The sequence below is a fragment of the Nonomuraea phyllanthi genome (assembly GCF_006334985.2).
GTDB lineage: Bacteria > Actinomycetota > Actinomycetes > Streptosporangiales > Streptosporangiaceae > Nonomuraea > Nonomuraea phyllanthi.
Window position 1 is genome coordinate 1 of sequence record NZ_VDLX02000037.1, and the last position, 48,184, is coordinate 48,184.

At 66.6% G+C, this 48,184-nt stretch carries 34 protein-coding genes, 1 tRNA gene and 1 pseudogene; 26 read left to right on the forward strand and 10 right to left on the reverse strand.

Annotation, left to right across the window (positions count from 1 at the left end; translation table 11 throughout):
• From FH608_RS49280 to FH608_RS49335, 10 genes and pseudogenes are all read left to right on the forward strand, one after another.
• Positions 1 to 214 (forward strand): annotated as a pseudogene (locus FH608_RS49280) (NUDIX hydrolase); the annotation flags it as partial.
• Between the two features lie 835 nt (positions 215 to 1,049).
• The gene (locus tag FH608_RS49285) at positions 1,050 to 2,297 is read left to right on the forward strand and encodes an AAA family ATPase (RefSeq protein WP_139638141.1); all 1,248 of its coding nucleotides are present in this window, start codon (positions 1,050 to 1,052) and stop codon (positions 2,295 to 2,297) included.
• Between the two features lie 77 nt (positions 2,298 to 2,374).
• Complete coding sequence (locus FH608_RS49290; protein WP_226900612.1) at positions 2,375 to 2,980, forward strand: RloB family protein; 606 nt, start codon at positions 2,375 to 2,377, stop codon at positions 2,978 to 2,980.
• Positions 2,981 to 3,000: 20 nt separating this feature from the next.
• Complete coding sequence (locus FH608_RS49295) at positions 3,001 to 5,487, forward strand: HsdM family class I SAM-dependent methyltransferase (RefSeq protein ID WP_139638143.1); 2,487 nt, start codon at positions 3,001 to 3,003, stop codon at positions 5,485 to 5,487.
• A 7-nt stretch (positions 5,488 to 5,494) separates the two neighbouring features.
• Positions 5,495 to 6,727, forward strand: a complete 1,233-nt coding sequence (locus FH608_RS54645) for a restriction endonuclease subunit S (RefSeq protein ID WP_226900614.1) — start codon at positions 5,495 to 5,497, stop codon at positions 6,725 to 6,727.
• A 17-nt stretch (positions 6,728 to 6,744) separates the two neighbouring features.
• Positions 6,745 to 10,254, forward strand: coding sequence for a type I restriction endonuclease subunit R (locus FH608_RS49305; RefSeq protein ID WP_193319076.1), 3,510 nt, complete (start codon positions 6,745 to 6,747; stop codon positions 10,252 to 10,254).
• Positions 10,254 to 10,997 carry a M48 family metallopeptidase gene (locus FH608_RS49310; RefSeq protein WP_139638146.1) on the forward strand — a complete coding sequence of 248 codons (744 nt, stop codon included), beginning with the start codon at positions 10,254 to 10,256 and terminating at the stop codon, positions 10,995 to 10,997. Before FH608_RS49305 ends, FH608_RS49310 begins: the two co-directional genes overlap by 1 nt.
• A gap of 670 nt (positions 10,998 to 11,667) precedes the next feature.
• Positions 11,668 to 13,890 (forward strand): HsdM family class I SAM-dependent methyltransferase, encoded by a 2,223-nt coding sequence (locus FH608_RS49315; protein WP_139638147.1) that lies wholly within the window; start codon positions 11,668 to 11,670, stop codon positions 13,888 to 13,890.
• A 2,342-nt stretch (positions 13,891 to 16,232) separates the two neighbouring features.
• Positions 16,233 to 16,298 (forward strand) — tRNA-Arg (locus FH608_RS49330).
• Positions 16,299 to 17,261: 963 nt separating this feature from the next.
• Positions 17,262 to 18,284 carry a hypothetical protein gene (locus FH608_RS49335; RefSeq protein WP_139638149.1) on the forward strand — a complete coding sequence of 341 codons (1,023 nt, stop codon included), beginning with the start codon at positions 17,262 to 17,264 and terminating at the stop codon, positions 18,282 to 18,284.
• Between the two features lie 204 nt (positions 18,285 to 18,488).
• On the opposite strand, the gene FH608_RS49340 is transcribed toward FH608_RS49335, so the two are convergent.
• The 3 genes from FH608_RS49340 to FH608_RS49350 all read right to left on the reverse strand — a co-directional run bounded on the left by FH608_RS49340 (position 18,489) and on the right by FH608_RS49350 (position 22,894).
• The gene (locus tag FH608_RS49340) at positions 18,489 to 19,571 is read right to left on the reverse strand and encodes an acyltransferase family protein (protein WP_139638150.1); all 1,083 of its coding nucleotides are present in this window, start codon (positions 19,569 to 19,571) and stop codon (positions 18,489 to 18,491) included.
• A 95-nt stretch (positions 19,572 to 19,666) separates the two neighbouring features.
• A complete protein-coding gene (locus tag FH608_RS49345; RefSeq protein ID WP_139638151.1) occupies positions 19,667 to 21,457 on the reverse strand; it encodes an AMP-dependent synthetase/ligase in 1,791 nt (596 codons plus the stop codon).
• 78 nt (positions 21,458 to 21,535) lie between these two features.
• The gene (locus FH608_RS49350; RefSeq protein ID WP_226900600.1) at positions 21,536 to 22,894 is read right to left on the reverse strand and encodes an acyltransferase family protein; all 1,359 of its coding nucleotides are present in this window, start codon (positions 22,892 to 22,894) and stop codon (positions 21,536 to 21,538) included.
• Positions 22,895 to 23,088: 194 nt separating this feature from the next.
• On the opposite strand from FH608_RS49350, the gene FH608_RS49355 reads away from it, so the two are divergent.
• The 4 genes from FH608_RS49355 to FH608_RS49370 all read left to right on the forward strand — a co-directional run bounded on the left by FH608_RS49355 (position 23,089) and on the right by FH608_RS49370 (position 25,403).
• Entirely contained in the window at positions 23,089 to 23,334 is a 246-nt protein-coding gene (locus tag FH608_RS49355) for a hypothetical protein (protein ID WP_226900602.1), read from the forward strand.
• A 116-nt stretch (positions 23,335 to 23,450) separates the two neighbouring features.
• The gene (locus FH608_RS49360) at positions 23,451 to 23,810 is read left to right on the forward strand and encodes a DoxX family protein (protein WP_139638152.1); all 360 of its coding nucleotides are present in this window, start codon (positions 23,451 to 23,453) and stop codon (positions 23,808 to 23,810) included.
• A gap of 58 nt (positions 23,811 to 23,868) precedes the next feature.
• The gene (locus FH608_RS49365) at positions 23,869 to 24,426 is read left to right on the forward strand and encodes a TetR/AcrR family transcriptional regulator (protein WP_139638153.1); all 558 of its coding nucleotides are present in this window, start codon (positions 23,869 to 23,871) and stop codon (positions 24,424 to 24,426) included.
• A gap of 212 nt (positions 24,427 to 24,638) precedes the next feature.
• The gene (locus FH608_RS49370; protein WP_139638154.1) at positions 24,639 to 25,403 is read left to right on the forward strand and encodes an SDR family oxidoreductase; all 765 of its coding nucleotides are present in this window, start codon (positions 24,639 to 24,641) and stop codon (positions 25,401 to 25,403) included.
• 215 nt (positions 25,404 to 25,618) lie between these two features.
• Here the strand turns inward: FH608_RS49370 and FH608_RS49375 are convergent, their stop codons facing one another.
• Both FH608_RS49375 and FH608_RS49380 read right to left on the reverse strand, forming a co-directional pair.
• On the reverse strand, positions 25,619 to 26,479 hold the full coding sequence (locus tag FH608_RS49375; protein WP_139638155.1) for a class I SAM-dependent methyltransferase: 861 nt from the start codon (positions 26,477 to 26,479) through the stop codon (positions 25,619 to 25,621).
• A gap of 100 nt (positions 26,480 to 26,579) precedes the next feature.
• Positions 26,580 to 26,912: a winged helix-turn-helix transcriptional regulator gene (locus tag FH608_RS49380; RefSeq protein WP_139638156.1), complete on the reverse strand. Its 333-nt coding sequence runs from the start codon at positions 26,910 to 26,912 to the stop codon at positions 26,580 to 26,582.
• A 74-nt stretch (positions 26,913 to 26,986) separates the two neighbouring features.
• Here FH608_RS49380 and FH608_RS49385 point away from each other — a divergent pair, with 74 nt between their 5' ends.
• The 3 genes from FH608_RS49385 (at position 26,987) to FH608_RS49395 (ending at position 29,469) form a co-directional block, all read left to right on the forward strand.
• Entirely contained in the window at positions 26,987 to 27,808 is an 822-nt protein-coding gene (locus FH608_RS49385; RefSeq protein WP_193319077.1) for an MBL fold metallo-hydrolase, read from the forward strand.
• 36 nt (positions 27,809 to 27,844) lie between these two features.
• A complete protein-coding gene (locus tag FH608_RS49390; protein WP_139638158.1) occupies positions 27,845 to 28,726 on the forward strand; it encodes an alpha/beta hydrolase in 882 nt (293 codons plus the stop codon).
• Positions 28,727 to 28,938: 212 nt separating this feature from the next.
• The gene (locus tag FH608_RS49395; protein ID WP_139638159.1) at positions 28,939 to 29,469 is read left to right on the forward strand and encodes a hypothetical protein; all 531 of its coding nucleotides are present in this window, start codon (positions 28,939 to 28,941) and stop codon (positions 29,467 to 29,469) included.
• Between the two features lie 186 nt (positions 29,470 to 29,655).
• Here FH608_RS49395 and FH608_RS49400 read toward each other — a convergent pair whose 3' ends face one another.
• The 3 genes from FH608_RS49400 to FH608_RS49415 form a co-directional block, all read right to left on the reverse strand.
• Positions 29,656 to 31,836 carry a bifunctional polysaccharide deacetylase/glycosyltransferase family 2 protein gene (locus tag FH608_RS49400; protein ID WP_226900604.1) on the reverse strand — a complete coding sequence of 727 codons (2,181 nt, stop codon included), beginning with the start codon at positions 31,834 to 31,836 and terminating at the stop codon, positions 29,656 to 29,658.
• Positions 31,837 to 31,985: 149 nt separating this feature from the next.
• Positions 31,986 to 32,507, reverse strand: a complete 522-nt coding sequence (locus tag FH608_RS49405; RefSeq protein ID WP_139638160.1) for a hypothetical protein — start codon at positions 32,505 to 32,507, stop codon at positions 31,986 to 31,988.
• A gap of 723 nt (positions 32,508 to 33,230) precedes the next feature.
• Positions 33,231 to 34,526, reverse strand: a complete 1,296-nt coding sequence (locus FH608_RS49415) for an alpha/beta hydrolase family protein (protein WP_193319078.1) — start codon at positions 34,524 to 34,526, stop codon at positions 33,231 to 33,233.
• 130 nt (positions 34,527 to 34,656) lie between these two features.
• Between FH608_RS49415 and FH608_RS49420 the strand changes: the two genes are divergently transcribed.
• From FH608_RS49420 to FH608_RS49440, 5 genes are all read left to right on the forward strand, one after another.
• Entirely contained in the window at positions 34,657 to 35,772 is a 1,116-nt protein-coding gene (locus FH608_RS49420; RefSeq protein ID WP_226900606.1) for a sensor histidine kinase, read from the forward strand.
• Positions 35,769 to 36,449: a response regulator gene (locus FH608_RS49425; RefSeq protein WP_139638162.1), complete on the forward strand. Its 681-nt coding sequence runs from the start codon at positions 35,769 to 35,771 to the stop codon at positions 36,447 to 36,449. Before FH608_RS49420 ends, FH608_RS49425 begins: the two co-directional genes overlap by 4 nt.
• A gap of 47 nt (positions 36,450 to 36,496) precedes the next feature.
• Positions 36,497 to 36,781, forward strand: coding sequence for a transposase family protein (locus tag FH608_RS49430; protein ID WP_139638163.1), 285 nt, complete (start codon positions 36,497 to 36,499; stop codon positions 36,779 to 36,781).
• Positions 36,782 to 36,952: 171 nt separating this feature from the next.
• Positions 36,953 to 37,426, forward strand: coding sequence for a hypothetical protein (locus FH608_RS49435; RefSeq protein ID WP_139638164.1), 474 nt, complete (start codon positions 36,953 to 36,955; stop codon positions 37,424 to 37,426).
• Positions 37,427 to 37,606: 180 nt separating this feature from the next.
• Positions 37,607 to 38,170, forward strand: a complete 564-nt coding sequence (locus FH608_RS49440) for a dihydrofolate reductase family protein (RefSeq protein ID WP_139638165.1) — start codon at positions 37,607 to 37,609, stop codon at positions 38,168 to 38,170.
• Between the two features lie 82 nt (positions 38,171 to 38,252).
• Here the strand turns inward: FH608_RS49440 and FH608_RS49445 are convergent, their stop codons facing one another.
• Positions 38,253 to 39,386 (reverse strand): alkene reductase, encoded by a 1,134-nt coding sequence (locus tag FH608_RS49445; protein WP_226900608.1) that lies wholly within the window; start codon positions 39,384 to 39,386, stop codon positions 38,253 to 38,255.
• 120 nt (positions 39,387 to 39,506) lie between these two features.
• Here FH608_RS49445 and FH608_RS53610 point away from each other — a divergent pair, with 120 nt between their 5' ends.
• From FH608_RS53610 to FH608_RS49460, 4 genes are all read left to right on the forward strand, one after another.
• Positions 39,507 to 39,668 carry an AfsR/SARP family transcriptional regulator gene (locus FH608_RS53610; RefSeq protein ID WP_226900610.1) on the forward strand — a complete coding sequence of 54 codons (162 nt, stop codon included), beginning with the start codon at positions 39,507 to 39,509 and terminating at the stop codon, positions 39,666 to 39,668.
• 72 nt (positions 39,669 to 39,740) lie between these two features.
• A complete protein-coding gene (locus FH608_RS54090; protein ID WP_264372962.1) occupies positions 39,741 to 42,815 on the forward strand; it encodes an ATP-binding protein in 3,075 nt (1,024 codons plus the stop codon).
• Between the two features lie 53 nt (positions 42,816 to 42,868).
• On the forward strand, positions 42,869 to 44,011 hold the full coding sequence (locus tag FH608_RS49455; protein WP_139638167.1) for an SMI1/KNR4 family protein: 1,143 nt from the start codon (positions 42,869 to 42,871) through the stop codon (positions 44,009 to 44,011).
• A gap of 196 nt (positions 44,012 to 44,207) precedes the next feature.
• Positions 44,208 to 46,736, forward strand: a complete 2,529-nt coding sequence (locus tag FH608_RS49460) for a glycoside hydrolase family 9 protein (protein ID WP_139638168.1) — start codon at positions 44,208 to 44,210, stop codon at positions 46,734 to 46,736.
• 66 nt (positions 46,737 to 46,802) lie between these two features.
• Here the strand turns inward: FH608_RS49460 and FH608_RS49465 are convergent, their stop codons facing one another.
• Positions 46,803 to 48,005, reverse strand: coding sequence for a pentapeptide repeat-containing protein (locus tag FH608_RS49465; RefSeq protein ID WP_139638169.1), 1,203 nt, complete (start codon positions 48,003 to 48,005; stop codon positions 46,803 to 46,805).
• Between the last annotated feature and the right edge of the window lie 179 nt (positions 48,006 to 48,184).

Here is a 48,184-nt window from a genome sequence, read left to right on the forward strand (position 1 = left end):
ACACGTCATCCTCTACACCAGCAACGGCGAGGCCAGGCAAGAGTTCTCCATCGTCCTCGCCGCCCGTCCCACCGCAGGCGAACTGACCCCGAGCTCAGAGTCCAGCGAAGTCCTTTGGGCGGCCAGGGACAATGTCGAGAGCTACCGCATGGACCGCTCAATGCGCATGCGCATCAGCCATTACCTTCAGGGAGACGGCCCCCACATCGGCTGAACCAGCCGGAGCACATCCAGCCGGTCTACATCCGGCTGGCGTCAACGCCGGGGCTGCGACACATTCAGCAAAAAGCCAGGTCAGCAGCATGATCACTGCATGACCACACACTGCGAGACCACTGAACGGATGAGAACTTTCTCTACGGTCTCAAGGGCAGTCCGCCTGCGGCGGTCTGCCACGCGTGGGCGGTCGCCGGCCGCGCTGCGGCTCTTCGGCCGGTCGCGACCAGCGCCGCCCACGCCTTCGAACGCCTCGTCGAGAAACCTGTCGGTAGCCATTGTTGCGATCCGGCAGACACCAATCGCCAGAATCCGCCCAGCACTTTCGTCGACAGACAAGATCAGTTAACCGCGCGCTCGAGGGGAGATCCCGTCGAGCGCATTCGCTCTTTCGAGCTGTTTGAACGAAGCATCAACGACCAGAAATCGTGACGAATGACGAGCTGTTGTCGAAGGCCGAGTGGATCGTTGCGACGGCTCACCCGCAAAGAGAAGGCCGTGCTGCCGCGCCACTTCCGGTGCTCGGGCCTGACGGCCCTGCGCTCCGGGTTGGCTTGCCACCGGATACGCGGGTTGGTGTGGTCTTCTGTGTAGCAGGGATGCACAACAACGTCGTCTCACGCGGGCTGAGATCATTCCGCACGGCCTCACACTGCCGAGCACCAGCGCAAACGAGTCCCAAGCGGCGACGGATGATCTTGAGGCGAGCAGGCGGAGCCGTGAGCACGATATAATCCGGAAGGAAGCTGGATTCTGAGGTCTTCTATGTGGGTTTTCCGCCAGGATGGGCATAGGATAGCGGTAGATGCCTCGTCTACGTACGGAGGCTCAGCATGCTTGTGGGGTTCCGGGCCGCGAACGTTTTGTCGTTTCGCGGAGAGTTCGAGCTGTCGTTGCTCTCCCCGCAGGAGGGCGACAGCGCTGCGCGAACCCTTGATGGCCTACGCATCTCTCCCGTAGCGGCTATCTTCGGCGCCAATGCCTCCGGGAAGACGAACGTTCTCGCCTCCATGCGCTGGATGCGTCACGCTGTCCTCGATTCGGTGGCGGACTGGGCGCGCGCCAAGGGCGTACCGAGGTGGCCGTTCGCATTGGAACGTGAGGCGGCAGCGGAAACTTCCCTCTTCGAAGTCGACGTCGTCATCCGAGGTGACCGATACATCTACGGATTCGAGGTTTCCAACGAGCGCGTGGAAACCGAATGGCTGCACGTCTATCCCCAAGGGAGCCGTCGTCGGCAGGTTTGGTTCGACCGGGACGCCGAACGCCCCGATCGCGGTGAAGATGAGTACCGGTTCCCCAGCGATCGACTGAGGGGTGCCAAGAAGCCCGTGGTCGACTATACAAGGCCAAACGCGCTGTTCCTTACGGCAGCGGGATCACTCCAGATGAAACAGTTGGTGCCACTGTACGACTGGTTCAAGGACAATCTCTGGTTGGTGAGTCCAGGGGATGACCTGCGGCAGCGTGACGCTTATACCCGGTGGGAGCTCCTGAGACCGGAGTTCCGGAAGCGTGTCGAAGGTCTGCTGTCCGTGGCCGATCTAGGCGTGACCGGACTCGAGGTCGAGGATCGAGGCGAGGAGATGCCCGAAGTCTCCTTGGTCCACAATGGTAAGGAAGGGCCGACACCGTTCGACATCCACCACCAAGAATCTTTCGGCACTCTCGCGTGGTTCGCCCTTTTGGGACCGCTGCTCAAAGCACTCGACGATGGAGCAGTGCTCCTGGTCGACGAACTGGACTCCAGCCTGCACCCAGTGCTAGTCGCTGAGGTCGTGCGGCTCTTCGAGGACCTTGTCGCCAACCCGCGAGGAGCGCAGCTGTTGTTCACTGGGCACGATGTGACCTTGTTGAGCAAGGCTCACGTCGAACGCCCGCTGGATCGTGAGCAGGTATGGGTCACTGAGAAGCGAAGGACCGGTGAGTCTGAGCTCTACCCGCTCACGGACGCGGGCGTGCGCGCGGACGAGAGCCTGGAGCGTGGGTACCTGCGTGGCCGATACGGAGGCGTGCCACGCATCGGTCTTGGCGGCATAGCTGTGGAGGTCGAGAAACGCGCCGCTGGGGCCGACGCGTGACTCGGGTCAAGAAGAAGGGCCCACCGACTGGTGGTCCCCGCGTCCCGCGCGCGGTGACCGAGGGCCGCAAGCGCAAGGTGATCTATGCCGTATTGGAGGGAGAGTGCACCGAGCGGGACTATCTTGACCATATGGAGAAGAGGTTCGCTGGCGATCCACCAACCTTTGAGATCCACAAGCTCTGGAAACGCAACGGCTTGAAGCCTAAAGGGGTGGCGGACTGGGCCCTAGAGAAGCTCGGCGAGTTGGACGATCCAGAGCGCGAGCAGGTGTGGGCCTTCTTTGACAGGGATGACCATGACCTCGTTGAGGAGTCTTACGCACGGGCGAAGGCGGCGGGGGTGAAGGTTGCCTACTCCAACCCTTGCTTTGAGCTATGGCTGTTGCTCCACTTCGTGCCGGGGGTGTCCGGAGCGCAGGATTCACACGGAGTGCAGCAACAGCTGAGAGCTGCTCATCGAGTCTTCCGTAACTTCGACAAGCATCTTGATGATGCCCAGAAGCGGGCGCTGGATGGCAAGGAGACGGATGCGGTCAGCCGGGCGAAGACGCTGATCACGAACTGCCCAAGCCTGGTCTGCACCGCCAAGAGGGGCCACGGAACCGACTGCAAGGTGCTCGACCGCGTCCCTTCGACGGATGTGTGGAAGCTTCTGGTCAGCCTAGGCATCGTGTCCCCCTGAACTGTGAGAGATTCTTCCACGTGCCTAAGCTGACTCTTTCCCAACTGGAACGCCACCTCTTCGCCGCCGCCGACATCCTGCGTGGTCAGATGGAGGCATCTGACTACAAGGACTACATCTTTGGGATGTTGTTCTTGAAGCGGGCGGCCGATGAGTTCGAGTCTGCGCGGCAGGAGGTCTATGACGCCGAGTTGAAGCGGACGGGCAGCGAGGCCGAGGCGCTAGCCGCTGCCGACGACCCGGAGTCCTACCCTGATCACTTCTACGTTCCGGACGAGGCCCGATGGAAGACGATCGAAGGGCTGGTGTCCAACGTCGGCGAGGGCCTCGACACCGCTCTCCATGCCCTGGAGACTGCGAACAAAGACGACCTGAACGGTGTCGTCGGGCACATCTACTTCAACCGTACGATCGGTGAGGGCGCGCGGCGCGTGGACGATCGCAAGCTGCGCGAACTGATCCGGCACTTCGGCAAGCACCGCCTGCGCAACGAGGACTTCGAGTTCCCTGACCTGCTTGGCGCCGCCTACGAGTACCTCATCGGTGAGTTCGCCGATTCGGCGGGGAAGAAGGGCGGGGAGTTCTATACACCGCGTCCGGTGATCCGGATGATGGTCCGCCTGGTTGATCCGCAACCCGACGATTCGGTCTATGATCCGTGCGCCGGCTCGGGCGGCATGCTTATTTTTGCCCGAGAGTATGTGGATGAGCACGACCCCGACGGCGTAGCGGGGCGGCGGCTGACCTTGGCCGGCCAGGAGCTCAGCGGGACCTCCTGGGCCATGGCAAAAATGAATCTCCTACTCCACGGCATTCGGGATGCCTCGCTCAAGCAGGGCGACACCATCGGTGACCCTAAGCATGTCGCGAATGGAAAGCTCGTCCGCTTCACAAAGATCCTCAGCAATCCACCCTTTTCGATCAACTACGACAAGGCGGGAGCCACGAGGCATTTCAAGGAGCGTTTCCGGCGCGGCTGGTGCCCCGACTCAAGCAAGAAGGCCGACTTGATGTTCGTGCAGCACATGGTCAGTGTGCTGGAGGACGGTGGGATCGCTGCGACTGTCATGCCGCACGGTGTGCTCTTCCGCGGGGGGGTGGAGCGGGAGATCCGGGAAAAGCTGCTTATTGACGACGTTATCGAAGCCGTGATTGGGCTTGCGCCTAACCTGTTCTACGGCACAGGCATTCCCGGCTGTATCCTTGTACTGCGCTCACCCTGCGGAAAACCTCGAGAGCGGGAAGGCAAGGTGTTGTTTATCAATGCTGACCGCGAGTTCGTGGCTGGCCGAGCGCAGAACCATCTGGCCTTCGACCATGTCGAGAAGATCGTCACTACATATCGGCAGTGGCGGCAGATCAAAGGATTCTCGCGAGTCGTCAGCGTTGACGACTTGCTTAAGGCCGAGGCCAATCTAAACATCCGTCGCTGGATTGATAACTCACCCCCACCCGAGCCGCAGGACGTCCGCGCCCACCTGCACGGTGGAGTGCCCCGGGCCGAGGTTGAGAGCGCTGCAGAGGCATTCTCGGCTTTCGGTATCGACGTGTTTTCCTTGTTCACCGAGCGCGACTCTGACTATCTGGACTTCCTCCCCGAGGGACATGAGACTACCGTGGCACGGATCACAGATATCGCCGCTCCACGCCTCAACGAGCTCCGTAACGCTTTCGACGCCTGGTGGACTACTCACTCCACATCGCTCGCTGTCCTACCCGAGACCAGGCTTCTAATGAAGGCCCGTGAGAACCTCCTGGAGTCATTTGGTACAGCCCTCGCTCCAGCTGGAGTACTTGATGAGTTTGCCCGAGCCGGAATCATTGCTCAGTGGTGGGGCGAGAACAAGTACGATCTGAAGGCGCTGGTCGCCGATGGCGAGCCACGTGGCTTCGCCAGGGTGATAGATGGTTGGGTGACAACCATTGAGACCATGTTCCTCCCTGGGGACGGAGAGAAGAGCAAGCCGGCGGCTGAGCGCCGCAAGGCCTTCGATCATCCATTGGTCGTCCGGGTCATGCCGAGCTTTCTCAAGCGACTGGAGGAATTGACGGCCGAACATGCCGAGGCTGATGCGGAAGTAAAGGCTGCCGAGGCACGGCTGGTCGAGTTGGCTGACGAGGACGAGGAAACTGACGATGTACTTATGCCCTCCCCTGAGACTGGGATGGAGCTACTCCGGCTCGAGTTGGAGATAAGTGCTTTGAAGAAACGGCGTGCTGTGATCGCCAAGAAGCGCAAGAATCTGGAAGGGGTCTTCCTCCGAGAACTGCGGGCCGAAGTGTCTACTCTTTCCACTGATCAGGAGCGTCAAATCGTGCTCGACATTTTCTGCGATCGACTGTCTCCAGGTCTCGAGAACCGTGCTGCCGAGAACCTCCGAGCGATTCAGTCCTGGTTCAGGAAATGGGCTGACAAATACGCAGTGTCTCTGGATGAGCTCGAAGACTCTCGCGCGGCCGCCGCCCAGCGCCTGACTGCTTCTCTTAAGGATCTGGGATATGTCTAAGCTTGCTATGCCGTTGTATGCTGATTGGCCCCTACTCCCACTCGCCGACACGGTTGAGATACTTCGGCGCGGAACAGCTCCGGTATATGTGGATTCGAGTTCGATTCACGCTATCGGGCAACGCTGTATTCAGGATCGCGGGCTTGACCTCACTGCCGCTCGGCCACATGACCACAGAGTGTCGAAGGGCCTCCTCCGGCCAAAGCCAGGAGATGTCTTGTTGAACTCGACAGGGACGGGGACGATCGGCCGGAGTTGCATTTTTCGATCCGATGCCGATTGCATGATCGACTCGCATGTCACCCTTCTTCGATGCAAGGCAGACATGCTCGATAGCCGTTGGCTTCGCGCCCTTCTCGCCTCTCCCTACGGTCAGCGTCATCTTGAGTTGCACTGCTACTCTGGGTCCACCAATCAGATTGAGCTGGTGGGAAGTCGTCTTTCGTCGACGTTTGTTCCTATTCCCAACCTTAGCGAGCAACTGCACATTGCAGAGATTCTTGACGAGATCGCAGTATTTATTGAACGCTTGTCCGAGCGGATTGTTAAGCTAAAGAACTTGAGGTCCGGACTGTTGCTTGACGCACTGAATGGCGTCTCGGCTCCTAGCGTTCTACCAGGATGGCGGCGCATACCACTAGGAGATTTGGTTGTTTCGGTCGACTACGGGATCTCTAGTCCGCTAAGTGGGGATCCTGCTGGGATCCCTGTGCTAAGAATGAACAATGTAGGCGACGGGCGAGTCCATGCAAACGACATAAAGTTTTCGACGGAGCATGTAAGCGGAGAATTGCGCCTCAAGTATGGGGATGTGCTCTTCAACCGAACAAATAGTATAGAGCATGTTGGACGCTCGGGAATGTGGCGCAACGAGTTGAGCGAGGCTACATTTGCTTCTTATTTGGTCCGAATCAATACTGATCCAACCCAAGTAGATCCTGAATACCTTGCTCTTTGGCTAACTCATCCGCTTGTAAGAAGCCGCATAAGGGCTATCTCAACGCCAGCCGTGCAGCAAGTAAATGTCAACCCGACAAAACTACAGCGACTCCTAATCGACCTACCTTCCGATCTCGGTGGCCAGCGACGAACTCTTGCGTCGCTGGCCAAGGTAGACAAGCAACTCGAACGAGAGCGACGCGAGTTGGAGAAACTCAAGACACTTCAGAGAGGGCTGACGGATGATCTCTTGACCGGTAGAGTACGAGTGAAGCGTGTACTGGGAGCTATCGGGGGATAGATCCGAAGGGCGGCGGCGTGCCTGAGCGTGATGAGGTTGAACTGCCTCTGGTCCGGCAGTTGCTCGCGCTGGGTTGGACAGAGCATCTCGATGGCTCGAATGGCGCTGCTATACCTGTAGATCCAGCTTATTCGGGTCGGAACAGCTTTTCAGATCATTTTCTCCGCCGTCGGTTTCGTGATGCTGTACAGAAGGTCAACCGAGGTCCGGGTGGCGGGGAGTGGCTGGATGACTCTCGGCTGGATCGGATTGAGGCAGCTTTCACCCGGCTTCTATCCGGCGGTGTGCTGGAGCTAAACCAGGCTGTCACCGAGATCTTGCTTAAGGGCGTGCCCGTTGAGGGGTTGCCTGAGTGGGACGGGGGCAAGGTCAAGAACGCCAAGCTGGTCGACTGGGACGATCCCAAGGCCAATGACCTGTTGGTTGTCAACCAGTTTCGAGTGCGTACAGCGACGGGTTCCGTGGTATTCGACCTGGTTCTGTTCGTCAACGGAATCCCGTTAGTGGTCGTTGAGACCAAGCGGCCGGGTCGGGAGGGCGGCATCGGCGAGGCTATCGCCGACCTTCGAGCCTATACGGGCGAGCGCGAGTCGGGCTTCGACGAAGGCGCTCCTGAATTCTTCCGCTTCGTCCAGTTGCTCATTGCCACCGATGGCGACCGGGCCAGACTGGGCACGATCTCCTCCGAACCAGAACACTATTCCGCCTGGCGGACGGTGGAACCGGCGAGGGTCCCGCAGGTCCGTGCGGAGCTCGGAGTCCCGGACGGACACGTGCTGTCCGAGATGGAAGTCCTCGCAGCAGGCGTGCTCCGGCCCGAGCACTTGCTCGACATCGTCAGGAACTTCATCGTCGTCCACCAGAACGACGATCGGAAGATCAAACTAGTCGCCCGTTACCAGCAGTTCCGCGCCGTGCATCGGATAGTCGATCGCCTGAGAAATCGGCGCTCCAGGCTTCAAGGCGCCGCGCAGGACGAGCGTGGAGGCATCCTCTGGCATACTCAAGGCTCGGGCAAGAGCCTGACGATCGTCTTCTTGATCCGCAAGATGCGGACTCTCGAAAGTCTGTCTCGGTTTAAGATCGTTATAGTCTCGGACCGAAGGGACCTCCAGCGTCAGCTTGAGCCCGTACTCGCTCTAAGTGACGAGACCCCGCTCATGGCTCGCAGGATCGAGACGGCTAAGGCCTATCTCGGCGAGACCGTGCCTGGTGTGGTCCAGTTGATGATCCAGCAGGCTCAGCGTGACGACTCGGTGGGGCAGCAGGAAGAGCCGGAGCGGTTCGCGGACGACCCTGCAGATACGATCATCCATTTTCCCAGGCTCAACACCAGCGACCAAATCCTGCTCCTCATCGATGAGGCGCATCGCAACCAGGCCGGACGGCTACACGCCCGTCTTAGTCACGCCTTGCCGAACGCCGCCAAGATGGGTCTCACCGGCACCCCGATCATCCGGAGAAATAGGCAGAACTCTAGGAGGATCTTCGGCCAGGAGATTGATGTCTACACACTGAGCGAATCCGAGATCGACGGTGCGACAGTCCCTATCCGTTACGAGGGGCGTGAGACCTTCCCTGAAGTCGTCGATCGAGTGCTCCTTGATGAGGGGTATGAAGCGGCGGTTCCGGACGCGGACCACCGTACGCGGGTGCAGCGCGCTATGGAGCGCCGCGAGATCCTTGAGCGGGAGCACGTCATCGCGGCTAAGGCCCGCGACATGCTGCTGCACTGGGTGGACCGCATCCTCCCCGGAGGATTCAAGGCGCAAGTTGTTGCGATCTCCCGTCTAGCCACTGTGCGTTATCGCGAGGCCTTTCTACGCGCACGGGCGGAACTGGTTAGCGCCTTGGAGCACTTTGAGGCCACGGGGCTACTGCCGGAGGACTTCGCCGTACCTGACGACTTCGACGCGGGATTTGCCGAACGGGCGGCCCGATTCCTACCGCTGATCCGCATCATAGACTTCGTTCCTGTCATTTCCGCAGGGCCGAAGAACAAAGATCCGAATGCATGGAGCGCATGGACTTCCGAGACGGCACAACGCCGTCACATCGACGAATTCAAGGACCGGCTGCCCGCCCTCGAGACCTTCGGTGCACCGCCGGCCTGGATGGAGATAACCCCGACGCGTTCCCCACTGGATGACCATGAACCGTGGTCGAGCCGGGGACGCGCTCCTGCACCAGACAGTGTCGCCTCTGTCGGGTCAATTCATGATCCTTGGTACCGAGCACGACCCGACGACGGCTTCAAGCATGCCTCACCCTCAAGGCCACAGTTGCCACCTCCGGGCCCAGGCCACCCTAATTCAGGAGGCAGCCCGATAGCGTTCGTCATTGTGGTAGGCATGCTCCTCACCGGCTTCGACGCGCCCATCGAGCAAGCCCTATACCTAGACCGGCCGATCCGCGAGGCCGAGCTACTCCAGGCAATTGCACGGACCAACCGCACGGCCAGATTGAAGGAGTACGGACTGGTAGTTGACTACGTGGCCCTGTCGGAGAACCTGGACAAGGCCCTGTCCGACTACCGCCGCCAGGACGTGGAAGGAGCCCTTGAAAGCCTCCTTGGTCACGACCTTCCGGAACTACGAGATCGGCGGCAACGGATTCGGGACTTCTTCACCGAACTTGGCATGGGACCGATGGCCGGCGAGGTCGCCAGGCGCCAACTGGTCGTCCGCCTTGCGGATCCCCTGCTGCGAGTACGGTTCGATAATCTGGCACGGGATTTCTTCGCTTACCTCGATCGCGTTCTGCCTCGGCCCGAGGCGCTGGAGTTCGAGGACGACGCTCAATGGCTGATCCGAACCCAATACCTATTGCGTCACACATATCGCGAGACCAGGGACGGCGCACTCGACCCGTACCTGTACGGCGCCCACGTCCGCCGACTGCTCGATCGCCACATTAGGGCTTGGGCTGTCCTCCAGCGGATCCCTCCCGTGAACATCGACGACCCTGGCTTCCTCCATCGGGTGGACGATCTCAATGACGACCGCCTATCAGCAATGCACATGAAGCATGCCCTGGAACGGCACATCAGGGAGCGCAGGGCCAGCGACCCGGTCCAGATGCAACGACTCAGCGAGCGTCTGGACGAACTGATCGAAGAACTTCGCGGCTCCTGGGAGCAACTGTCCCTGGAACTGCGCTCTCTTGTGGCCGCCACGCTGGAAACCGAGCGTGTGCAAGCCGCAAGGGCACGTGAACTTGGCTTGGACCCTGGGACCGAACTGCCTATCCACAGCGTACTGGAAGACCGGTTGGCGGAGCTGAGCTCCAGCGGCGGCACCAGGGTAGTCGGCAATCTCATCGAAGTATCGCGTGCTCTGGCAGATATCATTCGCGTCGAGGTGAGGCCGCGGCATTTCCCCGACACCCCACAGCTGCACGTACGGCTGCGCCGCCTTATCCGCAAGCACCTCGTCGAGGCAGGCGTGGCCCCGCGTGTAGCGGCAACGCCCATCGCGGAAGACGTCGCTGAGCTGGCGCTAGCTCGGCGGGGGTATTACTTGGAGTGATGGAAGTACAGGACGAGCTGAGCGCACACCAGCAGGCGTTGGCGCAGCTGGGCGTGGACTGCCGGATAGAGATCAGCGCGCGAAGCCGTGCGGTCGCGATCTCTGTTGCACCGGGCGGGCTAGTCACCGTTCGCGTCCCGGAACAGATCTCACCGCAGAATCTCGTCGAGATCGTGCAGCGTCGGATGCGCTGGCTGGCTCGGTCAGTCGCGGATCAGACACTTCTCACGCCTGACCATCCGGTGAAGCAGATGGTGGGTGGAGAATCCTATGCCGTGTTCGGGCATAATCATCGACTGTTGCCAGTCGAGTGGTCCAAACATCCAGTTGTAGTGCGTGGGCGCCAGCTGGAGGTCGTACAGGCAACACCTGACACGATGGCGGCCACTCTCATTCACTGGTACCAAGCCCGTGGGCAAGACTGGTTGGGTCGGCAAGCACCGCAATTGGCACATCGGCTAGGTGTGCCACTTCCAAAGATCAATGTTGGTGACCTCAGAGCGCAATGGGGTCGCTGCCATGCGGGTGAGCTGATCCAATTTCATTGGGCACTTTTCCAACTACCTGTGCGGCTGATCGAATTGGTCCTTGCGCACGAACTGGTCCACCTGATCGAGGCGGGTCACGGAAAAGGCTTTCAACGGCTTCTCACCCGGCTGATCCCCGATCACATGGAGCGATCTCAAGCGCTTGCGGAGGCCGGGTCAAGAACATGGATGGGAGACGTGGTGCCGCCAAAGTGAGGTGCAGGGACTGGACGGCTTACTCGACATGCCCACTCGGCGTTCCTTCCTTCTCTCACACCGCCCGTTCCTTAGCCGACCAATGCATCGCTCGACCTTCTGCTCTCGCCTTCCACCCATGCCGCGCCGACTCCTCATGCTTGGACTCCGTCAGCGCCCCGCTCCACGTACCATCGCTAGTCTGCTGCGCGGCGAGCCGATCCGTCTGCACCCTGATCCGCAGCATAGGACGGGTCATCAAGGCGGCAACGATGCCTCCATGCCCGATGCACTGTAGCGGCTGAGCCACCGCACCAGACGCGGCTCATCGCAGCGCAACCACCAATCCTGGACTGCCTACCGTAGTAGTTCCTGGCCGGTGTCACGCTTGAGGCAACGAACGCAACCAGGCTCCGCTTTTGTCTAGGGCACGAGCTGCCTGGTACCGGCCCTCACTCGGTTGTGTCTGTCAGCAAACGTCCGATACGGTCCACTACAAGTAGCTCGAGATGAATCATCCTGCGGTTAACTTGGAGGGACTTTGCCTGGGTTCACCAGAGACAACCTAGACGCGCTCGCAAGCGCGATACGTGAGCTAGATCCGAGCAGCCAGTATGTCTCGCTAGATGTCGAAGCCCGCCAGGTGCGCTATGCCCGGGCTATTAAGCAGCATGAAGCTATATGCGACTACGTGGGAGACGAAGAACCAGTCCGCGCATACTTCGTCGCTTGGCTTTGTACGCGCGGCAGTTACCCGCCTGAGGCTATAGAGCTGGAAAGGCGCTATGACTTCGGAAGAGAAAGCCACTTAGAACTAGATATAAGGATCTCGCGCCCAGGTCATCCGGATAGCGCATACGCACTCATCGAAATGAAGCCCCCGTCGGGCTTCGGAGACGAGGCCGACGGAAGAATCAATGGCCAGCTCTTCGCTCCCGGCGGCCAAGAGCCCGAGACGCGCATTCTTTCTCTGGCAACGGTCGCAGTTGGGAGTGACGGAGAGCCTGCAATCAAAACAGTAACAATAGGCTACGAACCGACACTTACCTACGATAAGTGGACCGAGGCAGGTCGGCCGCACGTCGACGACTTCCCAATAAATTATGATGAGCCCACCCAAGAACCACTTAGCCCTGGAACCTCGCGTGACCTTAGAGTGTCCGCTGACCGAGCCGAGCTTGAGCGTCTGCGCAAGCAGCTTCACGATCGCCTATGGGGAGGCACGCGCGACGATAATCAAATCTATTCTTGGTTGGTTCGGTTTCTCTTGACCAAGATTCACGATGAGAAGGTTACGAATAACGGCGAACCATATCAGTTCCAAGTGTTTCATCAGGGGAGCCGGAAGGAACCTGCTGCCCATACGCTCTCTCGGGTAAGTAACCGCTACGCAGAAGCCTATCGTAGATATATTCGGCCAGACGCAAATTATGTTGATCCACTTGATGAGTCCTTGTTCTCTGCCCAGGAGGCCCAGTGGGTAGTGGAGCTTCTACAGGGAATATCCCTCACTGTCGCTGGGTCTCACAGCGGCGATTTACTTGGCTCCTTCTTTGAAGGCATTACACGAGAAGGCTTCAAACAGAGCAAAGGGCTCTTCTTCACACATTACAACATCGCCGTATTCATGCTGGAAATTCTTGATGTCGGACGCCTCGCCGAGACCAAACTATCTAGTGCGGCGCATCCCAACGACCGGCTGCCCTATATTATTGACCCCTCATGTGGTAGCGGCACATTCCTTCGAACAGCCATGCGCGCGATCACCCGACACATACAACCACGGAGTTCTACTCTCGGTAGGAATACGGATGTCCGGGAACAGCTTGCCCTCAGATTCCCATCTGATTCACCGAACACATGGGCAAAGGACTTCATTTACGGGATTGAGAAACGAGAGGATTTAGCGATATCGACTAAAGTCAACATGGTACTGCATCGAGATGGACACACGCACGTGTTCAACGACGATGGGTTGGCGCCTCTGGATGCCATCGCCACACGCCACGGTGAAGAGAAACTCCGAGCGCACGCTGACCCAGATCAATCCTACGATAAGCCAGTAGCTGAAACCTTTGACGTCGTCGTTACCAATCCTCCCTTCAGCATCACACTCGACGCTAATGTTAAGGCGCAACTCTCGGCCGCATTCCGCCTAGCTAGTGATCGGAACAGCGAAAATCTATTCCTAGAGCGGTGGTACCAACTACTTAAGCCAGGAGGCCGGCTGGGTGCTGTCCTTCCTGAAAGCTTCTACTCTACTAGCGAAAATCTTAAGGCGCGCCTCTTTCTCTTTGAGCGCTTTAACGTGCGTGCAATCGTCACTCTTCCATCGCATGCGTTTCAGCCGTGGACGCCAACCCGAACCAGCCTACTTTTCGCACAGAAGAAGACGGCGCAGGAGGAGCTTCTCTGGACAGAAGCATTCGACAAGCACTACGGCACCCTGAGCGCTGCCCAAGCATCAGCCATCGCTTCAGCGAAGGCGATTATCAAGTCCGGCCGGCGGACTCCTCAGCAGCTTGCGAGCCACCAGGAGATCATTGAACGGTCCCTACTCGAACTGCCAGTGGGACAAGTGCGGACGCCTGTTGGTTCCGTTGGGTGGGCCGAGGAAGTCTTAGCTGCAGTAGATTCATTTAGTACAGAAAGCGAGGCGTTTCGGCGCACCCTAAATGATATTGGGATTCCCGACTACACAGGAGTAATTGTCTCTGAGGTTGGCTATCGGCGCACAAAGCGGGCGGAGAATGAGCGCCGAAATGATTTGTTTCGAGCCGTCGCCGAAGGGGATCTTGGCGAGGTGGTTGTGCTACGTAATCTGAATGGCGCGCCAGATAGCTGGAGAATAGAGACGAGCGAAGGCGCGGACGACGCTCTCTCGGTTCTGAGAGCGGAGCAGTTGTGGCACTGATGAAGTTGCATGTGGCAGCTCCTGATATAGCAAGGTCCGGAGCGGCCCGGCTTGACCCCCGGTTTCACTACCTCCGCCGTTCGGCTTCGCCCTTGATCGACCACTTAAAGAGCACTGTTCGGCTCGGCCTGGTAGCTACTTTCTCGAATGGGCTAAACCTTCCGAGATCGGCGTATGCAGAAGATGCCGAGGACGGTGCGGCTCTCTATGCATCTGTCGCGGCCCTCTCATCCGCTGTCCTTCGACCGTCGAGTTGTATCCCGTTGAAGACAACGGGAAACTATGTTTCGGGTATAAGAATAGCCATTGAAGAAATCGCTGTCCGCCCAGACGAACTTTTGATTACGCGTTCCGGAACACCTGGGGTTGCATGGTCTGGCGCGCAGGTGGCGGAAGATACTGCAGTCATTCCGTCAGGCTTTATCATCAGGGGCATTGTTGACCAGGAGTTTAGTGTGGACTTCGTGGCGGCGATTCTTAACCATCCAGCCTGGCGACTCCTCACGTCAGCCCTCGCCTCAGGAAAGCGGCAAGATAATCTTAGCCAGGAACAACTTGCTGACGTACCGATCCCAATTGTGGATCACGAAATCCAAAGAGGAATTGCTTTCCGTTTCCAGGAGGCACTGGGTCAGATCGAGAATCTGTATGGCAACGAGTCAGATTTTACGAGTATCTGTGACGAGGTCCTGAGCGTAACTCTTGGTCTCTGCCCTCCTCTGCTCCCGCGCCTTCCTGTCCAGGTGCGACGCGTGCCTGTAGGAGAAGTTGCGGAAACGCGGACTCTCCGTATAGATAATCGATGGCACGGGGCAGCAAACTTGGTTGTAAGGTCCGCGCTGCGTGAGATCGAGAGAACTACCATGCGGGCTCTGCTTGAGGGCGGTCCGAGCAAGGGCAGACAGCCGAGGTGGATCTCAGAAGAACAAGCCGATAAGGACACTCCCCGCGGGATTTCTACAGCAACCATACAGTCAGGGACGATAAGCTGGGAAAACGCTAAGCCGACTACACAGGAGTCGGTCGAGGCCTTTCCTGTTCGACGTGGCGAGTTGTTGGTAGCGATGGATGGAGACGGGTCGCTCGGGAAGGCAGCGGTATATGAGCGCGATTCAGCTGCGACGGTCGACTCCCACATAGCCCGCTGTCGCCTCATCGGAGGACCGGAGGTGGCCGATGCGGTGAGTTGCTATCTGAACAGTACGTGGGGGCGAGTCCAAACAACCAGTCTTATGACTGGCGCGACGGGTCAAACACAGCTGAATCCAGCCGACCTTTGTAATATCATTATCCCGTCCGAACTCATCGTACGAGCATCGGGTGTTTCCTCCGCTTACCGTACTGCGCTGGGGGAATACGAATCACTAGTTCGAAAGGCGCGGCGGATCATCTCCGAGGCCTCGGCGGACTTGACGCAACAGCTTATCAGGGTGGGGGCTGTAGAGCAGAACGACCGGTTGGCTAGTTTCGAGGACCCAACGTACTTGCTCGGAGTATTTGATCTGCTCTATCTGCAGGGGTGGCGTTAGAGACTGAGTGGTAGACCCCTTAGCATTTAGCGGGATCTGATGCTCAGGTCGACATACGCTTCTGTGCGAGCGGCGGACGGTCCTGCGCCATGTACCCTTCCAGACTGCTCCGCGGATCCTTCGCGAGCGGAGCCAGACGACTCCGAATTATGGCCGCATCGTTGGCCGGCAGCCGAAGTAGCGACCGTCGCAACATGAAGCTCCACGCAGCTGGGTTCGGGAACACCGACAGCTCGCTCACCAACGAGCGGAGCTCCACGCCAGTGCCCCAATCAGCCAGCGCATCGAGCCTTAGGTCGCACCCTGTCGGATACGTGCGTCCAGCAATCACCACGGGCTCCTCGAGGGGACGCGGCTGCGAGGTCACAACTGCGCTGCCGACAACCCGTCCCCGATCGCGGGTTGGGTTACGATAGGCGCTCCGAGTCGTGTAGATCAGTAGGTCATCTCCCGGTCGAAGCGCTGCGACCTCCGATCTCGATGTCGCGGGAAACGCCATCCGTTGCTCCCGCAGTACCCAGGCAATCGCTTGCCTTTCGCCTAGGATCAGCAGGTACGACGCCATCTCTGTCACGATCGAAACATTACTGTAATTGTCCACATCGAGGATCGGTCAACACGTCGCCAGCCTGCGGCGGGCGTACCGCACCCCCATCCCATAGGACTGGTGGAGTTCTTTGAAGGGGAAACCCAAGTCGAACGGCGCCCGCCCTCGTCGACGGGCATGGTGGGCTCAACTTCTCAGTGCGGGACATATGCGGGATGATCTTGTGAAGCATGCCAGCGACAGGACACACTCCTGCAGTTCAGAGCGGGTAAGCTGGCTGAACTGCCACCGCTCTCCTAAAGCGGGTGCCGCAGGTTCGTACCCTGCCGGAGGCACGCATCTAAACAGGCACTTCAGCCCGTGACCTGTGGTTTCATGGCCGCAGGTCTTTTGCTTAGTGGACCTTGATAGCAGCCGACAGTGCTCGCATGCAGCCATAAGACCATGATCAGGGGACGTCGGGCGACGATCTTGAGAACGTATCTCCCAATCAGCCCCTATTTCTGACCCATTCGAGCCTCCGGCAGCCCATCGCAGTGGCTGGGGCGTGGGATCACGCAGCTGCTGATCGTGCCAAATATGTGCGTGCACCTTACGTAGAGGTGCACGCTCTCCTGCCGAGTACGTGTCCCCGCTCCGGAGACAACCGTGGCCACCAGAGCCAGCGAGCTGCGACTAGAACTACTGCGGAGTGAACACCGGCGCTCGTTCCCTCGTAGGAGGCACTTCGTGCATGATGTCGACGCCGCCCTGGCAAACTCGGCTACCTCTTGGTCGCGACTGTGTCCCTCACTGACCTCGGCCCAACGCCTCGAGCAGGAACCAGTCGTCCAGGTGGGGACGCAACGCCTCGATCGCCCTCATTCACCCGTCCATGCCGGGCCAGCGATCTGGCCAGCGCGTCCCAGGCCAAGACGCTCACCGCCTTCGGCCTGTGCCCGTACCTGCCCGACGGCTTCGTCCACGCGCTCCTGCCTCTCCAGCAGGTCGGCGGCGGCCTTGACGGCGTACCACCAGCCGATCCCGGCATACGGTGCGACGATCTCTCAGGCGGACTTCCAGTCCTGTCTGGCGGCCAGTTCCTTCACCGCGTCGGCGGCGCAGGACCACTCGCCCGAGCGGGCGGCCGCCACGACCGTGCGAGGTGGCCACGCTCGATCAAGCGGTCCACGATGTCCGGCGTCACCCCTTCATTCAGACGTCATTGCCGATCGAGATCATCAGCATTCATGACCCTGAACTCTATGGCGAGATTTATGCCACCATGATCGAAACGGTCCGGCAAGGGAGGCTGCTTGGTCGTTTTCTCCTGTGCGGGATGCGGCGCGGTGATGACCGTGCGGGTGGCGCGTGTAGCGCTCCCCGACCACGCTGGCCAGAAGTACGGACATGACCTGCTCTCCGGTCTACTCGAGCCAGGAACATACGCCGTGGATCCTGGAGACGGCCGGCCTTGGCACACCTTGCAGCCCGAGCCGGAAGAGCATGGCGTCCGACTGCTGACGTACTGCATCTCGGGGCCCCCGGACAGGATCGGGATCGCGCCCAGCGACGTCCGCGGAACCGTCTTCATCCCGGAGCGGCTGGGGGGCTGCTGTTGCGGCTGGGACGGCCAGTACGGCCCCAACCTCGCGTGCGCGGAATGCGGCCGACCGGTGGCGACCCGCGTCGACGACTGCGGGTTCTGGCAGGTGGTGTGGCTGGAGCCGGACGCCGTGCGCCCTGTCGCCGTCGCCGGTCCCGTCCAGCGGATGATGGATTGGGAGGAACTGCCGAGCGCGCCGCCCGTTGACCCGCGTGGTTACTGGAGCCCACAGTGGAGGGCCGCCGTCGCGGTGGCACTGGCGCACCTGCTGGTGGTCTCTGGCGGTAAGCGGGTGGCTGTCCCTGACGGGCCTGTCGCAGAAGTGTTTCGCCGGGCGATCGACAGTCTGCTCCCGCTGGGGAAACCGGAACGGCATCTCATCCTGGCCGGGCCGGGCCTGTCCCCCGCGATCATGGACATCGCGCTGGTACCGCGGCATCCGCAGACCGGTGAGGTGTGGCCGTGCGAGGCAGGGGCGGTGGTGCCGCTGGCCGCGGACGTGTGGGCGTACCTGGCTTTCCACGATGATCGGCGGCTCGTGCCGGCGGCGTACGGGATGCCTGTCGGCCTCCGCCGCGACGATCCGCCCCCGCTGCTGCCTCACTCCCTTTTCCGTCCTGATGGGCGGGTGTTCCTCAGCACGCTGGAGCGGCTGGCGGCGTTTCGGCAGCCGTGGTTGCGCCGCATCTATGAGCAGATGAAAGACCGTCCGTACATGGACCCGTTCGCATGATCGTATTCTCTGCGCGAAGGCTCTCTTCCAGGCCGCCGGCGAGTGGGCGACCGGCGGTGCCCGCGGAGCGGGGTGCCGGTCGTGTTCGGCATGCTGCTCGAACGATGTCCCACAGGAGACGTACGAAATCCTTCCCGCCGAGGTGCTGACGACCGTGGCGCAGGCCGGGCCACCCGCGTGGGCCCCATACGCGGCTGAACGTGGTCAGCGGCCTGCCTTTGGACGGGATCGGCGGGCGGCCAGTTCAACTCGTACGAACAGCACCACGAGCACGGCCAGCACGACCGACGGGGCCACGAGCCAGAGCCAGCGCTGGGCCCACCAGCCGGCGGTCGGCTCCGCCGGCAGGGTGCCGCCCAGTCCTTCGTAGGCCCAGAGCACCACCAGGTACGCGGTCATGTGCCAGAGGAAGATGGTCAGCGCGGCCACGTTGAGTGCCACCACCGGCTTCCAGGCGGTCGGGCGGCGCAGCAGGCGTTCGGCGGCCGGCGTGATCAGGACCAGCAGCCCGAGCTGGAAGACGGCCAGGGCGGCGATGGCGGCGTTGGTCGGGAAGATGTTGGATTCGACGCCGGCGGTGGCCACCATCGAGGCGGGGTAGCCCGCTGCCGCCGTCAGCCCGACCAGCCCGGCCAGGCCGGCTCCGGCGACCGCGAGCCGTTGCGCCAGCGGCCGCCGCCCCAGCTCCCAGGTGCGCCAGGCGTAGCCGAGCTGGTGGCAGAACAGCCACACCAGGGCGGCGGTCACCCAGCCCGCCCAGGTCAGGCCGGCGCCGCGGTGCGCCACGCTGCCGAGGGCGATCAGCAGGACGAGCGCTGCCAGGACCCAGGCTCCGTAGCGGGCGTTCAGGGTCGCGGTGATCGGCACTGCGGCGATCAGCAGGCCGTACACGACCAGGAACCACAGCGGCGTCAGGTAACCGGGGAACCACTCCCACATCCATCGGTGCGGGCCGGGCAGGGCGGCCGCGATCAGCTCGCCGGCGAGCCAGATCAGGGCCCAGGCGGCGGTCGGCCAGAGCAGCCGGCGCAGCCGGCTTCGGACGAACCGGCCGGCGGTCGTCCCGCGTGCCCGGGCCCGTTGCCAGCCGACCAGGTTGGCGTACCCACCGACCAGGAAGAACACCGGCATGATCTGCAGCACCCAGGTGGCGAGCCAGCCACCGGGCACGGCGTGGATCGGGTTCGGCATGGTCAGGTTGCCGGCGGCGGTGCGGTGGGTGACCGACAACGTCCAGTGCCAGAGGGTGACGACCAGGATGCACAGCGCGCGGGCGGCGTCGACCACCCGGTCGCGGGACGCCGGCGTGGCCTCGACCAGCCGGTCCAGCGTCGATCGTCGGTCCGTGGCACTTCGGGGCCGCCGGTCTTCACGTCCTGCGCTCAGCGGTACAGCTCCTCGATGTCGGCCGCGAAGTCCTTGTGGACCAAGGCACGCTTGACCTTCAGGGTCGGGGTCAGATATCCGTTCTGCTCGGTCAGGTCGACCGGAAGGATCCGGAACCTGCGGATCGACTCGGCCCGGCTCACCATCGTGTTGGCCTCGTCCACGGCCGTCTGCAGGCTGGCCAGCAGCTCCGTGTCGTCACGGAGCTCGGCCGGGCCGGCCCGCTCGGACCTGCCGGCGGCCCGCTTCCATGACGCCAGCGCCTCGGTGTCCAGGATGATCAGCGCGGCGGTGTACGGTCGCCGGTCGCCGACGACCACCGCCTGGCTGATGAGCGGGTGGGTGCGCAGGCGGTCCTCCAGCGGCTCCGGGGCGAGGTTCTTGCCGCCGGCGGTCACGATGATCTCCTTCTTGCGGCCCGAGATCGTCAGGAACCCGTCCTCGTCGAGGGCGCCGAGGTCGCCGGTGAGCAGCCAGCCGTCCTCGGTCCAGGTCTCCCTGGTCTTCTGCTCGTTGCGCCAGTAGCCCTGGAACAGGATCGGACCCTTGATCAGGATCTCGCCGTCGTCGGCGATCCGGATGTCGACCCCGGGCAGGGGCGGCCCCACCGAGCCGATCTTCTGCGCGTGGGGCAGGTTCACGGTCGCGGCGGCGCTGGTCTCGGTCAGACCGTAGCCTTCCAGCACGGTGATGCCGATTCCGCGGAAGAAGTGGCCCAGCCGTACGCCCAGCGGCGCCCCGCCGGAGATGGCGTAGCCGACCCGGCCGCCGAGCGCGGCCCGCAGCCGCCGGTACACCAGCCGGTCGGACAGGCGGTGTGCCAGGCGCAGGCGCAGGCCTGGCCGCCCCTCTTCCAGCGCCTGGCTGTACGCCACGGCGGTCCGGTCGGCCCAGTCGAAGATCCTCCCCTTGCCCTGGGCGTGGGCCCGCTGCTGAGCGTCGTTGTAGACCCGCTCGAACACCCTGGGCGCCGCCAGCAGGAACGACGGTCGCAGGGCGGCCAGGTCCTCGGTCAGCCTGGCCCGGTCGGCGCTGTGCGCAAGGCAGACGCCCCGCTCCAGGCAGGCCACCTGGATCACCCGCGCGAACACGTGTGCCAGCGGGAGGAACAGCAGGGTCGAGGCGTCCCGGCCGAAGATGTGCTTCAGGCTGTCGATCGCGGCGCGCGCCTCGTACAGCAGGTTGCCGTGACTCAGCATGCATCCCTTCGGGCGGCCGGTGGTGCCCGAGGTGTAGACGATCGTCGCCAGGTCGTCGACGGACACCGTACGGCGGCGCTCGCGCAGCCGGGCGTCGTCCACGCCCCGCCCGTCCTCGCGGAGACGGTCCAGGCCGCCGCCGTCGATCTGCCACACCCGCGGCTGCCTGGGCAGGCCCTCGGACGCGTCCTCGACCAGGCGGCGATGCGTCTCGTGCTCGACCACCGCCGCGACCGGACCGGCGTCCTCCAGCACCCAGCGGATCTGCTCGGCCGAGGAGGTCTCGTAGATCGGGACCGGCACCGCCGCCACCGTCCACAGGGCGTAGTCGGCCAGCGTCCACTCGTAGCTGGTGGCGGCCAGCAGCGCGACCCGGTCACCTGGCTGTATCCCGGCGGCGAGGAAGCCGGCCGCCAGGCTGCGGACGTCGGCCGCGAACCGCCTGGCCGTCACCGGACGCCAACCGTCGTCCGACCGGCGCTTGAACAGGACCAGGTCGCCCTTGACCCGGTCGTCGGCGAACACCACGTCGGCGAGCTGGGTGTCCGGGGCAATGGCTATCGGAGCGGGGATCGCATAGACACGCATCGTCCATCTCCCTTGAACAGAGGCCGGTCAGGCGGCCGTACGGCGGCGAGAAGCGGCCCACTAGCCTGTTTCCCCAGGTCACCAGGTGCACACGTGGCCGCCCGGGGTGCTCCGCGGCGATAAGCGACCGGAGCCCGGCAGGACAGGCCGGGTTCGTGCCACGCGCAGCACAGCGGCGCCGCACAGGTACGAGAGCACCCCGGCCCATGGGAGCCCGGTCGGCCCGCGGTAGCCGGGACCGGAAACGGCGACGAGAAGCAGCCCGGCCAGCACGGCGGCCAGGCCGAGCACCGTCGCACCATCGCGCCACGGACCGCGCTCGGCGGACCGCGGCGCCGACCGGCGCAGTTCGATCCGCGCGAAGAGGGCGACCAGGACGACGAGGACGAGGGCACAGGCCGCTATCCACGGCACTCGCCACAGCAGCCACGCCGTGGAGTGCAGCGGAGGCTGCGGCAGTGCACCGGTCGGGAAGAGCAGAGCGGCCGCGACCGCCGCCGCGGTCATATGCCAGAGGAACACGGTCAGGATGACCGCGTTGACCGCGATCACCACACTCCACGGGCCGGTCCGGCGAAGCCATCGGTCGGCCGCGGGCGCGAGGGCCAGGACCAGTCCGACCTGCGTGGCGGCGAGCGCCATCAGTGCCAGGGTCGGCGGAGCCGTGTTGTACCCGACCATGCCGACCGGGTACGGGCCCACCACGGTCAGTCCGATCAGGGCGACCAGGCCGCCGGCCACGACCGCGAGCGCCTTGCCGCGGCTCAGCCGCAGGAGCCCGTCCCGCCAGCAGAAGCCGAACTGGTAGATCGCCATCCAGGCGAACAGGTAGGTGCTCGTACCGACGACCGGCACGTGCAGGCCCCTCCGCAGCAGGTCGGCGACGGCGACGATGGCCACCGTCGCCAGCGGGGCGGCAAGCCCCGCGCGGCGGTGCAGCGCGTGCAGCCACGGCGTGAGCACCACCAGGACGAGGTAGGCCAGCAGGAACCACAGCGGGATGGAGGCGAGCCACGACGCGTGGCCGATCAATTCGCTGTTCACCCCGGCCGCCACCGCGGCCACGGATACCAGCGGCAGCACCACGAACAGCGCAGTCGTCGGCCGCAGCAGCCGGTCGGTCCGTCTCAGCACCCAGCCGATGCCGTCGCCTCCTGAGGCGCGGTGCGATGCCATTGAGGCGCTGCCGGCGTAGCCACCGACCAGGAAGAAGATCGGCATCACCTGGAACAGCCAGGTGACCGGGTCCAACCAGCTCAGGACGTCCAGCGCGTTGTACCCGGACAGCCGGCCGTCCCGGTAGGTCACGGCGACGACGAACCAGTGCCCGAACACCACCATGCAGATGGCCAGCGCGCGCCACATGTCGACGCTGCGCTCACGACTTTCCGGCGTACGCGCCGCCAGGTCGCGCACCATCGCCGCCAACCCCCGCATGACTGCAACCCCCGCCCACCATGGATCATCGCGCGACACTTCGCCACCGGAGCGGAGGCAACGTTGACCCTGTCCCCCTGACCTGCGATTTCTAATCTCGGCAGGCAGCCGTAGGTCGTCAGTTCAGCGGCATCGGCCACAAATGCCGCAGCAGGTTGACGACAGGACGTAGGGGGTGATCCCTACTGTGCGGGATGAGGATCGGGGCGCGGGCGGACGTGCCGATGTTCACCCACCGCCGCGGTCGGGGGAACGGGCGCTGGGCCGACGTGGCCGCCGACGTGGCCGACATCCTGGCCGACATCGCGGCGGCCGGGCCGCAAGGGTGTCATGTCGACGTCGCGGGGCCCGAACCCCAGGACCTGGTGGGCATGGCCCGGCGCACCAACCAGGCACGTGGGAGCGAGGTCAGACTCCCGCCCACCACCTTCGACCAGTGACTCCGGGAGCAGGTGCGCTGAGGCAGGCATCCGGAAAGCGGGGGTCCTACGGGACCATACTATACGGTACGGTATGGTCTTGGACGTCGTGAGCATCTCCATGCCCGAGGAGCATCATGTTCGCTGGTCCCGACCCGATCTGGCCGGTTGTCGTCCTTGCCGTCATCCAGGCCGCCGACGGTGCCATGTGCGTCAAGCCGCTGCCTTTCATCGCCGAATGCTTCGAGAACGTGAACTGGCCGCGGCGCCTGTGGTGGCTCATGCCGGTGATCAAGTTCGCCGCGGCGGCCGGGCTGGTCCTCGGCATCTGGGTGCCGTACCTCGCCGCCGTGACCTGTGCCGCCCTGGTGCTCTACTTCGTCGTCGCCATCGGGATGCACATCGCGGCCCGTGACTTCGGCCGCAACCTGTTCCTCAACGCCACCGGCATGCTGTTGATCTGCGCCGCGACCGGCGTCTACAGCTTCCTCGCATGACGCTCGGGGCGGGCCGTCGGCGCCGGGGAGATCGCCTGCCGTGTGCTAGGTTCGCCGGGTGAGCGCGGCACGAGATCGTTGGCTGGACGAAGGGCTGAAGGTTCTCGCGGAAGAAGGCTCGGCAGGGCTGCGCATCGATCGCCTCGCGGCCCGGCTGAACCTGTCGAAAGGGTCGTTCCACCACCACTTCGACGGCGCAGAGGGTTACAAGAAAGCGCTTCTCGCCCATTTTGAACGCCTGTCGATCCACGCGCTGGAAACCGCCATCGCGGAAGTCGAGCAACCGGCGAGCACTCGCGCCGTCTTCGCGGAACTGACGAAGCTGATCCGCCCGAACAACACGGATCTCTATTATCCCCAGCTCGATGTCGCGTTGCGGGCGTGGGCCACATGGGATCCGGATGTTCGCGCCGTCCAGTCCCGCCTCGACGAGACGAGACTGGCCGCGCTTCAGCGGGTGTGGCGCTCGGTCGTCGACAGCGACGAGGAAGCGCGGACGAATGCTCTGCTGCCCTACCTGATCTCCATCGGCGCAACGGTCATCGTCCCGCCGATCGACGCCGACCAGCTGCGCGAGATCTACGAGAAGCTGCTGCCGCTCGTTCCAGATCACTAGGACCACCGAACCCCCACGGCCCGCCGGTTTGCTATTGACCGCCACACGCGCCAGATGGCGGTTTCGGTTCTTTTGCGATGCTTCCGCTGGGTGGCGTACCTCACAGGACGCGGCTGTCACAGGGGACGGTTGGCCGGGATCTCTTGTTCGTCAGTACGCCGCGCGACCCGTGCGGCACTTCACGCGACAGACTTTCGGACAGGAGTTCGGTCATGAAGGAACCCATCAGGCAGAAGGTCGCCATGATCACCGGGGCGAACAAGGGGATCGGCCGCGCGATCGCCGAACAGCTCGCCGAGCTGGGCATGACGGTCCTGGTCGGGGCCAGAGACCTGCGGCGCGGGGAGGAGGCCGCTGCGGCACTGCGCGCGGCGGGCGGCGACGCCCACGCGGTAACCCTGGATGTCACCGATCCGACCACCATCCAGGGGGCCGCGACGTGGATCGAGGAGCGCTTCGGTTGCCTTGACGTGCTGGTCAACAACGCCGGCATCACCGGCTCCGGACAGGTCTCGCCGCAAGATGCCCACGACCAGGCCCCAAGCTCGGTCGACCTGGCCATGGCCCGTGCGGTGTTCGAGACCAACGTCTTCGGAGTGATCGCGGTGACCAACGCCATGCTGCCGCTGCTGCGGCGGTCACCGGCGCCGCGCATCGTCAACGTCAGCAGCCACGCCGGGTCGCTCGCCCTCACCAGTGACCCGAACAGCCCTTTCGCGGCGCTGCCGCCGTCGGCCGCGTACACGCCCTCCAAGGCCGCGCTGAACGCGCTGACCGTGCAGTACGCCAACGAGCTGCGCAAAGACGGAATCCTCGTCAACGCCGCCGCCCCCGGCTACGTCGACACCGACAGCAACAACCACACCGGCCACCTCACCCCCGCGCAGGGCGCCGCGGTCATGGTGCGCCTGGCCACGCTCGGCGCGGACGGCCCGACCGCCGGGTTCTTCAGTGAAGACGGCCCGCTGCCCTGGTAGCGGTGGGGCCTCACGATGGACCGATAGGGCCGTCCCGAAACCGACCGGACCGTTTCCGGGACGGCCCTCAAGCGCAGCTGTCGATGCCCAGCCGGTGGACCGGAAGCCGGCCGCAGTAGGGCAGGTTGTGCTTGCTGTGCCCCACGCCGCCGGTCAAGGAGCGATGCCCGCGTGCTGGGGCGGGTGAACAGCGGCCAGAACGGCCTTCGTCGTGCTCAGCGCGCCGCGCGCACTGCCGAAACCAGTCCGCCGGCGCCCTCGTCCTGCTGCGGCGGGGTGAGCACCGGACGGCCGTAGGCCTCGGCGCGCTCACGCAGGGTGAAGGTCTCCGCCTCCCAGCCGAGGCCGTCCAGCCAGCCGACCGGGTCCTCCGGCATCTCCGAGACCCACATCGACGCCGCCGATCCGGGAGCGGCGTCCCCGCGGAAGCGTTCGACCACGCCGCGGGGGCCCAGGGTCAGGCCCATCCTGCTGCCTGCGGCGGACAGCGCGCCCACCCGTTCGAGCAGCGACTGCACCGCGTCCTCGGGCAGATAGATCAGCAGTCCCTCGGCGATCCACACCGTCGGCTGCGCCGGATCGTGCCCGGCCGCTGCCAGGGCGCCGGGCCAGTCCTCGCGCAGGTCGACCGGGACGGTGATCCGCTCGCAGCGCGGAACGGCCCGCTCCTGGCGCAGCACCGAGGCCTTGAAGCCCAGCGGCTCGGCCGTGTCGACCTCGAACAGCCGGGTCCCCGCAGGCCAGTCCATCCGGAAGGCCCTGCTGTCCATCCCGGCTCCGAGCAGCACGACCTGCCGGACGCCGGACGCGACCGCCCGGTCCAGCAGGTCGTCCAGGAACTTCGTCCGGATGACGATCGAGAAGGCCACAGCGAGCCGGCGGCGCCGCGCCGCCTCGTCCGCGTACGGGGGCGGCGGCGTTTCGGGGCCTCTCCCGCCGGCCGTGGCGAAGGCCAGCGCCAGCGGGTCCCGGAACAGCGGCTGTTCGCGTGCCGTCTCCATCGCCCTCACCCGGGCCACGCCCACGGCTGTGGCCCACACCCCGGATGGCTCGGCCCGTCCCGCCGCATCAGTCATGCGTTCAGCCTAGAGCGCGTGGCGTCGATGCGGCCGCGGCCCCAGCCGCAGATCCCGGAAGTGACCGCGGAAAAGGAAGATCCTCCTCTCGCCGGTCGGGCTATCCGTCGCTCTGCTCGAGCGCCCAGGCGCAGATGGCTGACAGCGGCTCCCGGAGGGTTCGGCCGAGTGCGGTCAGGGCGTACTCGACATGCTGTGGGGCGGTGTCCTTGAGCACTCGTCGTTCGACCAGCCCGTCGCTTTCCATGCTCCGCAGGTTTTCGGTCAGTACCTTCTGAGTGATGCCAGGTAGCCTGCGGCGCAGCTCGGCGTGCCGCTGCGGCCCGGCGAGCAGCGCGTAGATCAGCAGGACCCGCCACTTGGCGGCCAGCCGCTCCAGCGCCTGCCGGGTCGCGCAGCTTTCTTCCAGGACGTCGGGTATCACCAGTGCCATGGGTTCTCCCGTGTAGGGGGCACCTCAAAGTGCCTTCTGGCCGGCCCGAGATCAGGATGCCTAGTGTCTCGGCCATGACAGAGCTTAAGGTCCACACGTACACGGCGGCAGAGCCCGGGATCTTCGTCAACAGTTACCTGCTGGAGACGACGGACGGCGTGGTGCTCGTCGATGCCGGGCTGCTGGTGTCCGACGCGCAGGCATTGGCCGCGCGGCTCGCGGCGTTGCGCAAGCCGCTGGTCGCGGCGTTCGTGACGCATCCCCACCCGGACCATTTCAACGGGCTGCCGTACATCGTCGGCGACGATGTGCCGGTCTATGCGACGGCGCTGGTCGCCAAGACGATCGAGCAGACCGCGGTTGCCAAACGGGAGCAGTGGCAGCCCACCTACGGCGAGGAGTGGCCGGACCGGTTCCGGGTACCGGACCGGCCGCTGGACGGTGGCGGCACCGTGGACGTCACGGGGCTGCGGATCCAGGTGCACGACCTCGGGGCCGCTGAAAGCCACGCCGACTCCTATCTCCTCGTCGAGGCCGGCGAGCAGCGCAATGCCTTCATCGGCGACCTGGCCTTCGACGGTGTGCACTCCTACACGGCGGACGGACATTCCGGCGCGTGGCTGCGTGTGCTCGAGCGGCTGGTGGACGAGCTGGCCGGGGTGCCGCTGTATCCGGGCCACGGCGCGCCCGGCGACACCGGCCTGCTGAGCCGACAGCGGCAGTACCTGCTGATGTACCGAGAGGCGGTGGGGCACCTGGCCGCAGGTGCGCCGAGTCTGAGCGACACGCAGAGGCTGGAGCTGACGCGGACCATGACCCGCTTCCTGCCTGGTGCGCCCCTGGACTGGCTGGTCGGCCTGGGCGCGGACGCCGTCGCCGCCGAGCTCGCCGCATGATCGCCAAGGTTGGGATCTCGACGCCCGGGAGGGCTCATGACCACTGTCAGAACTGAGCGCATCACCTTCGGCAGCGAAGGCGTGGAGTTGGTGGGCGAGCTCCGGCTTCCGGACGCGAAGGGTCCGCGGCCCGCCGTGGCGCTCACCGGCCCCTTCACCGGTGTGAAAGAGCAGGTCGTCGGCACCTACGCCGAACGACTCGCTCAGGCCGGGCTCGTCACGCTCGCCTTCGACCACCGGGGCTTCGGGGAAAGCGGCGGACGCCGCCAGCATGAGGACAGCCAGGGGAAACTGGCCGACCTGAGGGCCGCGGTCGGCGTGCTGACCGGCCGGCCCGAGGTGGACCTGGCTCGGATCGGTGTCGTCGGCATCTGCCTCGGCGGGGGCTATGCGGTGCGGGCCGCCGCCACGGATCCCCGGGTGAACGCGGTGGCCGGAATCGCGGGCGCGTACAACAGCCCCGTCCGGATCGCCCGGACCATGGGCATCGACGCGTACCGGTCCGCGGTCAGCGGCTTCTTGGACCGGTACGACGAGTACGTGCCCGCCGTGGCACCCGACGGAGGCGAAGCCGCGATGGGAGGCGAGGAGCCGTACGCCTACTACGGCACCGCGCGGTCCGCCTCGCCACACTGGCGTGACGAGGTCACCAGAGGATCGCTCCATTCGCTGATGACGTTCGACGCCCTCGGCGCGGCTGAGCTCCTTGCCGCCACCCCGCTCCTGGTCGTCCACGGGAGAACGGACGCCTACTGCTCACCGGAGCTGGCTCGGGAGCTTCACGAGCGCAAGCCCGGCGAGAAGGAGATCGTCTGGCTGGACGCCGACCAGCACATCGACCTCTATGACATGGAACCGTACGTCACCCGAGCCGCCCAAGCGACGGCCGACTTCCTCCACCGCCACCTCCGGCGCTGACGACCAGGACCATGAGCGCACCCTTCGCCGAACATCCGCTCATGCCGATGAGAGCGTGTGGTCGACCGCCGCCCGCCGGACCATCACCGACGACGCGCATCACGCTGTCACCTGTTTCGCACGTCCCCGGGCCCCTCAGACGCAGTCCCTTGACATGCCTCACCGCAGACTGAATCAATTGCGGACTTATGCGCATCCTTGCAGGAACACTGGTGATCGCCACCTTGATCGCCGGGTGTTCGAGCGACCCTGTCGATGCTGCACCATCGGCTGTGCTCACGCCTCCTGCAACCGCGAGCCGCGAGCCCCTCGGAGAGGTGACTCCTTCGCCGCGAGCGACGCCGAGCCCAGCGCCGCTGACCCTCGATCAGGCGGCGCGGCGTTATCTGCGCATCGTGCGGCCGTACAACGTCGCGCTTGAGCGGCTCGAGCAGGCGATCAATGGCGGCCGGCCGCTCACGGTGCTACGCCGGCAAGCGGGGCAGGTCGCCACCACGAACAGGACGCAGATCCGGCAATTGGCCGGCACCCCCTGGCCAAGGGCGGTGCGCGGGCCGGTGAGGCAACTCCAGGCCGAATCGCAGAAGGCGCAGCGGCACTGGGTCCTTGCCATGCGCGCCTCCGCCCGTGACGCGCTCATCCAGGAGGTGCTGAACGCCGCCCGTTACGACGGCAAACCGGCGGTGGGAAAGATCCGCCGGTTGCTCCACCTGGAGCAGTACGACGAAGAGGACTACTCCTGACCGTTCAGTACGTGGAGAGGACCTGGCAGCAGCTCCCCGGCCACGGGCCATGTCAGCACGGCGCCCGGAGAAAACGTCGGCATGAAGCAGCCAGATCCCGCCCCTGGTGGCCTGTCTGCACTCGGCGACCACGTCCCTGCCCGCATGCGTGGCCTCGGACGACTGCCCGTCGTCTCCCGTCCATGCTCACCGGCTCGCCGGCACGGAGAGCTCACCGACCGACGTGCCCGACGAGTTGAACGTGCCCTGCCGGTTGATCGTGTGCCAGCGCAGCCGTACGCCCAGGAGCGCCGTGGCCACCGACTGGATCACCACGAGGTACATCAGCTGCCGGTAGACGAACTGCTGCAGCGGCAGCACCCACAGGGCCGAGACCCGCTCACCGTCGAGGCGCAGCGCATACCAGCCCGTCATCGCCTGAACGGCGACGAACCCCGCCCAAACCGCGACGACCGGCAACGGGTCTCCTACCGCCGTGCTGTAGGCCGCCATGAGGTCCACCACGGGGGCGAGGAGCGGCAGCACCACCTGGAACATGGTCAGGTAGCCCAGGCAACGGCGGCCGAAGGGCGCGCGTTCCACCAGCGCACCGCGATGCTTCCACATGGCCTGCAGGGTGCCGTAGCACCAGCGGTAGCGCTGCTTCCACAGCTGCCCGAGCGTCGTCGGGGCTTCTGTCCAGGCCAGCGCCTTCTCCTCGTACACCACCCGCCAGCCGGCCCGGCACAGTGCCATCGTCAGGTCGGTGTCCTCGGCGAGCGTGTCGGTGCTCACCCCGCCCAGCGCCACCAGCGCCGAGCGGCGGAACGCCCCGATCGCGCCCGGCACGGTGGCCATGCAGTCCAGCAGCTCGAAGGCGCGCCGGTCGAGGTTGAACCCGATCACGTACTCGATGTGCTGCCAGCGTCCGATCATGCCGCGCCGGTTGCCGACCTTGGTGTTGCCGCTGACCGCGCCGATGGCCGGGTCGGCGAGCTGGCGGACGAGGTGCCCGATGGTGGCGGGCTCGAAGACGGTGTCGCCGTCCACCATGATGAGGATCTCGTGGGAGGCTTGCGCGATGCCCACGTTGAGCGCCGAGGGCTTGCCACCGTTCGGCTTCGTGATCACCCGTACGTTGCGGTAGCCGAGCGCCGCGGCCAGCTCGGCGGTGCGGTCGCTGGAGCCGTCGTCGACGACCAGCACCTCGACCACGCCCGGATATGACGTGGTCACCAGCGAACGTACCGTCGCCTGGATCCCGGCCTCCTCGTTGTAGGCCGGGACGATGACGGTCACGGGAGGCGGCGCGGGCCAGTCGGGCGCGCGGCCCTTACGCCGTCGTCCGCCTCGGGTGCGGTGGGCGTGCACCATCGCGAGCACCGCGAAGAACGCCAGCCGGGCCAGCGTGAGCGCACCGGCGGCGAACAGCACCCACGACAGGGCGATGGCGAACCAGCCGGAGGTGCGCTGGGCGAAGGAGAACAGGGCGCCTGCGAACTGCTCCCCGTCTCCAGCTTTCTGGTGCGCCGACGGCATGCCCAGCGCGTCGGTCACGGTGACCGCCCGATAATCGCGTGCGGTGAGCTCACGCAGTGCGCGGTCCAGGGCCTCGACGGTCTGCCGCCGGTTCCCGCCCGCGTCGTGCATCATCACGATCGCGCCCCGTCCGCGCTCGGGCAGCGCAGCCGAGGCGATCTTGTCTGTTCCTGGGTGGCTCCAGTCCTTGGTGTCCAGGTCTGTCAGTGTGACCAGGTAGCCCTGGTCCGCCGCGGTGCGCAAGCTGTCCCACTGGGGGACGGTGATCGTGTTCGGCGTCGAGGAGTACGGCGGGCGCATCAGTGTGGTGTGCAGGCCCGTCGCGCCGGCCAGTGCCCGCTGCGTCAGCGACAGCTCCAGCCGCAGCCGCCACGCCGGCACGGCTGCCAGGTCAGCGTGGGTGTAGGTGTGGTTGCCGATCTCATGGCCCTCGGAGACGATCCGCCGGGCCAGCTCCGGATATTGGGCGACCTTGGAGCCGACCAGGAAGAAGGTGGCCTTCGCGTCGTGGCGGCGCAGGACGTCCAGCACCTGCGGCGTCCACTCCGGGTCGGGGCCGTCGTCGAATGTCAGGGCGACCGTTCGTGCGGGGAGGCGGGCGCTGGCCGGTTTGCCGCCGGTGAGGTTCAGCACGGGCCCGCCGCGGCGGGCCCGCTCCAGGTCGGGGCTCGGGTTGTCGACGGCGAGTGGGACGGCCTGGGTTTCGCCGGCGACGTTGGTGACGTATCCGTTGAGGACGAGCATGGCGGCGACGAGCAGCAGCCCGGTGGCCAGCATGAACCAGTGACCCCGCGGATCCTTCCGCTTCCCGTCGGCCCGCACGGGCGGCTGGTCCAGGGGCGGCTGCACGTGCGGGGGCTGCACATACGGCGGTTGCGGGTGCGGCGGTTGCGGGTGCGGCGCTTGCGGGTGCGCGGGAGCTACCCGTGGCTCGCCGGTGACGGCGCGGGGATCCTGCCAGGCAGGCACCGGTGGCCTGGCCCGGCCGGCGGGATGGTTCACCCCTTCGGTCCTCTCGTCTTGCCAGGGTCGTGTCCGGGCGGGACGTCGCGTCCGGGCTGGTCCGGCTCGGTGGGCACGGGCTCGACGGTGGGATCGGGCCCCGTGCTTCCGCCGCTGGTCGGCTCGCTACTCGGTTTCGTGCTCGCCGAGTTGCCGGGATCCGCGCTCGGCTGCTCGGTCGCGGGACGCTTGCCTGGGTCCGTGGCGCCGGCCTGCAGGGGCTCCTGCTGGTTCCGTGCCCGCGTCGGCACGGCCGAGCGCGTCCTGCGAGGTACGGCCGTGGGCGAGGATGACGGCGCGTGGGTGGGTGTCGCCACCGCAGGCGGCTGCTTCGCCCCGTTGGTGCGGCGCGGCGTCGCCGTAGGGCTCGGACGGTCAGGCACATCCGTGCTGCCAGGGCCACCGGGCTTGTCCCCTGGCCAGCCGGTGACAGAGAGCGTCGTGCCGGAGAACAGCCCGCCGACCACGACGGCGAGCAGCCCGAACACGGCCAGCGCACCAGCGATCGAGCCGAACATGACGAGTCGCCGTCGACGGCCGCTTCCGTCAACGAAGACCGCCGTTGAAAGCGGCTGGGAGATGGCCGTGGCAGGCGGCTCAGGGCGACGCTTTATGGGCACGAAGGGAGAGCGTAGTGACAAAACATAACTCTTGGGACTATTTGCGTCCGGTGCGCGGATCATCGGACGCTCTTGGAGGTTCACCTCCCTTCGATCGCGCCACGAGCCCTGAAGGTGCCTGGCCAGGGCGCCCCGGCGACCCCTCCGAGGACACCCTCTTCATGGTGATCGGCGAGTTGGACCACGCCGACAACACCAGACGACGAGCTGGTCTGGTACGCCTCGGTTGCCTTGCGCGATGACGACGCCTACGAGGTCGAATGCCGTGACGTGCCCCGGCGAGAGCATCAGCTCATGGCCCAGACCGACCGCAGCGCTCTCGCGAAAGACCCCACCATCTGGCTGGCTGCACAGGACCACCCGTCGGTGTCCGTCAGAACACCGGACACCGACTGCTGAAACAGGCCCTCGGCACGGGCTCGGGGCTCATGGCGGCGGTGGCTGACGGCCCTTTCGGGTCAGGCCGGGCAGGTCCTTGCTGCGGGACGTCGGCCGGCAGAACCCCGCCCAGGCCACCGAACGTTAAGCGTGGCTCGGGCCGGATGAACATCGGCCACGCGATCGGCTCGGTCACGCTTCTCCCTCGCCAGCCCGCCACCGAGGCCGGAAGCCTGTCGGCGATCAGGGAAGCAGGAGTCCCCAGTACAGGGCCCAGGGGACGAACAAGGCGCCCGCGACCGTGACCACGCGCATCCGTGCCGACGCCGTACGCCAGCGAGTGAGACAGACGACGGTGGCGGCCGTGGCGACGGCGGCGAGCAGTTGGGCGGCCAGCCAGGTGACGGGCCGGCCGAGGAGCATGGGGCCTGTCGTGACCCCGTCGCCGTTGGACGTCATGAGCAGGCTCATCAGAGTGCAGGCGGCGCCTGCCATCGACAGGACGCCCGTCACGGCCAGGACGCGCCCGGCCCACGTCCCGGCACCGAGGCGGCGCACGGCGTAGGACAGGAAGGCCAGAAGCAGCAGCGTCATGCCGCCCAGCATCACGGGCCACGACTCCCACCAGGCCGACGGCGGGGTGTCCACGCTGAGCGCCGCCTGCACGGGATCGGGGTCGGTGGTGGAGGGCGGCGCGTCGCCGCCGGCGACGGTCCTGACCCAGGTCCCCACGGCGTCGGCGTACCCGGGGATGAGGGTGTCGTCGTCGGCGTGCAGGGAGTGCGAGGCGCCGGGGAAGAACCTGACGGTCAGGCTGCCGGGTACGTTCGCGCGGAAACTCTGGGCGCTCTCGGCCGGCATCACCTGGTTGTCCTCGGTGCCCCACATGGCCAGCACCGGCACGGTGAGCCGGCCAAGGGTGGGGGCCGGGTCGTAGTAGGCCTCGGGGAAGAGGCCGGCGTCGGCTCCGAGCCGGTGCAGGGTGACGTACGCGTTGCGCAGCGATCCGCGCACGCCGGCGCGGTCGAGCTTGTTCGTGGCGTTCCACACCTGGGTACGCAGCGGCGTGCGGCCGGGGCCGCCCACTGTGACCAGGAAGTCCACGTCCTTCGACCGGGTCGCGGCGATCGGCGCCACCCAGCCGCCCTCGCTGATTCCCCACAGCCCAGCAGGTCCCACTCCGGGCTGTCTCCTGAGGACGGCCAGCGCCGCCAGCGCGTCGTCGGCGAGCTGCCCGTAGTCGCGGTGGGTCTTGGAGTAGCCGGCGGAGCGTTTGTCGGGGGCGAGCACCACCATGCCCTGCGCGGCGAACGCCTCCGCCTCGGCCCTCAGTTCCCGCCGGCTGTTGCCGCCACCGGAGCCGTGCACGAGCAGGAGCCCGGGGAGCGGGCCGGTCGCGTTCGCGGGACGGAGGATCTCACCACCGAGCCGCTGCCCGTCCGCCGTCGTGAAAGTGACGTCGGTGCTGGTCAGCGGCATGTCCTGGCTGGTGGGCGAGTGGAGCGAGGCTGCCAGGAGAGCGGCGGCGACGAGCATCATCGGTGGGCTCCGTCGGAGAGGTGCTGCGGACGCCGACCAGTCTCGGAGAATCACCCCGGGGAAGGCATCGCCGACGTCGGCGATTTGTGCCCTCCCTCACGTGAGGGAGATACGGGGATACTTGGGCCTTGTGCCCGACGTGTTCAACGAACTCCGGCAACGTCTGCGCTCGATCCCGCCGTCCGCCGTCGACTTCGCCCTCGCGCTGGCCGTGCTCGTCGGGCAGACGGTCCCGTTCCTGTACGCGAGCCGGATGTCCGGTCCGCAGCCGTGGACCCTGGCCGAGTACTGGCCGGTGCTGGTCAGCTCGCTGCCGCTGCTCGTCCGGCGCCGCTTCCCGATGACGGTGTTCGTCGTGGTGGCCGCCGCGTCGCTGGCGTACTCGCTCGCGGGTCCCGACGTGCCGTCCCAGCCTGTCCCGTACGGCTGGCTGGCGGGGCTCTACACGGTCGCCGAGCTGTGCCCCGGCCCGCGGCGGGCGCTGGCCGTGCTGATCAGCCTGCCGCCGGCGTTCGCCGTGTCGCCCGACACGTTCGTACGCAGCGCGCTGACCGCCGCGGCCGCCTACGTCATGGGCCGGGCCGTGGTGCAGCACCGGCGCTACGCCGCGCTGGAGGCGGAGCGTGCCACTGAGCGGGAACGGGCCCGCATCGCCCGCGACATGCACGACATCCTTTCCCACGGCATCAGCGTGATGACCGTCCAGGCCGAGGCGGGTCCGTACGCCGTGCGCGTGGCGCCGGAGCGGGCCGAGCAGGCGTTCAGAGCGATCGCCGACGCCGGCCGGGACGCTCAGGGGCAGTTGAGCCGCATGCTCGGCCTGCTCGGCGATCCCGCCGGCCGCTCCCCCGCGGCCGAGCCCTCCCTGGACGGCCTGCCGGACCTGGTCGCCCGCGTCTCGGCGACCGGCCCCGCCGTCCGGCTGGCCGTCACCGGCACCCCGGCCGTCCTGCCCCCGGACACCGAGGCGGCGGCCTACCGCATCGTCCAGGAGGCGCTCACGAACATGGTCAAACACGCGCGGGCCACGGCCGGAGAGGTCCTGTTCGACTGGAAGGACGACGAGCTGATGATCACGGTCTCCGACGACGGCCGCGGGCGCGCTCGCGAAGGCAGGCTTGCGAGCGGTCGCGGCCTGAACGGCATGCGGGAGCGGGCCGCGGCCTGCGGCGGCACCCTCACCCATGGGGCGGGCCGGACCGGATTCGAGGTGGAGGCCAGGCTGCCGGTCGGGAAGCGGGCATGACCATCAGCGTGGTGGTGGCCGACGATCAGGAGCTGGTCAGGAGCGGGTTCGCGCTGATCGTGCAGTCTCAACCGGACATGCGGGTCGTGGCCGAGACGGGCGACGGGCCACAGACGATCGAGGCGGCCCGCCGCCTGTCACCCGACGTGGTCCTGCTCGACATCCGCATGCCCGGCATGGACGGCATCGAGACCGCCAGGCTCGTGTGCGAGCAGACCACCGCGAAGGTGGTCATGCTGACCTCGTTCCACCAGGACGACTACGTCTACGACGCCCTCCAGGCGGGAGCGAGCGGCTTCCTCCTCAAGGACGTGCGCGCCGACGACCTCGTGCACGGCATCCGGGTCGCCGCCGGCGGCGACGCCCTGCTGGCGCCTGCGGTCACCCGCCGGCTGATCGACGACATCGTCCGAAGCCGGGCCCGCCCCGCCACACCCCTCGCGGACCTGGGCCGGCTGACCGGACGCGAGCTCGAAACGCTCACCCTGCTCGGCCACGGCCTGTCGAACCCCGAGATCGCGGCGCGGCTGCAGGTCAGCGAGCACACGGTCAAGACGCACGTCAGCGCCGTGCTGAGCAAGCTCGGACTGCGCGACCGGGTCCAGGCCGTCATCGCCGCGTACGAGACGGGCCTCATCCAGCCCGGCGGTGCCAATGGGGCAACGGCCGCCTGGTGAGTGCCCTGGCCACAGCGTGATCCCGATGCCGGTGTTCGGCCGCTGACGTGAAGAAGCTCCTGGTAGACGGATTGATCACCATAATTTGCACCGTCGCCACCAGAAGCTCAGGCGCTGCTTACCGTGCCGCCGTCGATTTGTCGCATCAGGGCCTGAACTATGTCGCCGGGGTGATCCGGCGTCACCGTAAGACGATGCGGTCGCTCTGGCGGTGGCTCAACCGGGGGCGACAGGCCCTGCCGGTGCTGGTCCAACTGCGCAAGGGCGGGACCTATGCCGAGCTCGCGGCGGGGTTCGAGGTGTCGACGGCCACCGCGTGGCGCGGTACGTGAAGGTGCTGTCGGCGGGCGGCAAGCGCTCAGGTACGCCCAGGACCTCGACCATGGTGCCACGTAGTCGTAAGCCCTGATGCGTCCATCGAACTGGGGTGACTCCCGCGCCGCTGAGCGAGATCCACTTGGCCTTCGGAAAGCGGGTTCCAAGATGCCCACTACGATCAGGCCATGGGCACCCAGCTCACGCAGTTTCGTCTATATCGATACACGTGCGCCGAAGAATGTCAGCACAAACTGCTGGTCCGGGTGAGTCGGCCGAGCTATCCGAACCACGATCAGTCGGCCGAGGACGCGGCGGAGGATTTCGCGGATTCCGCGGCCGATCACCTTCGGACCTGGTGGCAGCGCTGGCTGTTGCCCCGTGACTGCTGCCGTGAGCACGAGTCCCAGCTGATGAAGGTCTTGTACGAGGCCGTCTCGGAAGAGCTCGACGGCCCAGGCCTGCGAGAAATGGTGGTGTGGGAGGCGGCGATCGATGACGATCGGATCATCGGCGCGGCTTCTACGGAAGAGGAGTTCTGGCGCCGGCTGGACGACTACTACGGGCCGGACGACATACCCACGTCCGAGCGGCAGGTTGTCTCCCACTCCGTCTATTTCCTGACCGAGCAGGACGGAGCAGGCGATCTCCGCGACGCCTGACGTCCAAGCCCGGGATCAGACACCGGCAGTAGACCGGGCACCGATGACTTTCGGGCGGCGGTGTGGTCTGAAGCAGTGGCGACAGGCCTCAGACGCCGCGGTGACGCGAGCGCCGCGGCCTCGCCTGGGACACGCACGTTCCCCTGGCACGCACCGACTCGAGATCACGGAGTTCTGATCATGCGGAAGCTGATAGCGACAGTGTTCAACTACTCCCTCGACGGCCTCCTCGCCGACGAGGGCACCGAGTTCTGGAAGTTCTGCTTCGGCCTGCCCGAGAACCGTGAGCCCGACGACCGGGCGCACCTCGACTTTCTCCAGAGCGCGTACGCGCACATCATGGGCCGCACCGCCTACGAGGGCATCGCCGGGGCGATGACGACGTCCACCGACCATCCGTTCGCCGGCATCCTGAACGCGGGCCGCAAGGTGGTCTTCTCCCGGACCCTGAAGACGGCCGACTGGGCCAACACCACCATCGCCGCTGGTGACACGAGAGAGGAGGTCGACAAGCTCAGGCTGGGCGGCGACGGTCACATCGTGGTCTGGGGCGGCGTCGGCCTCTGGCGGTCGCTCATGCGGCTCGACCTGATCGACGAGTTCCAGGTGAGCATGTTCCCCTACGTTGCCGGCGAGGGCACCCGGCTGTTCGACGGCGTCCCCAAGTCCTACCAGCTCGACCTGGTCTCCAGCACCGCCTCCGGCAACGGGATCGTCTACCTGGAGTACCGGCGACCCCGCTGACCCAGCGACCGGACATGCACCACGAGTGGCAGTCACGCGAGCGCGGGCAAGTGGGCCGCGCTGCGCACCCGTGGCCTGGGAATCAGCGCCAATCGAACGGTGCGAGCCCAGCCGGCGCGGTCAGCAGCGGGTAGTCGGTGTATCCGAGCTCACCGCCCCCGTACCAGTGCTCCGCGCGCACCGGGTTGAGCGGCGCTCCGCGACGGAACCGCTCGACCAGGTCGGGGTTGGCCAGGAACGCCCGGCCCAGCGAGATCAGGTCGGCGCCCGCCCCGAGCAGCCGCTCGCCTGCGTGCCGTCCGCCGTCGACAGGGAACGGGGTCGGCCAGGGCAGCGCCGGGTTGGCGATCAATGTGGACGGCCAGTCTCGGCGGATGCGGCGGAACAGGGGCTGGGTGGGGTCGGCGAACACGATGTGGAGGTAGGCCAGGCCCTTGTTCGCCAGCGCGCCGATGAGTGCGGGATAGACGTGCTCGATGTCGTGCTCGCGCATGGCGTTGGCCGTGACGCCGGGTGCGATGCGCAGGCCCACCCGCGCGGGGCCGATCGCGTCGGCCACGGCCTCGACCACCTCGATCGCGAAGCGGATGCGACCGGCCACCGAGCCGCCGTAGGCGTCGGCGCGGTGGTTGGTGACGTCCGACAGGAACTGGTGGATGAGGTAGCCGTTGGCACCGTGCACCTCCACCCCCTCGAACCCGGCGTCGATGGCACGCCGGGCGGCGGCGGCGAAGTCGGCCACGGTGGATCGGATCTCCGCGACGGTCATCTCGCGGGGCACGACCCCCGGCCTGGACCCGGCAGGGGTGACGATCGGGTCGGGGAAGGCCACCGGCGAGGGCGCGACCGGCATCAGCCCGGTGGTGTCCGGGTGGCCGATCCGGCCGCCGTGCTGCAATTGCAGGAACATCGTGCCGCCCGCGGCGCGCACCTCGCCGGTGACGCGCCGCCAGCCGGCCACATGTGCGTCGGTATAGATGGCGGGAATGTCGGGATAGGTCTGCCCGACCGCGTTGGGCGTGGTGGCCTCGGCGATGATCAGTCCGGCGGACGCGCGCTGGGCGTAGTACGTCGCCATGATCGGCTGAGGGACGCCGTCGGCCGATGCGCGGTTGCGCGTCATCGGCGCCATCACCAGCCGGTTGGGCAGGTGCAGAGCGCCGAGCCTGGCGGGTTCGAACAGGCGGGAGGTCAACGCTGTGCTTGGCATGGTCATCGTCCGATCTGTCATGTTCTGTGGCGGTGACGACTGTGCTCCTGAGCGCTTCGGAGAGCCTGATGGTCCGCTGACGGCCGCCTGATGGTCTGCGGTCCGGCGCTGTGTACGGTGGCCACTGTGTGGTTCGGAGTGCTTGGCCCACTGGTGGTGCGGGACGACGAGGGCCGGCCGGTCAAGGTCCTCGAAGCCAAGGTCAGGGCGCTGCTCGCCGATCTGCTCGTGCACGAGGGGCGGCCGGTCAGCGCCGATCGGCTCATCGACGACCTGTGGGGGGCGTAGCCGCCGGGCAAGCCCGCCAACGCCCTGCAGGCCAAGGTCTCCCAGCTGCGCCGGGCTGTCGGCCGCGATCGCGTGGCCTACCAGGCGTCGGGCTACCTGCTGCGCCTGGGCCCGGCCGACGAGGTGGACGCGGACCGGTTCCGTGCCCTGGCCGCCGGGGCCCGCTCCGCCGATCCGGCGACGCGGGCCGCGCTGCTCACCGAGGCGCTCGAACTGTGGCGCGGGCCGGCGTACGCCGACTTCATCGACGAGGAGTTCGTCCGCGCGGCGGCGCACCGCCTGACCGAACAGCGCCTCGCCATCGTGGAGGAGCAGGCCGAGATGCGCCTGGCCGCGGGTGACCACCTCCTGCTCACGGGGGAGCTCGCCGATCTGGTGGCCCGTCATCCGCTGCGTGAACGGCTGCGCGCCGTCCAGCTGCGGGCCCTCTACCTAACCGGTCGCCAGAGCGAGGCGCTGGCCTCGTACGAGGAACTGCGCCACCGGCTGGCGGACGAGTTCGGCGCCGACCCCGGCCCGGAGCTGGCCGCGCTCCATCAGGCGATCCTGCGCCAGGACATGTCGCTCGGCCCGCCGCCCGGAGCCCCGGCCGTCCTGCGCCAGGACGCGTCGCCCGGGCTCCCCGATCGTCCTCGGACGAACCTTCCCGCGCAGCTCACCACCCTGGTCGGGCGCCGGCGTGCACTGGAGGAGGTCGACAGGCTCCTCGACGGTGCCCGCCTTGTCACGCTGATCGGGCCGGGCGGGGTGGGCAAGACGCGGGTCGCGGTGGAGGCGGCGGCCCGGATCGCGGCGCGAGCGACCGGCCTGCCGCAGGGCCCGTGGTTTCCCGATGGGGTCTGGCTGGTCGAGCTCGCCGACCAGCGCGGGGGCGTGGCGGACCTCGCGCAGGCGGTCGCGGCCACGCTCGGCCTGAGCGGCGACGTCCCAGCCGGCCCGCCGGGCCCCGGATCGCCGCAGAGGCCCCAGCCGCCCGGTTCGCCCCAGACGCCCGGGTCGCGGCACACGCCCGAGTCGCGGCACACGCCCGAGTGGCAGCAGACGTCCGGATGGCTGCACACGTCCGGGGCGCTTCGGGCGCCCGCCGACCGGCTCGCCGCCGCCCTGCGCGAGCGCCGGATTCTGCTCGTCCTAGACAACTGCGAGCAGGTCGTCGAGCCGGCCGCCGAGCTCATCGACCTGCTGCTGCGCGCCGCGCCCGGGGCGCGCGTCCTGGCCACCAGCCGGGAGCCGCTCGGCCTGGCGGGCGAGACCGTCTATCTGGTCGAGCCGCTCCAGCCGGACGACGCGATCCGGCTGTTCACCGAGCGGGCCACCGCGTCCGCCCCGAACTTCGCGCTCGACGGCGAGACCCGCGAGGCGGTGGCCGAGATCTGCCGCCGCCTCGACGGCATCCCGCTCGCACTCGAACTGGCGGCGACCCGCGTACGCGGCCTGGGTGTGCGGGAGTTGGCGGCGCGGCTCGAGGACCGGTTCCGGGTGCTCACGGCCGGGCAACGGGGCGCCCCGGCACGGCAGCAGACCCTGCGGGCGGTGATCGACTGGAGCTGGGAGCTGCTCAGCGAACCGGAGCAGATCGTGCTGCGCCGCCTGGCCGTACCCGCCGGCGGTTGCACGCTGGACGCGGCCGAGGCGGTGTGCGCGGGGGCCGGAGTAGCGCGCGAGGAGGTGCTCGACCTGGTGACGCGCCTGGTCGACCGGTCCCTGGTCGTCATGGCCGACGGCCCGGCGGGGCCGCGCTACCGGCTGCTCGAATCGGTGGCCGCGTACGCGACGGAGCGCCTGCGCGAGGCGGAAGAGCCGGCCGACGTCCGCGAGCGGCACCTGCGCCACTACCTGGGCCTCGCCGAACAGGCCGAGCCCCGGCTCCGCGGCCCGCGGCAGCAGGCGTGGCTCGACCGCCTCGACGCGGAAGCCGCCAATTTCCGGTCGGCGCTCCAGGAGGCGGTTCTCCCGGACGCGGCCGCCCGGCTGGCCACCGCCCTCAGCTGGTGGTGGCTGCTGCGCGGCCGGCTGAGCGAGGGCCGCCGCGCCCTGTCGGCGGCGCTCGACGTCGCCCCTGAGGCCGCCGAGCTGCGCCTGCTGGAAGGCGCGTTCGCGCTGCTGACCGGCGACCGCTCCAGGCCGCGCCCGTCCCCGCCCTCCGGGATCGACGATCCGGTACGGCGGGGCCGGGCGTTGTGGCTGCACGCGTACGGCCTCTTCCACGCCGGGCTCCCGGACGCCTGCGAGGAGGTCAACGCCCAGGCGCGGGACCTCCTGGCCTCCGACGAATGGGGCACCGCGGCCGTACTCGGATTGCGGGCCATGAACGCGCCGGCCCGTGGCGACCTCGACGCCGTCGCCCGGGACGGCGTGCGCAGCGCCGCGCTCTTCCACCGGCTCGGGGACCGCTGGGGCACGTTGCTGACCGTGTCACCGCTCTCCACGCTCGCCGAGATCAAGGGTGACTACACCGAGGCCGCCCGCCGCCAGGCCGAAGGGCTGCGCATCGCCGAGGAGCTCGGGCTGGCGGCGGAGGTCGCCGCCCGCCACTCCGGGCTCGGCCGGCTGGCGCTGCTCTCCCATGACTGGGACCGCGCCCATGACCTGCACGAACGGGCCCTGCGGCTGGCCACGGAGCAGGGCTACGCCTACGGTGAGGTGCACGCGGTCATGGGGCTCGCCCTCGGCGCCCGCCGTTCCGGCGACCTCGACGCGGCGGAGACGTACCTGATCCGGCTCCGCGACGAGCTCATGTCCTCGCCGGCCGGCGAGCACCTGCTGCTCGTCGAGCTGGGCTTCACCGCCGAACTGCGCGGGGACGCGGCACGCGCCGCCGACTGCCAGCTGCGCGGGCTGGAGGTCGCCCGTTCGATCGGGGAGCCGCGGGCCGTGGCCCTGTCCTACGAAGGGCTGGCGGGCGCGGTGGCGCTGTCCGGGGACGCGGGCCGCGCCGAGAGCGCGGTGCTGCTGCTCGGCGCGGCGGACGCGGCGCGGCGAAGCGTGGGCGCGCCGCTGCCGCCCGCCGAACGGGGTGACGTGGATCGGATCATGGCGGTGACGAGAGCCGTCCTGGGCGAGGACGCGCACGCCGAGGCGTTCCTGCGCGGTACGGAACTGACCCCGCAGGAGGTCGGGCGCCTCGCCCGTGGTCTGTCGTCCTGAATGTCGGCTCCATCTGATGAGATAGCGCGATATTTCCGGACGAGGGAGTTCGCGTGGATCACCAGATGTGGGAGCAGTTCCTGAGGCGCTGGAGCGAGGAATGGCTCGCCGCCAACCCGGACATGCGCGAGCAGGTCGCCGATGGCTGGCCCGGTCTCCCGCCCGCGTCCGCCGAGCAGATCGCCGCGCTGGAGCGGCGGCTCGGCCGTGCGCTCCCGCCCTCCTACCGCAGCTTCCTCCAGGTCACCAACGGCTGGCGCCACACCATCCCCTTCGTGGACGAGCTGCGCGGCGCGGACGACGTCGGCCGGCTGCGGGACCTGGACCCGTTCATGGCCGAGCTCTACGACGACATCGACGTCTTCACCGAAGAGGCGGCCGTCCTGCGCCGCTCGGTCCTGATCTCGCTGGAGGCGGACGCGGGCATCATCGTCCTCGACCCGGAGGACGTGAACGCGCGGGGCGAGTGGGCCGTTCACGAGCTGTTCTCCTGGTCCGGCGAGGCGACCGAGCGCCACGAGTCGTTCTACGAGTGGATGTACGACTCCTTCGCCAGCTTCCACCATCTCGACCGGCCTCGATGCGAGACCCAGCGCGAATGGGACCTCAAGATCGAGGAGGCGAGGCTCGCGAGCCTGTCAGGCCAGGTCGACGGGCCGTTGGAGGTGTTGGAACAGGCCGAACGCTTCGGCCGCGAGCGGGCCACTGTCCTGCTCTTCCAGTTGCGCACCATGCTCGGGGACGGCGATCCGGGCCGCCTGATCGACCACCCGCTCGCCGATACCGTGAACAAGGTCCAGACCTGGGAGCTCGACGAGTCACTGCTCGCCGCCGAGATCCTCCCCGTCCTGTTCGCCCGCCATGCCCGCACCGATCATCACCTCACCGAATCCGCTCTCGCCGGCCTCCAGAAGCGCGGTGTCGAGGCCGTCAAGCGCCTGATCGCCGACCACCGGAGCCGGATGAGCGCGCCCGGTTTCCAGATCTCGTACGGCAACGCCGAGTTCGACGCCGCCGTCCGAGCGATCGACTTCACCGAGCCGGACGCCTGGACGCGGCTCCGCGACGCGCTCGCCCTGTGGCGCCCCGCGAGCAACGACCACCTCGCTCCCGTCTGCCTGATGGCCGATCCCCGGATCGCTCCGCTGATCACGCCGGACCGCGGCCGAGAGATCCTTTCCATGCCGAGGGGTTGATCCCCCGCCGAGCGGTCACACCAGGGCCGGGCGGTTGGTCCTGCACCTGGGCCGCGTACGCCGCGCCAGGCTCCTCGGGATGAAAGTTTCACGGTCTTTGGAGGCCGTTGGCGCCGACCCGTTGACGGGGCACCGGCGGGCAAGGAGGATCGTGGTCGCTCCCTTTGGGAGCGCTCCCAACTCCCGAAGGACCTCCATGACCCGATGCCGGGCCGCCCTGTTGGCCCTCCTCACCATGGTCGCCCTGTCCCCCGCCGCGTCCGCGTACGCCGCCGACGAGGGACCCGAGCAGATCGTGAACGGCACCTTCGACGCCGGAACCGCCCCCTGGTGGAGCACCGGCAACACCACGTTGACCGTCGACGCGGGCAGGCTGTGCGCCGACATCCCCGGCGGCACCGCCAACCCCTGGGACGTCATCATCGGCCAGGACGACATCCCGCTGGTCGAGGGCGAGACCTACGCCTACAGGTTCCAGGCGTCGGCCACTCCCTCCAAGGTCGGCAAGGCCCTGATCCAGCTCCCCGTGGACCCGTGGACGCAGTACCTGTCGGCGTCCCCCGAGCTGAGCGTGTCGGGGAACGACTACTCCTACACCTTCACCGCCCCCGTGTCGCTGCCGAACGCCCAGGTGGTCTTCCAGCTGGGCGGCAGCGCCGAGCCCTGGAGGTTCTGCATGGACGACGTGTCGCTGAAGGGCGGCGCCGAGCCCGAGGTCTACGAGCCCGACACGGGCCCGCGCGTACGCGTGAACATGGTCGGCTACCTCCCCTCGGGCCCGAAGAAGGCCACCCTGGTCACCACGGAGACCACGGCCCTGGACTGGGAGCTCAAGAACGCCGGCAAGGAGACCGTCGCGAGCGGCAGGACCGTGCCCAAGGGCGTGGACGCCAGCTCCGGCCAGAACGTGCACGTCATCGACTTCGGCACGTACGCGAAGCCGGGCGAGGGCTACACGCTCACTGCGGACGGCGAGACGAGCAGGCCGTTCGACATCGGGGCCGGCATCTACGACTCGCTCCCCACGGACGCGCTGAAGTTCTACTACACGCAGCGCAGCGGCATCGAGATCCTCGACAGCCTGCGCCCCGGCTACGGCCGGCCGGCCGGTCACGCGGGCGTGGCCCCGAACCAGGGTGACGTGGAGGTGCCCTGCCAGCCCGGCGTCTGCGACTACACCCTCAACGTCAAGGGCGGCTGGTACGACGCGGGCGACCACGGCAAGTACGTGGTCAACGGCGGCATCTCGGCCTACCAGCTCATGGCGGCCTTCGAGCGGAACAGGGCAGCGTTCGCGGACGGCCGGCTCCAGATCCCCGAGAGCGGCAACGGCGTGCCCGACGTGCTGGACGAGGCCCGCTGGGAGCAGGAGTTCCTGCTGAGCATGCAGGTGCCCGACGGCAAGCCGTACGAGGGCATGGCGCACCACAAGATCCACGACCAGAACTGGACGGGGCTGCCGCTGCTGCCGCACCTCGACCCGCAGAAGCGTGAGCTGCACCCGCCGTCCACGGCCGCGACGCTGAACCTGGCGGCGACGGCGGCGCAGGCGGCCCGGCTGTTCGCGCCGTACGACGCGGAGTTCGCGGCGAAGAACCTCAAGGCGGCCCGCAAGGCGTGGGCGGCGGCGAAGGCCAACCCGGCCAGGTACGCGGACCCGAACGACGGCGTCGGCGGCGGCGCGTACAACGACAACAACGTGACCGACGAGTTCTACTGGGCGGCCGCCGAGCTGTACATCACGACGGGCGAGAAGGAGTTCAAGGACTTCGTGCTGGCCTCGCCGCACCACACCGGCGACATCTGGCGCGAGCGCGGCTTCGACTGGGGCAACGTGGCCCAGCTCGGCCGGCTCGACCTCGCCACCGTGCCGAACGCGCTGCCCGGCCGGGACAAGGTCCGCCAGTCCGTGGTCGCGGGAGCCGACAAGTACGTGGCGATCCAGCGGGAGCACCCGTACGGGCTGCCGTACAACCCGGCCGACTTCGACTGGGGCTCCAACAACCTGGTGCTCAACAACCTGGTCGTCGTGGCCACCGCCTACGACCTGACCGGCCAGGAGAAGTACCGGGCGGCCGTACGCGAGGGCATGGACTACATCCTCGGGCGCAACGCGCTCAACATCTCGTACGTGACGGGCTACGGCGAGGTCTCCTCCCACAACCAGCACAGCCGCTGGTACGCCCACCAGCTCGACCACTCCCTGCCCAACCCGCCGCGCGGCTCGCTGGCCGGCGGCCCCAACTCCAGCATCCAGGACCCGATCGCCCAGCGGCTGCTGCAGGGCTGCAAGCCGCAGTTCTGCTACGTGGACGACATCGAGTCCTGGTCGACGAACGAGCTCACCATCAACTGGAACTCGCCGCTGGCCTGGGTCTCGGCGTTCCTGGCCGACAAGAGCGAGCCGTCGTCGTGCCGGGTCCGCTACTCGGCGCACGGCTCGTGGCCGGGCGGCTTCACCAGCCAGGTCGTGATCGAGAACACCGGCAAGGACACCGTGGACGGCTGGAGCCTGCGCTGGTCGTTCCCGGGCGCCCAGCGGATCAAGCAGGGCTGGGGCGCGAAGGTCACCCAGTCGGGCGCGGTCGTGACGGCCAAGAGCCTCGGCTGGAACGACCGGATCAAGCCGGGCAGGTCGGTGACGTTCGGGTTCGTCGGCACGCACGCCTCGGGTCCCAACCCCGCTCCCGAGGTCTTCCACCTCAACGGCGACCGCTGCCGCTGAGCACGAGGACGCGGGCGGTCCAGGAAGGGGCCGCCCGCGTTCTGGCGCCGACGGTGGAAATGAAGGTCACGCAGGTTTGGCCGGGGCATCCGGCTCGTTCTCCACGTCGTCGGAGGGCCGCCCCAGGGGTACGGCAGGGATCAGGCGACTGCATCCGGGCGGTGCCTCGCTGTCGCCGTCCAGTGCCCAGCCCGAGGGCCAGGCGATGGGCTTTTCCAGGTCGACCTTGACCATCGCTCCTCCGAATTCCACCCCTCCCTCGAAAGAGGCTTCTTCAAAACGCGCTCCACCCCAGAACGACGCTCCCCAGAAGAACGCCTTGTACCGGAAGGTGGACTTCCCGAATTCAGCATCCTTCTCGAAGACCGCACCACCGAAATCCGCCCCTCCGAACGAGGCCCCCCAGAAATCGACTCTGCCCTCGAACGAAGCCCCCCAGAAGTTGGCATCGCCCTCGAACACGGCTTGATTGAATATCGCCTTTCGCGCCGCACATTCCCGGAAATCGGTGTCGACCAGCCTGGCGCCTCTGAGATCGAGGTCGATGTCCGCCCAGAACTCCTGGAAATCCTGGCTCCCGCTTGACCTCCGTTTCAGATGCTTCGTCAGAATCCGCTGAGCCGTCAGCCGGACCTGACGGTCCTGACGGTCCTGGGAGAGCTTCTGCGACTCCGAACCCGCCGTCTCCTCCGCGCCCCGCTCTTCCGCCGCACCCGACGGCATTCGAAGGTACGCGCAAATCACATCGACGATCGTCTGGCGAAGCTCGACGTTGGCCTGGGCCACACGTTCGAGGGCGTACAGCCCGCCCAGGCGCACGGCGGCGCTGTCGTCCCCCAGCTGATCCACGGCTTTGGCGTACAGCTCGGTGATCCGCTTCTGGGCGGCGTCATACTCCTGATGAGCCTGCGCTCGCTCACCCAGCCATTGGCGCCGCACACCGAGGAGCAGCGCGATGGCTCCCGCCGCTCCCGCGCCGACCGTCAGGCCCGTCTTCACCGCATCAAGACGTAACTCCACCTTGGCAGGCCCCGCCTCATCCGCGAGATGAAGAAGCACGGCGCTGGTTCCCCACATGGATGAGACGATCAGCAGACCACCTGCCAGGACCCACCACCAGGAAATGACCTTCAGCGGTTTCCGATCCTCCTGCACCTGCCGGCTTTTTGCCATGCCCAAGCCCATAGCCAGGCAAGCGGCCGATAGAAGGGCCAATACACCGGACAGCGGCACGTATGGGGCGAGGTCGATGGCACTGATCTCGGCCATGACGATCGCGGTGATGGCAAGGGGTAACGCCAACCCCGCCAAAACGACGCCTTGAGGGGCTCCGACTATTCCGGACTCGACCCAAATGAAACTATATCACGCCGCAACCAAATTCCCGAACCATTCCTCCAGCACTTCTGAGGGCGGGCGATATCCTAACCCAGAGTGAAGTCTCCGCC

Excerpts from the sequence above, each read along its gene's own strand:
- FH608_RS49285 (WP_139638141.1), top strand. The coding sequence starts at position 1,050 with ATGCTTGTGGGGTTCCGGGCCGCGAACGTTTTGTCGTTTCGCGGAGAG.
- FH608_RS54645 (WP_226900614.1), top strand. The coding sequence starts at position 5,495 with ATGCCGTTGTATGCTGATTGGCCCCTACTCCCACTCGCCGACACGGTT.
- FH608_RS49310 (WP_139638146.1), top strand. The coding sequence starts at position 10,254 with ATGGAAGTACAGGACGAGCTGAGCGCACACCAGCAGGCGTTGGCGCAG.
- FH608_RS49345 (WP_139638151.1), bottom strand. The coding sequence starts at position 21,457 with ATGCGTGTCTATGCGATCCCCGCTCCGATAGCCATTGCCCCGGACACC.
- FH608_RS49350 (WP_226900600.1), bottom strand. The coding sequence starts at position 22,894 with ATGCGGGGGTTGGCGGCGATGGTGCGCGACCTGGCGGCGCGTACGCCG.
- FH608_RS49355 (WP_226900602.1), top strand. The coding sequence starts at position 23,089 with ATGAGGATCGGGGCGCGGGCGGACGTGCCGATGTTCACCCACCGCCGC.
- FH608_RS49360 (WP_139638152.1), top strand. The coding sequence starts at position 23,451 with ATGTTCGCTGGTCCCGACCCGATCTGGCCGGTTGTCGTCCTTGCCGTC.
- FH608_RS49370 (WP_139638154.1), top strand. The coding sequence starts at position 24,639 with ATGAAGGAACCCATCAGGCAGAAGGTCGCCATGATCACCGGGGCGAAC.
- FH608_RS49375 (WP_139638155.1), bottom strand. The coding sequence starts at position 26,479 with ATGACTGATGCGGCGGGACGGGCCGAGCCATCCGGGGTGTGGGCCACA.
- FH608_RS49380 (WP_139638156.1), bottom strand. The coding sequence starts at position 26,912 with ATGGCACTGGTGATACCCGACGTCCTGGAAGAAAGCTGCGCGACCCGG.
- FH608_RS49385 (WP_193319077.1), top strand. The coding sequence starts at position 26,987 with ATGACAGAGCTTAAGGTCCACACGTACACGGCGGCAGAGCCCGGGATC.
- FH608_RS49390 (WP_139638158.1), top strand. The coding sequence starts at position 27,845 with ATGACCACTGTCAGAACTGAGCGCATCACCTTCGGCAGCGAAGGCGTG.
- FH608_RS49405 (WP_139638160.1), bottom strand. The coding sequence starts at position 32,507 with ATGTTCGGCTCGATCGCTGGTGCGCTGGCCGTGTTCGGGCTGCTCGCC.
- FH608_RS49415 (WP_193319078.1), bottom strand. The coding sequence starts at position 34,526 with ATGATGCTCGTCGCCGCCGCTCTCCTGGCAGCCTCGCTCCACTCGCCC.
- FH608_RS49425 (WP_139638162.1), top strand. The coding sequence starts at position 35,769 with ATGACCATCAGCGTGGTGGTGGCCGACGATCAGGAGCTGGTCAGGAGC.
- FH608_RS49435 (WP_139638164.1), top strand. The coding sequence starts at position 36,953 with ATGGGCACCCAGCTCACGCAGTTTCGTCTATATCGATACACGTGCGCC.
- FH608_RS49440 (WP_139638165.1), top strand. The coding sequence starts at position 37,607 with ATGCGGAAGCTGATAGCGACAGTGTTCAACTACTCCCTCGACGGCCTC.
- FH608_RS49445 (WP_226900608.1), bottom strand. The coding sequence starts at position 39,386 with ATGACCATGCCAAGCACAGCGTTGACCTCCCGCCTGTTCGAACCCGCC.
- FH608_RS49460 (WP_139638168.1), top strand. The coding sequence starts at position 44,208 with ATGACCCGATGCCGGGCCGCCCTGTTGGCCCTCCTCACCATGGTCGCC.
- FH608_RS49465 (WP_139638169.1), bottom strand. The coding sequence starts at position 48,005 with ATGGCCGAGATCAGTGCCATCGACCTCGCCCCATACGTGCCGCTGTCC.